Below are 57,196 nucleotides of genomic sequence, written 5' to 3'. Positions count from 1 at the left end.
CCGCGTCCACTTGGCGGCGATCACCGGCAGAGGCCGGAGCGGAGGCCTTGGCCGGGTGCGTAGGACTGTGCGCCCCCCCCACCCGCTCAGTCGTAATAATGCACCGTCTGGCGAAGCTGATCGGCGAACCGGTAGATCTCGTCGAGCGAGTCGATCGGCTCGCGTGTCTCATGTTTCTCCGCGTCGAACAGGCCTAGGTATTTCTGAGCGTGGTTGAAATGCAGCCGGGCGATGGGCTTGCGATTGTTGTCGTCCAGGAGGATGCCGAAATACGACTTGGTGTCACGCTGGACGATGCGCGCCGGAGCGACCTCGCTGCAGGCGATGGCTCGAACGATCTGGTACCCCTCGATCTCCTCGAGCGTGGTCTCGATGCCCTTAGCCTCGTTCTCGGCGTTCGTCACCGAGGCCTCGGCGGCGCTGGCCGCCGCGGCCGGACCGCTGACCGTGCCGTCGTCCGACTCAGCCTGGTAGGCCTGCCCGCCGAGCGCGGCCTTGAGTCGATCATTGACTTGGTCCGAGAGAAACTGCTTCATCGCCTTCGGCACGAGCACGGAGAACATCTCGCGCACCTTCTGGGTGAACGACCCGTCGTACACGCGAGAGGCGACCGATTTGATCCAGTCGTCGTCGGGATTCCGGAACTGCGCGGCGAGCGTGCGCTTGAGTTCGCCGACATATTTCAGCTCCTCCGCCGCGGAGAGCACGCTGTCGAGGTCGAAGACCTCCTTGGTGAGCTTGTTGAGCTCGGGGACGACGATGGGGTCGAGATCCGAGATCTGGAAGCGCAGGAAGGGCTTCTCATCCATGCGGTTCGGCTTGTCCAGGTCGGTGTAGAACCGATACTCGTCACCATTGGTGAGGATCGCGATGCGCGCGTTGGTGACCGCGAAGTAGCGGAACAGCTGCGAGGCGTGATTGATATTGAGATCCTCGCCGATGCGCTTGCACTCGACGAGGATCTGCACCACGTCGTCTTTGACGATGGCGTAGTCGACCTTCTCGCCCCTCTTGGTGCCGATGTCAGCGGTGTACTCCGGGACAACCTCGTTCGGGTTGAAGACGTCGTAGCCGAGCACGAGGGAGATGAACGGCATGACGAACGCGTTCTTCGTCGCCTCCTCGGTCTCGATCGAATCGCGTTGCTTCTCGATCTTCGTGGCAAGGCTGTTCAGCCGCTCGGCGATCTCTGACATGGTTCTGAACCCCTTCCTGGTGGCGTGGCCGGGCATCAGCGGTCACGGCCGCGAACCGGCCGGCATGAGGCTGATGAACGCATCAACTGTACCGGGCTGACACGTTCTGGAAGCGCAGGAGCGGCCGATCCCAATCGACAGGTGGCAGGGGAGCAGGTGCTGATGAGTGAGAGGATGGGGTGGCTGACGGGACTTGAACCCGCGACATCCGGCACCACAAGCCGGCGCTCTACCAACTGAGCTACAGCCACCATGCGCGCTCGACCGGCGAACGCAGCGAGTGAAAGCTTAGTGGAAATCGAGCCAGGATGCGAATCGAGCCTCCGAGGCTCGTGCCGCCTCGGCGCACGCGTCGCTCGTGGGGCCGGGCGCGGCGGCGATGAAGGTGCGGCGGTAGTAGTCGAGCTCGCGGACCGACTCGAGGATGTCGGCCAGCGCCCGGTGCCCGCCGTGTTTCTCAGGTGCGTGGAAGTAGACCCGCGGGTACCAGCGGCGGGCGAGTTCCTTGATGCTTGACACGTCGATGTTGCGGTAGCTGAGGTGCTCGTCCAGATCGGGCAGGTCGCGGGCGAGGAACGCGCGATCGGTGCCGATCGAGTTGCCCGCCAGCGGCGTGGCCTGCGGGGCGGGGGCGTGCCGACGCACGTACGCCATGACCCGGGCGTCCGCCTCAGCGAGCGTGACCCCGTCGGCCAGCTCGTCGAGCAGCCCCGAGGTGGCGTGCATGTCGCGCACGAAGTCGTTCATGCCGTCCAGCGCGGCCTGCGGTGGGCGGATCAGCACGTCGATCCCCCGGTCGAGCGGGGTGAGCTCTTGATCGGTGGCGACGACCGCGATCTCGATCAGCGCGTCGCGGTGGATGTCGAGGCCGGTCATCTCACAGTCGATCCAGATGATGTTCCTGCCGTGCGGCATGATGCTGCGCCTCCAGACTGCCCGTCCCCCCGGCAGGATTCGAACCCGCGACACAAGGGGTAGAAACCCTCTGCTCTGTCCACTGAGCTACGGGGGGATGCTCGCATGCGCGAACCGGTTACCGAGGATACACCGGTCTGCTGCGCTTCGCCCGCGCGTGACGTCGGTGCGGAACGGAGACGACACGAGCCGGCCGCGACGGACGTGGGACGCGGTGCGCCATGTCGTCCGCCGGGCCGGCTCGACGACCGGTGCAGAGACGGGGTCAGCCCATGATGCGCAGACGGATCGTCTCGTCCATGCCGCGGAGCACGTCGAGCACCTCGTCGGCGACCCACGCGTTGACGTCGGTGACCGAGTAGCCGAGCTCGCCGCGGGTGGCGAGCACCTGGCTGTCGATGTTCACGCCCAGCTCGCTCAGCGAGTTGTTCACCTTCGCGAGCACGCCTGGGATGTTGCGGTGGATGTGCGCGATGCGATGGATGCCCTCGTGCCACGGCAGCGTGAGCGTCGGCAGGTTCACGCTCAGGCTCGTGTCGCCGTGCTTGATGTAGTCGATGAGCTTGCCCGAGACGAAGCGGCCGATGTTGCGCTGTGCCTCCTCGGTCGACCCGCCGATGTGCGGGGTGAGGATGACATTGTCGAACTGCGCCAGCGGGGTGTCGAAGGCGTCGCCGCGCTTCTTCGGCTCCGCCGGGTACACGTCGATCGCGGCGCCGCCCAGGTGGCTGCTGCGCAGTGACTCGACCAGGGCGTCGACGTCGACGACGAAGCCGCGCGAGTTGTTGATGAACATCGCGCCGTCCTTCATGGCGGCGAACTGCTCGGCGCCGAAGAACCCGGTGTTCGACTTGCGGCCGTCGACGTGCAGGGTGACGATGTCGGCCTCGGCGAGCAGATCTTCCAGCGAGTGGCGGCGCTCGGCGTTGCCCATCGCGAGCTTCTCCTGCAGGTCGTAGAAGATGACCTTCATGCCCATCGCCTCGGCGACGACGGACAGCTGCGCGCCGATGTTGCCGTAGCCGATGATGCCGAGTGTGCGGTGGCGCACCTCGTGCGAGCCGGTCGCGGACTTGTCCCACACGCCCCGGTGGGCGAGACGGTCCTTCTGGGGGATGTGCCGCACGAGCATCACGATCTCGCCGATGACGAGCTCGACGACCGAGCGGGTGTTCGAGTACGGCGCGTTGAACACGGCGATGCCTCGCCTCGCGGCGGCGGGCAGATCGATCTGGTTCGTGCCGATGCTGAACGCGCCGACGGCCTCCAGATTCGGGGCGCTGGCGAGCACATGGTCGGTGACCTGCGTCTTCGACCGGATGCCGAGCACCGTGACGTCGGCGAGCTGCTCGATGAGCTCGTCCTCGTCGAGGGCGCCGCCCACGGTCGCGACCTCGAAGCCGCGTGCCTTCAGATTGGAGACGGCGAGGGGGTGGATGTTCTCGAGAAGTAGGGCTTTCTGCACCATTCCAGCGTACCGCGCCGGCGGCGCGTGCGATACGGTCGGGCACGGGCGGCCGCGGGACCGTGATCTACACTGAGCGCTGTCCGGCCACGAGCCGGCCTCTGGCGCGGCCCGACTCGGAGCCGGCGCGAGCCCATCCAGCGGCGAAAGGAACCCCAGCACCGTGACAGCGTCCGTCACCTCCACGACCGAGCAGCATGAGTCGAATCCGCCGGAGAGGGCGTACCGACATCCCGCCTGGCTGGAGCGTCTGTTCGGTGTCGCCCGGCGCGGCTCCACCGTGGGCACCGAGATCCGCGGCGGGGTGGTCACCTTCTTCGCGATGGCGTACATCGTCATCCTGAACCCGATCATCATCGGTGGCACCGAGACCAGGGCGGCCACGGACGTGCTGGGCGGCTGGCTGCCGAACGGGCAGGTCGCCGCGGCCACCGCGCTGACCGCCGGGGTCATGACCATCCTGTTCGGCGTCGTGGCGAACCTGCCGTTCGGGCTCGCCGCTGGGCTCGGCGTCAACTCCTTCCTCGCCGTCAGCGTCATCCAGGACGTGACCTGGCAGGAGGCGATGGGCCTCGTGGTAATCAACGGCGTCGTCATCACGATCCTGTCGCTGACCGGCCTGCGCGAGCGGATCTTCGACGCGATCCCGCAGCAGCTGAAGACCGCGATCACCGTGGGCATCGGTCTGTTCATCGCGTTCATCGGCCTCGTCGACGCGGGGTTCGTGCGCTCCTCCGGCATCGCCTCCCCGCCGGTGCAGCTGGCCGACAACGGCTCGATCTCCACCTGGCCGGTCGTCATGTTTGTCATCACCCTCGTGATCATGGGCGTGCTCATGGCACGGAAGGTCAGGGGGGCACTGCTGATCGGCCTGGTCGTCTCGACGATCCTTGCGATGATCCTCGAGGGCGTGCTGCATCTGGGCAGCAGCGTCGACAGCGCGGGTGGCTGGTCGCTCAACGTGCCCGAGCTGCCGAGCACCCTGCTTTCGGTGCCGGACCTCAGCCTGGTCGGGGCGGTCGACTTCGGCGCGTTCGCCCGCATCGGCTGGCTGAGCGCAACCATGCTCGTCTTCACGCTCTTCTTCACCAGTTTCTTCGACGCGATGGGCACGATGACCGGTCTGGCGAAGGCCGCCGGCCTCGCCGACGAGCAGGGGAACTTCCCACGGCTGAGGTCGGCGATGGTGATGGAAGGCGTCGCGGTCGCCGCAGGCGGGGCCACCTCCTGCTCAGCGAACACCGTCTTCGTCGATTCCGCCGCCGGTGTCGGTGAGGGAGCTCGCACGGGGCTCGCCTCCGTGGTGACCGGCCTGCTGTTCCTCGCGGCCATGTTCCTCACCCCGCTGACGGCGATCGTACCCTCGGAGGTGGCGGCAGCAGCGCTCGTCGCCGTCGGCTCGCTCATGGTCGCCCAGATCCGCGACATCGACTGGAGCGAGTACTCCGCGGCGCTGCCGGTCTTCCTCACGATCACCGTGATGCCGCTGACCTACTCGATCGCCAACGGCATCGGGGTCGGCTTCATCAGCTGGGTCGTGATCAGGACACTCTCCGGGCGCTGGCGGGACATCTCGCCGCTCATGTGGGTCGTTGCGCTCGGCTTCCTCGTCTACTTCGCCCGCGGACCGATCGAGACCCTGATGGGAGTCTGACATGTCTGACCCCGAGCATGAGGAACGCGTGCCGTCGCCTGCGGGGCGGTCGGGCGGAGAGCCGACCGGGAGCCCGACGGACGCACCCACGGGCCGGCTCGTCGTCGCCGGCGGATGCTTCTGGTGCGTCGAGGCAGTGCTGCGTCGGTTGCGCGGCGTGCACGCGGTGACGAGCGGGTACGCCGGTGGCCACGTTGCACATCCCACCTACGAGCAGGTGTGCACCGGAGCGACCGGGCACGCCGAGGCGGTGCGCATCGACCATGATCCGACCGTCATCACCGCGGACACGATCCTCGACGTGTTCTTCACCCTGCATGATCCGACCACACCGAACCGGCAGGGCGCCGACGTCGGCACACAGTACCGCTCGGCACTGTTCGTCCCGGCCGACCTCGCGAACGCCCGGGAGCCGCGCGCGACGTTCGAGCGGGCGATCGCCCGCGCCCAGGCCTGGTGGGCCGACCCGATCGTCACCACGATCGAGTCGATCGACCGCTTCTGGTCGGCCGAGGCGGAGCACCAGGACTTCTTCGCCCGGCATCCGGACCAGATGTACTGCCAGCTGGTCATCCCGCCGAAGGTCGCCCGGGTACGGGCACGCTTCGGCGCGCTCATGGTCGACTGACCGCGACAGCTCCGGCCGGTGGACGCGGCACAGGCGGGCAGCGCGGCGAGCCTCCTCCACAGGGGGTGCGGGGCGCTCGCGGTCTCCCCCGACGCCGCGACAGCATGACGATGACCGGGGCGCCCGTCCCGGTCAGATCCTGCTGACGAAGGAGCCGACATGTCCATCGACACCATCACCGTGGACGGCGTGGTCGCCACCGATCTGCGTCAGGCGCGGACCGGGGACGGCCTCGCCATCACGTCCTTCCGCCTCGCCTCCGCGCAGCGTCGCTACGACGCGCGGCGCGGCGAGTGGACCGACACCGGCACGAACTGGTTCACGGTCACGGCCTTCCGTGGTCTCGCCGAGAACGTCGCCCGGTCGCTGAGCAAGGGGCAGCGCGTGCTCGTGCGTGGCCGGCTGCGGGTCAACGAGTGGCGCAGTGACGACGGCCGCTCCGGGCTGACCGTGGAGATCCTCGCGGACAGTCTGGGGCATGATCTCGCCTGGGGGCGCAGCATGTTCGAGCGGATCAGCCGCGGTGGGCAGTCCGGGGCGGCGGGCGGGGAGCGACCGGCCGCGACCGTCGAGGAGCACGCCTCCGATGCCGGACCGAGCGATGGTGCGGCGACGGACGTCACGGCGGGGCCGGGCGGTGATGGCGTCGCCCCGGTCTCGGCGGCGACGCCGGAGTCGGGGCGGACGGTCGCCGGCACGGCGATCCCGTCCCCGGCACCCGGGGCCTCGCCGTCGGGTGACGGGGATGACACGCCCCGCGCGATGGGGATGACGGCGGGCATGGATCGCACGGATGCCGTCTCGCCCGGATCGGAGTGGGCCGGTGACGGCGGGACGTGGCAGGAGACGGAGCGGGCGGTGTCCGCGTCGACTCCGTCCTGATCCCCGGGCGCGACTGATCCGGATCGATCGGGCGGATCGTCTGCACCGGGTGCGATCATGCAGACCCGCGCCGGCTCCCGTCGATCCGGCTAGGCTGGGGCGGATGAGCACCTTCCGATCCCTCCGGAGCCGCCCCGCCGCGGCGCTGCGCCCGGCCATGACGGGCGCACTCCTCGCCGGCGCCCTGCTGGCGACGACGGCCTGCTCGTCCGGGCCGCAGACCTCGCTGGACACGGCCGAGCCGTCGGCCTCCCCGACAACGAGCGCGTCGCCGTGGTCGACGACCGCGACGGCGGAGGAGGATCAGGCGGCCTTCGACGCGCTGCTGCAGCCCCTCGTCACCGCCGACGCCGTGCCCGAGTCTACCGCGGTCGTCCGGGCTCTGCGTGGGGTCGGCGTCACCGACACCCAGATGCAGATCACCTCGAGCCGAACGCCGACCGGGCTCGACGCGGGCAATGTGAGCGTCTCCGTGCTGCAGCAGGGGCGGTGTCTGGTGGGGGAGTACCACCCCGGGCGGTTCCACAGCGAGGTGGTCGACCCGGTCAACGGGGCCTGCCTCGTGGGCGACACGATGACGCTGCCGCAGTAGCCGGAGACAGCGGGGACGGACACACGCGCGGGCTGCGGATCCCCGGACCCCGGCCGCCGCCCAATACACTGGGTGGCATGGCTGAATACATCTACCAGATGGTGCGTGCCCGCAAGGCGCACGGGGACAAGGTGATCCTCGACGACGTCACGCTCGCGTTCCTGCCCGGGGCGAAGATCGGCGTGGTCGGCCCGAACGGGGCCGGCAAGTCGACGGTGCTCAAGATCATGGCCGGGCTCGACACCCCGAGCAACGGCGAGGCCCGGCTCACGCCGGGCTACTCCGTGGGCATCCTGCAGCAGGAGCCTCAGCTCGACGACGACCTCACCGTGCTGGAGAACGTTCAGCAGGGTGTCGGCGAGATCAAGGCGAAGGTCGATCGGTTCAACGAGATCAGCGCGCAGATGGCCGATCCGGATGCGGACTTCGACGCGCTGATGGCGGAGATGGGCGAGCTGCAAGAGCAGATCGACGCCGCCGACGCCTGGGACCTCGATTCCCAGCTCGAGCAGGCCATGGACGCGCTGCGGCTGCCGCCCTCGGACGCGATCGTGAAGAATCTCTCCGGCGGCGAGCGGCGTCGGGTGGCGCTGTGCCAGTTGCTGCTGCGCAAGCCGGATCTGCTGCTGCTCGACGAGCCGACGAACCACCTGGACGCGGAGAGCATCCTCTGGCTCGAGCAGCATCTGCACACCTACCCGGGCACCGTCGTCGCCGTCACGCACGACCGGTACTTCCTCGATGACGTCGCCGAGTGGATCCTGGAGCTCGACCGCGGTCGCGCCTACCCGTACGAGGGCAACTACTCGACGTACCTGGAGAAGAAGAAGGACCGCCTCGAGGTGCAGGGGCGCAAGGACGCCAAGCTGGCCAAGCGCCTGGACGAGGAGCTCGAGTGGGTGCGGACGAACCCGAAGGGCCGGCAAGCGAAGAGCAAGGCCCGTCTGGCTCGCTACGAGGAGATGGTCGCGGAGGCGGAGCGCACCCGAAAGCTCGACTTCGAGGAGATCCAGATCCCGCCGGGCCCGCGGCTGGGTGACATCGTGCTGGAGGCCGAGCACCTGCACAAGGGGTTCGGCGACCGCGTGCTCATCGACGATCTGTCGTTCACCCTGCCGCGCAACGGCATCGTCGGCGTGATCGGCCCCAACGGGGTCGGCAAGTCCACGCTGTTCAAGACGATCGTCGGCCTCGAGCCGCTCGACTCCGGCACGCTGAAGATCGGCGAGACGGTCAAGATCTCGTACGTCGACCAGGGCCGCGAGGGCATCGACCCGCAGAAGACGGTGTGGGAAGTCGTCTCGGACGGCCTCGACTACATCCACGTCGGCCAGGTGGAGATGCCCAGCCGCGCCTACGTGTCGGCGTTCGGGTTCAAGGGGCCGGACCAGCAGAAGCCGGCCGGCGTGCTCTCCGGAGGAGAGCGCAACCGACTGAACCTGGCGCTCACGCTCAAGCAGGGCGGCAACCTGCTGCTGCTCGACGAGCCGACGAACGACCTGGACGTCGAGACCCTCTCGAGCCTCGAGAACGCGTTGCTGCAGTTCCCGGGCTGCGCGGTCGTGATCACCCACGACCGCTGGTTCCTCGACCGGGTGGCCACGCACATCCTCGCCTATGAGGGTGACGACGAGAATCCGGCGAAGTGGTACTGGTTCGAGGGCAACTTCGAGGCGTACGAGAAGAACAAGGTCGAGCGACTCGGCGAGGAGGCGGCGCGTCCGCACCGCGTCACCTACCGCAAGCTCACCAGAGGCTGAGCCCGCGCCGAGCGGTCAGCGAGCGGAGGGGTGGACCGGAAGGGTCCACTCCTCCTCGTCGTCTCCGGACCCGTGTGAGCAGCCCGTGGGGTCCCGGGACGAGGTGCCCGGGATCGGGACGAGGGATCCGGATCCGGGACGAGGCACCCCATGCCTGGCAGGGTACCCACGCACAGGTCGGAGCGAGGCGCTCAGCCAGGTCGCCACGCTGCGCGCGGCGAGGACGTCGTCCTCGTCCCGAGCGTCCGTCGGCTCAGCGCTCGGGCCGGAACTCGGGCAGGCGGATGAGGCCCTCCTGGCCGACGGTGGCGATGAGCTCCCCGTCGCGGGTGAACATGTGCCCGAGGGTCAGGCCGCGACCGCCCTGGGCGGTCGGGGACTCCTGCACGTAGAGCACCCACTCGTCCGCGCGGGCGGGGCGGTGGAACCACATCGCGTGGTCGAGGCTCGCGGTGAGCAGCCCCGGCCGGGACCACGAGATGCCGTGGCGGCGCAGGATCGGCTCGAAGACCGTGTAGTCGCTCGCGTAGGCGAGGGCCGCGGCGTGGGTGACGGGGTCGTCGTCGAGCCCCTGTCTGGTCTGGATCCACACGGCCTGGAACGGGATGTCCTCAGTCGCTGGGTCCACGTCGGTGTAGATCGGGGAGGGATAGTGGCGCATGCGGAACGCCCGGTAGTCGGAGAAGTAGCGGCGGAAGAGCTCCGGCGCGCCCTGCAGGGTCTCCTCCGTGGTGGGCAGGTCCTCCGGACTCGGGATGCCCTCGGGTGGGCGGATCGCGTGCTCGAGCCCGCGGTCGCGGGTCTGGAACGACGTGATGAGCGACAGGATCGGCTCGCCGTGCTGCAGGGCCTGCACGCGCCGCTGGCTGAACGAGCCGCCGTCGTGCAGGGTCTCCACCGAGAAGTCCACGGGCAGCCCGGTGTCGCCGCCGCGCAGGAAGTACCCGTGCAGCGAGTGCACGAAGCGGCCCTCTGGCACGGTGCGTGAGGCGGCCACGATCGCCTGGGCGAGGATCTGCCCGCCGAAAACGCGGCCGGTGGGCATGAAATGAGAGGGACCGCGGAAGCCGCGCTCGCCGGGAGCGGCCGAGGGCGCGTCCTCGAGGGCGAGCACATCCTCGATGCTGCGCACCGGTGCGATGCCGTCGATGTTATACGAGCGATCTGCCATGCGGGTCCTTCCGACGTGCGAGGTGGCCCGTCACCGATCGCATCGGACGGTGACACGACGGCCTGACCGGATTATAGGCGGAGTGCCGGGCGCCGACGGTCCGACGTCGCGGAGGGCGCTCGTGCGCGCTGGGGTGCTCCGGCCTGATGCCCGGGTCGCCGCCGCGCGCGTCACCGGACGCCGCGGCCCATGAGTCCGCGGCATGCGGACGGGTACCATGAGCGTCATGACCGCCGATGCCCGACTGCGCCTGCTCGACCAGGACGCGGTCGACGACCTCGCCCAGTTCGCCGCCCGGGCCCGCCGGCTCGACGAGCATGCGGCGCTGTGGCTGCGGGCCACGGAGACACTGCTGGTCGCGATGGCCTCGCCGCTGTTCAGCGCGCGACTGGGCGACGACACGCCCACGCTCGTCGCGGTGAAGGTCCTCCCGCTCGCCCGGCCCGGCACGGCCGACTATGTGACGGAGGCGCAGGCGATCGCTGACCGCACCGCCCGCATGCGGAGCGAGGATGACACCCTGCTGCGTCCGCCGCCCGTCGAGGTGCACGAGGTGTGGACGGGCATCGCGCCGCCCAGAGGCGGTTGGTCGCCCGTCGCCGTCGTCCCGGAGTCGGCCGTCCGCGAGGTCGCCCGGGCCGGGATCGCCGAGATCGCCGCGGGTGCCCCGACCGGTTCCGGCGAGCTCGCCGTCCACGAGCTGCGGGGACGGGTCTGGGGGCGTCCGGCGGACGCACTGGGCGGCATGACGGCCGGGCTCGCGTTCGCCCTCGACGGCTTCGGCTTCCTCGGCGCGCCCGGGATGGATGACTCGGCTGCGTCGGCCGGCCCGGATGCCGTGCCGACCGGCGCCGTGCCGAAGCACGCCGTGCCGGACGGCACCAGTGCGGACGGCACCGGCACCGTCCGACTGCTGCGCAGCGGGCGCTGGCAGCGTGCGGCCGGACGCTACGGTGACGTGCTCGCCCGCGTCCGCGCGCACCGGGCGGGCTGAGGGCCGGGACGGTCTCGTCACCCTCGATCAGGGCTCGAGGGTGTTGATCATCGCGTGGGCCACCCGATCGAAGTGGTCCCACAGCGCACCGCGCACGAGCGGGGTGGGGTCGACCTCGTCCAGGGCGGCGGACATGCACGCGAGCCAGTGCTCCCGGGCCTCGGGGTTGACCTTGAAGGGCATGTGGCGCATCCGCAGCCGGGGGTGTCCGCGCTCCTCGCTGTACGTGGTGGGTCCGCCCCAGTACTGCACGAGGAACAGTGCGAGCCGTCGCTCGGCGCCGGCCATGTCGTCCGCGGGGTACATGGGCAGCAGCACCGGATCCTCGCGCACCCGCAGGTAGAACGCCGCGGCGAGCCGCCCGAAGAACGGCTGGCCGCCGACCTCGTCGTACAGGGTGTGCTGCTCGGTCATCGGCTGCTCCGCTCGTCTCCGGGGTGCTCGGGGGAGCCCTCCGCCGGGGTGGACCCGGCGGAGGTGCGTCCGGGGTGGGATGCGCCGTCCGCGGCGGCGGGTCGCGTCGTCCTGGTGCCCCTGGTCGGGCCGCTTGACGCAGCGGTGCCCCCGGCCTTGTCGCTCGGCGCCGCGGTGCCCCTGACCGAGGTGGCATCGTCGGCGGTGTCACCCGCTGTCGTGGCGTTCCCCGTGGCATCCGTGGCCGTCGGGGTGGCCGTGCTGCCAGCCGGCCGGGACGTCGTCGTCGACGGGCGCGCGGTCTCCGGTACCGAGGCGGCCGTCCGAGCCGCCCGCCGTCGGGCCGCGTCGCGTCGGCGCGCGGCTCGGACCCGGTGGCGGCGGCGCCGCAGCTCGGCCGGATCGGCGGCCTCGGCGGCGAGCGTGTGTTCGATCTCCTCCGTGGTCGCCGTCACAGTCTCCTCCGGCATCGCGCGGCCGGTCACCGCGGGATCGGCGATCGTGGTGCCCTTGACCCTGGGATTGTGGGACTCGATCGTCACGCGGACGGTGCTCGTCGTCGCCGGGTGCACGTTGTACTGGGCGAACAGGCGCAGGATGCGCAGGCGCAGCTCGCGGGAGACCTCGTCCTGCTGCCCGGGGTGCGTCTTCAGCGCGAGCTTCACCGTCATCATGTCGCCGGTGAGCGCGGTGATGCCCCACAGCTCCGGTTTGCCCTCGATCTTGCGCAGCCAGTACCGCTCCCGGATCATCTCGCGCGCGGCGGTTAGCATCAGCTCCTGGACGGCCTCGAAATCGCTCTCGGCGGGCAGGTCGATCTGGATGATCGCCCGGCCCCACCCCTGCGACTGGTTGCCGACCCTGAGGATCTCGCCGTTGCGCACGTACCACAGCGTGCCGTCCGCCGCTCGCACCCGGGTCACGCGAAGCCCCACGCCCTCGACGGTGCCGGTGACCGGGCCCAGATCGACGATGTCGCCGACGCCGAGCTGATCCTCGAACACCATGAACAGGCCTGTCAGGAAGTCCTTGACCAGGCTCTGGGCTCCGAATGAGACGGCGACGCCGACGATCCCGGCGCTGGTGATCAGGGCTCCGGTGTTGAAGCCCAGCTCGCCGAGGATCGAGATCGCGGCGATGACCACGAGGGTCCAGGTGATGATGTTCGTGGTCACCGATCCGATCGTGCGGGTGCGCTGGACGACCCGGGCCTTCGCCAGCGGGGAGACGAGCAGATCGGTCGTCTTGGTGATGTCCTCCTTGCCCTTCACCCCGCTGACGATGCCGCGCACGATGCGGCGGGTGAGCAGCAGCAGCAGCCAGCGCAGCACGATCGTCACCACGACGATCATGATGATGTTGCCGACCTTGCTCCACTCGCCCCAGAACTTCGCGATGAAGTCGAGGGTCGACTGCAGCCAGGGCGCGAGGGCCGCGGGGATCATGCGTCCTGTGCGTCCCGCCGCTGCACGTCGAGGGCGCGCAGCACGCCGGCCAGATTCTCGATCACGATGCGGCGCAGCGCCTGAGGGGCGCGCTCATGGTCGGCGAGCCACGCGCGCGCCCGGTCGGCGAGCGCCTCGTCGGCGAGGCCGGCTGGGAAGGTCGCGTCGATGATCTCCTCGACCATGTGGTAGCTGCGCTCGTGCCACAGCGGCTCGAGGGCAGCGAAGTGCGGTTCGATGATGCCGCGCAGCAGCTCGGGGTCGAGCACCCGCTGCAGCCCGAACCCCATGTGCCGTACGGTGAGGTTCGTCAGAGAGTCGTCGGTGAGGATGCGTCGGGCCGTCTCCAGCTTGTTCTCGCTGGTGGGGATCGCGGCCCGGGCGCGGGCCGCGGCGAGCATGCCGGTTGCCGTGTGATCCTGCTCGAGCGCGGCGTCGATCTCGGGGACGCCGGCACGTCCGCCCACCACGAGGGAGACGAGCAGATCCCAGGCGAGGTCGGTGTCGATGACGAGCGCCGGCAGGGTGAGCCGGCCGTCGCGCAGCGCCTCGACGATGTCGAACTGCTCGGGGGTCGACGCGAGCGCGGCGAACGAGCGGACGAACTGGAACTGTCGGTCGCTGCCGGCCGGCGCGTTCTGCGCGAGCTGCCAGACGACGTCCGCCGCCGCGTGCCGGGCCCGGGCGCGCGTGTCCGGGGCGGCGTACACGCCGGTGACCGTGCCGAGCTGTGCGAGCACGGTGCGCAGCGTGGTCGACTCGTCCTCGACGTGGACGTTGGCGAGCACGGTGCGGGTGAACACATGGGCGGGGATCTCGCAGTCCCGGGTGGCATCCCACAGGGCGCTCCACACGATCGCGCGGGCGGTCGGATCGTGCAGGTCCTTCAGATGGGCGATCGCCGCCCGTTCCGAGGCGGGGTCGAGCCGCACCTTCGCGTAGGTGAGGTCGTCGTCGTTGACGAGGATCAGGTCTGGGCGCCGGGTGCCGACGAGCGCGGGCACGTCGGTGCTTGCCCCGTCCACGTCGATCTCGATGCGATCGACGCGCTCGAGCCCCGAGCCCGTCAGCTGGTACACGCCGATGGCGAGGCGATGCGGGCGCAGCACGGGGTGCTCCTCCGGCGCGGTCTGCTCGATGCGGAACGCGGTGATGACCCCGTCGTCGTCGGTCTCCACGACGCCGGTGAGGGTGTCGACCCCGGCGGTCTCCAGCCACAGGTGCGACCAGGTGCGCAGGTCGCGTCCGCTGGCCGCCTCCAGCTCGGAGAAGAGGTCGGCCAGCTCGGCGTTGCCGTGCGCGTGCGCGGTCAGGTAGCGGTGGATGCCGCGGAAGAAGGCGTCGCGTCCCACGTACGCGACGAGCTGCTTGAGCACGGAGGCGCCCTTGGCGTAGGTGATCCCGTCGAAGTTCACCTGGACGTCCTCGATGTCGCGGATGGGCGCGAGGATCGGGTGTGTGGAGGGCAGCTGGTCCTGCCGGTACGCCCAGGCCTTCTCCGTCGACGCGAAGGTCGCCCAGGCGTCCTTCCACTCTGTCGCCTCGGCGGTCGCCAGCGTGGAGGTGAACTCGGCGAACGACTCGTTGAGCCACAGGTCGTTCCACCAGCGCATGGTGACCAGATCGCCGAACCACATGTGGGCCAGCTCGTGGAGGATGGTGACCACGCGGCGCTCTCGCATCGCGTCGGGCACGTTCGAGCGGAACACGTACGCCTCTGTGAAGGTCACCGCGCCGGCGTTCTCCATCGCGCCGGCGTTGAACTCGGGCACGAACAGCTGGTCGTACTTCTCGAAGGGGTAGGGGACGTCCCACAGCCGCTCGTAGAACGCGAAGCCCTGCCGGGTCTTCGCCATGATGTAGTCGGCGTCGAGATGCTCGGCGAGGGAGCGGCGGCAGTACACGCCCAGCGGGATCGTGCGGCCGTCGACGCTGGTCAGCTCGCCGTGCTCGTGGTGATAGGGGCCGGCGACGAGGGCGGTGATGTAGCTGGAGATGCGCTGGGTGGGCTGGAAGCGCCACACGCGGGCTGGGCCCTGTGCCGCGTCCGGGGCGGGCGCGGTCTCGGCGACCGGTGTGTTCGCCACCACCGTCCACGACTCGGGCGCCGTGACGGTGAACGTGAACGAGGCCTTCAGGTCGGGCTGCTCGAACACAGCGTACATGCGCCGGGCGTCCGGCACCTCGAACTGCGTGTAGAGGTACACCTCGTCGTCGACGGGGTCGACGAAGCGGTGCAGCCCCTCGCCGGTGATCGAGTAGCGCGCGTCGGCGTCGATGACGAGCTCGTTGTGCTCGGTGAGGTCCGGCAGCTGGATGCGCAGGCCGTCGCTGACCAGGGCCGGGTCGAGCTCTGCGCCGTTGAGCGTGATCGTGTGGACGCGCTCGGTGACCGCGTCGATGAAGGTGGACGCACCGGCCTCCGCGTCGAACACCACCCGCGTGCGGCTGCGGAACACCGTCGTCGAGGGGACGGTGAGGTCCAAGTCCACGTCGTAGCGGTCGACGCGGACGAGCCCGGCGCGCTCGCGCGCCTCGTCACGGGTGAGGTTCAGGCCTGGCATGTGTCACTCCTTCTGGTCGGCTCGCGGCTCCGGGGTGCTGCCGTCGCGGACGAGGACGGCCGCGTGGGTGACGCGATCGCTGATCAGTGTAGGCACAGCCCGCGGCGCTCCGGCCGGGCAGGCGCCGTCTGTTCGCCATGGGAGTACCGAGGACGCCGGGCGGCGGAGGTGCGTCGGGCACGTGACCGGCTGCCCCGCATCGCTACCATGGAGGGCATGACACAGCTGCCGATCCTGCACATCGCCACCGACCACGCCGGTCTGGAGCTCAGCCACCAGCTGATCGATCACTTCCGGGCCCTCGGACACGAGGTGGTCGACCACGGGCCGCAGAGCTATGATCCGCAGGACGACTACCCGGGGTTCTGCATCGCCGCGGCGGAGGCCACGGTGGCCGACCTGCGCGCGGGGCGCCCGGCGCTCGGCATCGTCATCGGCGGCTCCGGCAACGGCGAGCAGATGGCTGCGAACAAGGTCGTCGGCGTGCGTGCGGCGCTCGTGTGGAACGAGGCGACGGCGAAGCTGGCGCGGCAGCACAATGACGCGAACGTCGTGGCGGTCGGCGCCCGTCAGCATGACGTGGCCGAGGCGACCCGACTGATCGAGTGGTTCGTGGCCGAGCCGTTCAGCGGCGACGAGCGGCACGTGCGGCGCATCGGCCAGATCGCCGCGTACGAGCGCGCTCGCGGCTGACCGGGCGCACGCGAATGAGGGCGGGGCGGTGTCCGCACGGACACCGCCCCGCCCTCGTCTGGTCTGCGGGAGCACTCGCGCCGGCGGCGCGAGCCCGGGTCACGCCTCCGCGATGTGCGCGAAGAAGAACCAGCGATCCTTGTCGAGCCCGCGCTCGATCTCGAGGGCCACGTCCTGGCTGGAGAGGTCGATGCCGTCGAGCTCCACGACGGCCTCGTGGGTCACCTTCAGCGCGGCGTCGATCTGGGCGATCGCGGCCTTGATCGTGTCCTCGGACTGCTGGAAGCCGTCGGCGAGCTCCGGCGCCTGGGTGCGGGCCGCGACGGTCTGGACGCGTCCGTCGACGGGCAGGCCGAGGGCGATGATGCGCTCGGCGGCGAGGTCGGCCCAGTCGCGGGCGTGGTCGACGAGGGTGTCGAGCAGCTCGTGGATCGGGCCGAAGTTCGCGCCGCGCACATGCCAGTGCAGCTGCTTGGCGTTGACGCTCAGCGCGGTCAGCTCGACGACGACGGGCTGGAGGAACTGGGCGACCCCGGCGACGGTCTCGGCGGTGACGGCGGTCTGGGCGGGGGCGACAGTGGTGTTGGTGGTCATGTGAGGGCTCCTTTCGAACTCCTTGTGGTCTCCACGGTAGAGACGCCCGTTGACGGCGTCAACGCAGCTGAGGCTCGGCGAAGGCGGTGAGGTGAGGCGGGGCTGATCATGCCGATCCGCGACTGTGGCGCGTCCCCCGCGAGGGCGCGGGCGAGCCCGGGATCCGCGGGGCCCGGGCGCCTCGCGGGGTGGTGGCGGGGGACGAGCGTGTGACGAAGGATGACATCGACCGGGGCCACGTCGGCGCCTGTTTCCCGTCCCGTGACGTGCTCGACATCTGCCGGACACCATCCGCGGCTAGTCTGACCGCGACGTCCGGCGACGGGGGTCGCTCGGGCGTCCAGGAACGGGAGGTCGTCATGTCCAGCTCCGCGAACGTCATCGCGGTCGCCCCGCATCGTCTGCGTGCCGCGCGCCACCGCGCCGGTCGCCGCCTCGCCCGACGCGTGGTCACCCCGCTCGGCTCGGCTCATCTGCTGCGCCGGGCGCCGAGCGATCCGTTCGGCATCCTCTGGCAGGTGATCTACCCGGACGGCACCCGCCGGATCTGGCGCGAGCATCAGCTGCGGGCCTGGTAGCGCTCGCCCTGCTGCCGGGGCCTGCTCAGACGATGCGGATGCTCGTGATCTGCGCGTCCTCCGGCACCGCCCCGGTGGCTGCGGCCCTGGCTGCGGGATAGTCGGCGCCCTCGCCGGTCGCCTCGAGTGTCTCGAGCCGGGCGAGGTCGGTGTCGTCGCCGGGGTCCTCGGGCAGGATGCGATATCGGATGACGACCTTCATGACTCCATGATAGGCGTCGCAGGTCCACAGGCCGGGATGGGGCTGTGCGGGGTGCCCTGTGTCCAGATGACCGTCGGGGGCCTCGTGCGCGGAACGCCGCGGGCGAGGGGCGCTTTCCCACCTGACGGGGACTACCATGAGCGCGTGTCCGAGAGGCTTGAGCGCAGTGAGCAGCTGCCGGAGGATGGCCGTGTCCTCTTCGCGCATGACGGCGGGACGCTTCACATCGTCGCGGGAGAGGGGCGGGTCTGGACGCTGACCCGGAGCGGTCGCAGCGTGGAGCTGCACGAGCTGGAGTCCGGTCTGTTCCGCATCGACGACGGCGAGCGGGTGACGGGGCCGCTGACCTGGCAGCAGGTCATCGCGGCGCATCTGCCCTGAGCCGGTCGGCGTCCGCTGCTCGTGGCTGACTTCGGGGCCGTGACTATTTTCTGGGCTGTGACCATGATGTGCTGGCTCGAACGCGCCGAGATGCCGTTCGCGGTGGTCGGTGAAGCGACCTGCGGGGTGGAGCGGCCGACGAGAATCGAACTCGCGTGACCAGTTTGGAAGACTGGGGCTCTACCATTGAGCTACGGCCGCAGGACGCTGCGCGGTGCGCACGCCGGGATAAGATCCTACCCGTTTTGCGATACACTTGCACGGGCCGCTCCATGGCGGCCCGGCTGTCGTGCCCGGTGACCCGGTGCGCGAGAAGCCGGGATGTAGCTCAGCTTGGTAGAGCACTCGCTTTGGGAGCGAGGGGTCGCAGGTTCAAATCCTGTCATCCCGACGGAGGATGCCGGATGCCCCGGCCATTCCGACGCGCCGATGACGTGCACCCGCCTGCCGGCGCGAACGCGAGGAAACAAGAGGAGACCAATAAGTGTCCAGCACCGTTGAGCAGCTGAACCCGACCCGAGTGAAGATCACCATCGCGGTGACCCCCGAGGAGTTCAAGCCGGCTCTTGACAAGGCCTACAAGGAGATCTCGAAGAACGTCCAGATCCCCGGGTTCCGGAAGGGGCACGTGCCGGCCCCGATCATCGATCAGCGCATCGGGCGCGGGGCGGTCGTGGAGCAGGCCATCAACGACAGCCTCGACTCGTACTACCAGCAGGCCGTGCGTGAGAACGACGTGCATCCCCTCGGCCGTCCCAGCGCGGACATCGCTCAGCTGCCCGATCTGAAGACGCTCGATGGCGACCTCCAGATCGCCGTCGAGGTCGACGTGCGACCCGACTTCGAGATTCCCGACGCGTCGACGCTGACCGTGGAGGTGGACTCGGCGGACGTCACCGACGCCGACGTCGACGAGGAGCTCGAGCACCTGCGCGATCGCTTCGCCACGCTGAAGAAGGTCGACCGCCCGGCGAAGAAGGGCGATTACACGAACATCGACCTCGTCGCCACGATCGACGGGGAGAAGATCGACGACGCGAGCAACGTATCGTACGAGATCGGATCAGGCCAGCTGCTCGACGGCATCGATGAGGCGCTCGAGACGCTCACCGCCGGGGAGACCACGACGTTCGAGTCGCAGCTCGTCGGCGGCGACCACGAGGGCGAGACCGCGTTGATCGAGGTCACGCTCAACGCGGTCAAGGAGCGTGAGCTGCCGGAGATCGACGACGAGTTCGCCCAGCTGGCCAGTGAGTACGACACGGTCGCGGAGCTGCGCGACAGCCTGCGTGACGAGGCCGCGAAGCACAAGCGCTCCGCCCAGTTCGGGCAGGCGCGTGGTCGCCTCGTCGAGAAGCTGCTCGACGAGATCGACCTCCCGCTGCCCGATGGCATCGTCGACGAGGAGATCAAGGCGCATCTCGAGCAGGAGGGCAAGAGCGAGGGCGACGCGCACGCCGAGGAGATCCGCGGCGATGTCGAGCGCGGCATCCGCACCCAGCTGCTGCTCGACAAGGTCGTCGAGGAGCTCGGCGTGCAGCTGAGCCAGGATGAGCTGTCACAGTACCTGGTGCAGCAGTCGATGCAGTACGGCATCGACCCGAACGAGTTCTTCCGCATCATCAGCCAGCAGGGGCAGCTACCCGCGCTGTTCGGCGAGATCACGCGCAACAAGGCGATCTCGGAGCTCGTCAGCCGGGCGAAGGTCGTCGACGACCAGGGCACCGAGGTCGATCTGAGCGAGTTCCTGCCGAAGACGGAGGAGAAGCCCGCCGCGGATGACGCCGAGGCGTCGGCGGAGGCCGCCGACACGGCCACCGACGAGTCGACCGAGCCGGATGCGTCGGCCGAGGCGGACGCGCCGGCCGAGGAGAAGCCCGCGGCGAAGAAGCCCGCGGCGAAGAAGGCCACCGCGAAGAAGACTGCGACGAAGGCTGCGACGAAGAAGGCTGCGACGAAGAAGGCGGACGGTGCGGAGAAGCCCGCGGCGAAGAAGTCGTCGCGTGGCCGTCATGCGGCGCCCGCAGAGGACGCGGAGTGACCGGACGGTGACACGCGGCCGAGAGGCCGCACCGCGGGCGGGGCGCACATCCCAGGGGTGTGCGCCCCGCCTCGTCGTCCCGCGTGGCTTTTGCCCACGGCGAACACCCCGGACGGGTGTCAGCGGGGTCCAGTAGATTCATACATGCACCGACGAACGGAGAGTGGAGATGGCAGAGTCCCATGGGCAGGCGTCGATCTATGACCGCCTGCTGAAAGAGCGCATCATCTGGCTGGGGTCGGAGGTCCGCGACGAGAACGCCAATGAGATCTGCGCGAAGATCCTGCTCCTGGCGGCCGAGGATCCCGAGGCTGACATCTACCTCTACATCAACTCTCCGGGTGGCTCGATCACCGCGGGCATGGCCATCTACGACGCGATGCAGTTCGTGCCCAACGACGTCGTCACCGTCGGCATCGGCATGGCCGCGTCGATGGGGCAGTTCCTGCTCTCCAGCGGCACGAAGGGCAAGCGGTACGCCACGCCCAACACGCGCGTGCTGCTGCACCAGCCGCACGGCGGCTTCGGCGGCACCGCCTCGGACATCGCGATCCAGGCGCAGCTGATCGGCGACATGAAGCGTCGCCTGTTCGAGCTGACCGCGGAGCAGACCGGCAAGACCGTCGAGCAGATCGCCCGGGACGGCGATCGCGACCACTGGTTCACGGCGCAGGAGGCGCTCGAGTACGGCTTCGTCGACCACATCCAGTCCGCGGCCAAGGATGTCGCCGGCGGCGGCGGAACCGCGCGGGACGCGGGGGCGGACAAGTGAACGACGTCGAGACGGGCATGAGAGAGACGGGTGCACACATGGAATTCCCCAACAGCGCGGTACCGCGGCGACTGCCGTTCAGTGGGATGATGCCGGCAGGCCTGCCGACTGGACCCGGCCTGCCCGTCTCCCGGTACATCCTGCCGGAGTTCGAGGAGCGCACCTCCTACGGTTACAAGCGGCAGAACCCGTACACGAAGCTGTTCGAGGATCGCATCATCTTCCTCGGCGTGCAGGTGGATGACGCCTCCGCGGATGACATCATGGCGCAGCTGCTCGTTCTGGAGAGCCTCGACCCCGATCGTGACATCCAGATGTACATCAACTCGCCCGGCGGGTCGTTGACGGCGCTGACGGCCATCTACGACACCATGCAGTACATCCGCCCGGAGGTGCAGACGATCTGCCTCGGTCAGGCCGCCTCGGCCGCCGCGGTGCTGCTGGCCGCCGGCGCGCCCGGCAAGCGTCTCGCCCTGCCGAACGCCCGGGTGCTCATCCATCAGCCGGCGATCGGCGGCGAGGGCGGCCACGGCCAGGCCTCCGACATCGAGATCCAGGCGGCGGAGATCCTGCGGATGCGGGAGTGGGTCGAGGACACCCTCGCGGAACACTCCAACCGCACCAAGGAGCAGGTGCACCAGGACATCGATCGCGACAAGATCCTCACCGCCGAGCAGGCGCTGGAGTACGGGCTGATCGACCAGGTGCTCACCACGCGCAAGACGCAGCGGCGCGCCTGACCCGGCCCCCGATGCGCCCGGCATCCGACCCGTGGGCGGGTCGAATGCCGGGCGCCCGGGCATCGGGTAGGGTCGACATCGGCGGACGTGGAGAGGATGCAGTGGCATGGCACGGATCGGGGAGACATCGGATCTGCTGAAGTGCTCGTTCTGCGGGAAGAGCCAGAAGCAGGTGCGCAAGCTCATCGCCGGCCCGTCCGGCGTGTACATCTGCGACGAGTGCATCGAGCTGTGCAACGAGATCATCGACGAGGAGCTCACCGAGCCGCCCGTCGTCGAGGAGACGGAGCTGCCGACACCGAAGGAGATCTACCGGTTCCTCGGCGAGTATGTCGTCGGGCAGGAGAAGGCGAAGCGCGACCTCTCCGTCGCAGTGTACAACCACTACAAGCGCATCCGGGCGCTGGAGGCCGACCGCGCCGAGGGCGCGACCGACCAGACGGTCGAGATCCAGAAGTCCAACATCCTCATGGTCGGACCGACCGGCTGCGGCAAGACCTATCTGGCGCAGACGCTCGCCCGGCGGCTCAACGTGCCGTTCGCGGTCGCCGACGCGACCTCGCTGACCGAGGCGGGGTACGTCGGCGAGGACGTCGAGAACATCCTGCTCAAGCTGCTGCAGGCCGCTGACTTCGACGTCGAGCGAGCCCAGCACGGCATCATCTACATCGACGAGATCGACAAGATCGCGCGCAAGGCGGAGAACCCCTCGATCACCCGTGATGTCTCGGGCGAGGGCGTGCAGCAGGCGCTGCTGAAGATCATCGAGGGCACTGTCGCCTCGGTGCCACCGCAGGGCGGGCGCAAGCACCCCAACCAGGAGTTCATCCAGATCGACACCACGAACGTCCTCTTCATCGTCGCCGGGGCGTTCGCCGGGCTCGAGGACATCATCGCCGAGCGCGCCGGCCAGCACGGCATCGGCTTCGGGGCTCCGCTGTCCACCGCGGAGGACCGCGTCGACGTCCTCTCCCGTGTGGAGCCGGAGGACCTGCGCCGCTTCGGGATGATCCCCGAGTTCATCGGGCGGCTGCCCGTGCTGACGACGGTGGACGCTCTCGACCGCGCCGCGCTGGTCGACATCCTGATCGGCCCGCGCAACGCCCTGGTCAAGCAGTACCAGCGGATGTTCGCCCTCGACGGCGTCGACCTGCAGTTCACCCGTGAGGCGCTGGAGGCGATCGCCGACCTGGCTGTCGCGCGCGGCACCGGGGCGCGCGGCCTGCGCGCGATCCTTGAGACGGTGCTCGGCCCGGCCATGTTCGAGGTCCCGGGGGAGAGTGACATCGTCCGCTGCCTCGTGACCGCCGATGCCGTGGCCGGCACGGCCCCGGTCGAGGCTTTCACCGAGGAGGAGCTGGGCGAGGAGTCGAAGACCGCCTGAGCCGACGCTTGAGCGGACGGGACGGCGCGTCCGCTCACCAAACCGTTGCCTTCGCCCGGGTACCCCGCGATCTCGCCCGGGGCTCAGATCTCGTCGTCGACGTCGTCGACGATCGCCTCGTCCGGGGTGCGGGCCTGACGGATGCGCAGCCCGTCATCGCGGGTGACGACGGGAAATCCTTCCAGCCAGGTGAGCGTCCAGCCCCAGCGTGCCCGCTGGGCGTCGTCCAGACCGGTCTCGGCCTGACGGATCGCCTGGTGCATGCCGGGGGTGAGGTGTGCCGGCGCCGGAGCGCCGATGGGCCAGCGTGTGCCGATTCGCATGCCTCCAGTCTGGCACAGCCACCGGCTGACGTCGCCCGTGCGGCATGGTCGAGCGTTCGCCCCGTCGGCGTGCCCGTTCGGGCGCACGAGAACGAGCGACCGGAGACGGATCGCCCCGTCCGACGGCGAGCCGGACGGGGCGATCGAGGGCGCGGGCGGCGTTCCGGCGGGGCTCAGCCCTCCAGCGGGGCGAAGGCGACGTCGGAGATCGTGAACTCCGTGCCGTCCTCGGCCAGCTCGACGTGCTGCGCCTTCGTCACCGAGCGCAGATCGTCGAGCGCCTGCGCGGCGAGCCGGACCCGGTCGGCCGGCCCGTGCAGTGTGGCGGTCACGATCGGGGTGCGCATCTTCACCTTCGCCTCGGTCTTCGCCCGGCGGAAGGTGATGAGCGCGTCGCTGACCGCCTGGAACACGCCGTCGTCGGCGCCCTCGCGCCGGTCGGGCGCGATCGCCTCGGCGATCTCCGACACGGTCGGCCAGGGCTGGCGGTGCACTGACTCCGTGTGCGTCCAGCTGTAGACCTCCTCGGTCGCGTAGACGATGAACGGGGCGAACAGCCGCAGCAGCACGTCCAGCGCGGTGCGCAGCGTGACCAGGGCCGAGTCGCGGCCAGCCGCGTCGTCGCTGTAGGCACGCTCCTTGACGATCTCGATGTAGTCGTCGCAGAACGTCCAGAAGAACGACTCGGTGACCTCGAGCGCCCGGGCGTGGTCATAGGCATCGAACGCCTTGGTCGCCTGGGTGACGACGTCCGAGAGCGCGGCCAGCAGGCTCACGTCGATGGGCAGCGTGGACCGGGCATCCGCCGCGGGCTCGCCGAAGCCGAGCACGAACTTCGCGGCGTTGAGGATCTTGATCGCCAGACGACGGCCGACCTTGATCTGCTTGGGGTTGTGCGGGTCGAACGCGGCGTCGGTGCCGAGCTTGTACGCCGAGGCCCAGTACCGCACCGCGTCGGCGCTGTACTGCTCGAGCAGACCCAGCGGGGTGACCACGTTGCCCTTGGACTTCGACATCTTCTTGCGGTCGGGGTCGACGATGAAGCCCGAGATCGTGGTGTGCGCCCACGGCAGGCGGTGGTCCTCGAGCTCGCTGCGCAGCACGGTGGAGAACAGCCAGGTGCGGATGATGTCCTGCGCCTGCGGCCGCAGATCGTACGGGGCGACGAGATCCCACAGCTCGGGATCGCGCTCCCAACCGCCGGCCAGCTGCGGGGTCAGCGACGAGGTCGCCCATGTGTCGAGCACGTCGACCTCGCCGACGAATCCGCCCGGCTCGCCGCGCTGCGCCTCCGCGAACCCCTTGGGGGCCTGCGAGGAGGGATCCACCGGCAGGTCCGCCTCGGCGGGGGCGATCGGATGGTCGTGGTCCACGGTGCCGTCCGCGAGCACGGGGTACCACACCGGGATCGGCACGCCGAAGTAGCGCTGCCGGCTGACCAGCCAGTCGCTGTTGAGGCCGTCGACCCAGTTGTCGTACCGCACGTGCATGAACGCCGGATGCCACTGCAACTCGTCGCCGCGCCGCTTGAGCGTCGCCCGCAGCTCGGGGTCGTTCGCCCCGTTGCGGATGTACCACTGCCGGGTGCTGACGATCTCGAGCGGGCGGTCGCCCTTCTCGAAGAACTTGACGGGGTGGTGGATCGGCTTCGGGTCGCCGAGCAGCTCGCCCGACGCCCGCAGTGCCTCGACGACGGCCTTCTGGGCGGAGAAGACGGTCTTGCCGACCAGCTCGCCGAAGACCTCGCGGCCGTGCGGGTCGGTGATCCAGGTCGGATCGAGATCGAGGATGCGGCCGTCCTGCCCGATGATCGTGCGGTTGGGCAGATGCAGCTCTCGCCACCACACCACGTCGGTGACGTCGCCGAAGGTGCAGATCATGGCGATGCCGCTCCCCTTGTCCGGCTGCGCGAGCCGGTGGGGGAGCACCGGCACCTCGACGTCGAACAGCGGGGTGCGGACGGTGGTGCCGAACAGCGGCTGGTAGCGCTCGTCGTCGGGGTGCGCGACGAGGGCGACACAGGCGGGCAGCAGCTCCGGGCGGGTCGTCTCGATCACGACGTCCTCGTCCTCGTGGTCGCCGGTGCGGTGGAAGGCGAGTGCGTGGTAGGCGCCGTCGCGCTCGCGGTCCTCCAGCTCGGCCTGGGCGACCGCGGTGCGGAAGGTGACGTCCCACAGCGTCGGGGCATCGGCCTGGTAGGCCTCGCCGCGGGCCAGGTTGCGCAGGAACGCGCGCTGGCTGGCCGCGATCGACTCGTCGCTGATCGTGCGGTACGTCTGCGACCAGTCGACGGAGAGCCCGACCATGCGCCACAGGTGCTCGAACTGCTGCTCGTCCTCGACGGTCAGCCGCTCGCACAGCTCGATGAAGTTGCGGCGCGAGATCGGCCGCTGGTCGGCGGCGCGCACGCTCCTGCCCTCGGCGCCGTGCAGCGGCGGCTCGAAGCCCGGATCGTACGGCAGCGTGGGATCACAGCGGACGCCGAAGTAGTTCTGCACGCGCCGCTCGGTCGGCAGGCCGTTGTCGTCCCAGCCCATCGGGTAGAACACCTCATGGCCGGCCGCGCGCTGGTAGCGGGCGATCACATCGGTGTGGGTGTAGCTGAACACGTGGCCGATGTGCAGCGAGCCCGAGGCGGTGGGCGGCGGGGTGTCCACGGAGTAGACGCCCTTCGCGCGGGCCGCCTCGCGGTTGAAGTGGAAGGTGCCCTGCTCCTCCCAGCGGGCGTTCCACTTGGCCTCGAGACCCTCGAGCGCGGGTTTGTCGGGGATGGCGGCGGGTTCGGTCACCTTGCGGGCTCCTTCGATATGTGCGGCACTGCGTGGTCGAGGCGCCGGCGGCGTCTGCGGTGTGCCTGAGTGTGCGCCGACGGGCGGCGATCCGCACCAGCATACCGCGGACGCGCGGAGGCACATCCTCTGGTTGTCGGGACAACCGTATTAGACTGGCCGAGACGTGCGTGGCCACGCATGTCGTGCATGGCATTGAGAGAGGTGTCCGATGGGGGATGAGACCACGCCTGGTGGCGTGACCGCGACGGCGACCGCGGAGCCCGCGGCGGCGACGGAGGCCATGCCGACCGCGGTGCTCGACGCGGGCGGGCAACAGCCGCCCGCGGGCGGGGACGGGGCCACGGGGCTGGTCGACGCCGGTGCGCGGCGGGGGCGACATCGCGTCCTCCCCTGGGTGCTCGGGGGGATCGGGGTTGTCGTGCTCGGCGCCATCGGCTTCGGCGCCTGGTGGTCCAGCGATCATGTGGCCCCCGGGATCTCCTACGCCGGGGTGGATCTCGGCGGGAAGACCACCGCGGAGGCGACGGATGCCGTCCAGACGGCGTTCGACGACTTCTCCCTGCCGATGGAGCTCGACGGCCAGCAGCAGCCGGTGACGGCCTCGGATCTCGGTCTGCAGCTCGACGCGGCCTCCACCGTGCAGGCGGTCATGGCCGATCAGCCCGCTTGGCGGTTCTGGACCTGGGGCTCGGCATCGCAGGCCTCGGCCGCGGTCTCCGGCGACGACGTCCGCGAGCAGCGGTACTTCTCCTCCGCCTGGCCTGACGCCTTCACCATGACGGAGCCCTCGCTGGCCTATGACGCCAAGGCGGGCACGTTCTCCGTCGTCCCGGGCGTCGCCGGCACCGGGGCCGACGCCGGTGCCGCGCGCACCGCGTTCGCCGAGGCGTTCACTGCCGGCGACGACAGCACGGTGGCCCTGCCGACCACGACCGTCGAGCCGACGATCACCGACGACGCGGCGGCTCAGGCCGCGATCGGGGCACAGGCGCTGGTGCATCGGATCTCCTTCACCATCGGTGACACGACACTCGCGACGGCAGACGCGGCGACGGTCGGCGGCTGGGTCACCGTCTCACAGCAGGACGGCACGCTCTCCGCCACCTACGACCCCGACCGGGTACGCGCGTACCTGACCGGCACCGTCGCCGGGAGGCTGGACGCCACCCCGACCACGCAGGTGGTCCTCGCCTCCGACCCGACGGCGATCGTCACCAAGGGCTCCACCGGGAAGACGCTCGGCGACGTCTCCGAGCTCGTCGACCAGGTGGTCGCCAGCGCCGGCGGCGACACGACCTCGTTCGCGCTGCCGGTCACGGAGGTGCCCTTCGAGACTCAGACCGTCGACCGGAGGATCGACGTCGCCCTCGCCGCGCGCACCGCCTCGCTGATCGAGAATGGGCAGGTTGTCGCGACCTTCCCGATGTCCCCGGGTAAGGAGACGAACTCCGGGGGCAGGCAGTCGGCTTCCACCTCGACGAAGGTCGGGGAGTACAAGGTCTGGTACAAGACGGCGCTGCAGGACATGGGCTGCTCGGCCCGGTTCGACTACTGCACGCCGAACGTGCCCTGGGACACCTACTTCAACGGCGACCAGGCGCTGCACGGCACCTACTGGCACAACATGTTCGGCAAGGCCGACATGAGCCACGGCTGCGTCAACCTGAGCGTGGCTAATGCCAAGACGGTGTACGATTTCGCACCGATCGGCACCCCCGTGTCGGTCCACTACTGATCCGCGGCGGTCGGACGCCGTCCCATGATCGTGGCCCGGCCGACCGGGCCGCCCGAGGAAGGAAGCCGCCGATGACGTCCCCCGTCGCGGCCGAGCCGGTCTGGCGACCGACCGCCGATGCCCCCGCGCTCGATGCCGCGCTGGTCGCGGAGATCGCCTCCGTGCTGTCGGGTGGCGCCGCTGACGTGGAGACGGGCACGCGCCGCCGGGCGGAGTACTCGACCGACGCGTCCGTGTACCGGGTGGCCCCGCGGGCGGTGGTGTTCCCTCGCACGGCGGACGACATCGTCGGCGTGCTGCGCGTCGCGCGCGAGCAGGGCATCCCGGTGACGATGCGCGGGGCCGGCACCTCGATCGCGGGCAATGCAGTGGGCCCGGGCATCGTGCTCGACACGTCGCGGCACTTCAACCGCATCCTCTCGATCGACCCCGAGGCGCGCACCGCGGTGGTGCAGCCCGGAGTGATCATCGCCGACCTGCAGCGCGAGGCCGGACGGTTCGGGCTGCGGTTCGGGCCGGACCCCTCGACGTGGACGCGCTGCACGCTGGGCGGCGCGATCGGCAACAACGCGTGCGGGCCGCATGCGCTCGCCTGGGGGCGCAGCGCCGACCAGGTGGTGTCGCTGGACGTCGTCGACGGCACCGGGCGTCGGTTCACCGCCGGGCGTGGGCTCGACGCGTTCCCCGAGGTGCGCGGGCTGGTGCGGGATCATCTGGCGGTCATCCGCACCGAGTTCGGCACCTTCGGCCGGCAGGTGTCCGGCTACTCGATGGAGCACCTGCTGCCGGAGCGCGGCGAGGATCTCGCCCGGTTCCTGGCCGGCAGCGAGGGGACGCTCGGCGTCATCCTGCAGGCGACGGTGCAGCTCGTGCCGGTGCCGACGGCCCCGCACCTGGTGGTGCTCGGGTACCCGGACATGTTCGCCGCCGCCGATGACGTGGTGAACCTGCTGCCGCTGAAGCCGCTCGCGGTGGAAGGTCTCGACGCCCGGCTGGTGGATGTGGTGCGCCGGCATCACGGGCCGCACGCGGTGCCGGCGCTGCCCGCGGGCGAGGGATGGATGATGGTGGAGGTCGGCGGCGCCGACGAGGCGGACGCGCGGGCCCGGGCCGAGGCGCTCGCGGCTGCGTCGAGCTCCGACGAGGCGGTCGTGTTCCCGCCGGGCCCCGAGGCGCAGGCGATGTGGCGCATCCGCGCCGACGGCGCGGGGCTCGGCGGGCGCACCCCGGACGGGCGGCAGGCATGGCCGAACTGGGAGGACGCCGCCGTGCCGCCGGCCCGGCTCGGGTCGTATCTGCGCCGGTTCCAGACGCTGCTCAACGAGTTCGACCTGGACGGGCTCATGTACGGGCACTTCGGTGACGGGTGCACGCACATCCGCATCGACTTCCCGCTCGACCGCGATCCCGACGTGATGCGGGCGTTCATGGAGCGCGCCGCCGACCTCGTCGCCTCGTACGGCGGGTCGCTGTCAGGCGAGCACGGCGACGGGCGAGCCCGGTCGGAGCTGCTGCCCAGGATGTACTCCCCGGAGGCGATCGACCTGTTCGCCGCGGTCAAGGGGATCTTCGACCCGGACGGCGTGCTCAACCCGGGTGTGCTGGTGCGCCCCGACGCGATCGACGCGCATGTGCGTCGTCCCGCGGCGGGGGCGGTGCCCACGGCCGGCGGGTTCACGTTCGCCGAGGATGACGGGGACTTCTCGAAGGCCGTCCACCGGTGCATGGGCGTCGGCAAGTGCCGGGCTGACCTGCGCGCGTCGGGCGGGTTCATGTGCCCGTCGTACCAGGCGTCGAAGGACGAGAAGGACTCGACCCGGGCCCGGGCCCGGGTGCTGGAGGAGATGATCCGGGGCACGCTCGTCACCGGGGGGTGGGACGCGCCCGAGGTCGCCGACGCGCTCGACCTGTGCCTGTCGTGCAAGGCGTGCTCCTCGGACTGTCCGGCCGGCGTCGACATGGCCCGGTACAAGTCGGAGGTGCTGGACCGCCGGTATGCAGGGCGGGTGCGGCCGCTGTCGCACTACTCGCTCGGCTGGCTGCCCCGGTGGCTGCGCCTGATCGGGGTGGCCCCGCGGGCGGTCAACGCGGTGATGGCGATTCCCGGGATGAAGCAGGCCGTCATCCGGGGTGGAGGCATGGATCATCGTCGGTCGATGCCGCGGTTCGCCCCCGTGCAGTTCGGCCGGTGGCTGCGCCACGACGGCCGGTCCCGGTCTCGGGACTTCTTCACGGACGTGGACTGGGTCGCCTCGGTCGGCGGCCGGGACGCGGCCGCGGCGGGAATCCTCCCGGCGTCCGTCGCAGGCGGGGAGAACCGCGCCCGGGCCGTCGCCGAGCGACGTCGGGGGGTGCGCACGCCGGTCGTGCTGTGGACGGACTCGTTCAGCAACGGCGTCGCCCCGGAGATCCCCCGGGCCGCGGTCGCGGTGCTCGAGGACGCCGGCTACGAGGTCGTCCTTCCGCCGGCGAACGCGTGCTGCGGGCTGACGTGGATCTCCACCGGGCAGCTCGACGCCGCGAAGTCGAGGCTGCGCGATCTGGTCGACAAGCTCGCCCCGTTCGCGGCCCGCGGCATCCCGATCATGGGCCTCGAGCCCTCGTGCACGGCGGTGCTGCGCAGCGACCTGTTGCACCTGCTCGGCGAGGAGCCCGAGGTCGGCGACCGGGCCCGCGTGCTCGCCGAGCATGTGTTCACTCTTTCCGAGCTCCTGAGCGCCCCGGCGCCGCTGGGGCCGGATCCTGACTGGTCGCTGCCGGACCTCACCGGCACTGTCGCGGTCGTCCAGCCCCACTGCCACCAGCACGCCGTGCTCGGCTTCGACGCGGACCGCGCCCTGCTCACCCGGGCGGGCGTGCGATTCCAGGAACTCGCCGGCTGCTGCGGACTGGCCGGGAACTTCGGCATGGAGAGAGGCCACTACGAGACCTCCGTGAAGGTTGCGCAGGCCGCGCTGCTCCCCGCGCTCGAGGAGGCCGGTCGGGAGACCGACGGCGACTACGTCTACCTCGCCGACGGGTTCTCCTGCCGCACCCAGGCCGACGATCTCGCCGGGGTGCACGGCGTCGCCCTCGCCCAGCTGCTCGCCCGGGGACTGGGACTCGACGTAGGGTGATACGAGGACGACGAACGGAGGTGCCGGGGAGCATGCGTGCTGAGACCGCCCGTGTCGGGCGTCGCCTGTTGGGCGTCGGAGCGCTGTGCTCCGCGCTCGTGCTCGGGCTCACGCAGCCGGCACTCGCCGTGCCCGGCGCGTCCTTCGGCGCCGCGGCGGCCGGTGTCGCCGCCGAGGACGCCGCCTCCGACACGCAGCAGCAGATCGATCGGATCAACGCCAGCCTCGACCAGCTGGAGCAGGAGGCGGCCTCCGCCGGGGACGCCGCGGTGCAGGCGCAGTCCAGTGCGGATCAGGCGCAGCGGGATCTGGCCGACAGCGAGGCGGCGCTGACGGATCTGCGGCAGCGCGTGCAGACCGCGCAGGCCGAGGCGGACGCCCAGCGGCAGCGCTCCGGCGCCGCCGTGCAGCAGCTCACCCGGGGCACGGACGGCCTCGGCGGGGAGCCGGTCGTGCAGCTCATGACGAGCGACGACGTCTCCGGCGCGCTGTGGCGGGCGAGCGCGCTCAGCCAGGTCTCCGCCCAGGCGGACGCGCAGGTGCGGCTCGCCGCGCAGCAGGCGAGCGAGCTCCAGGCGCTGCAGGACCAGCAGGCCACGGTCGAGGCCGAGCACCGCCGGCTCAGCGAACAGGCGGCCTCTGACGCCGCGCAGGCGCAGCAGAGCGCGCAGGCCGCGGATCAGGCCGTCGCCGACCTGCAGCAGCGACAGGGTGCGCTGCTGCAGCAGCTCGCCGACATCAAGCGCACCACCGCCGAGCAGGAGGCCGAGGAGCGCCGGCAGCGTCAGCTGGCCGCCTCCATCTCGGCCTCGAACGAGCCGCAGACCACGTCGGGCGCCGCCCAGAGCTCGGGATCCGCAGCGTCCTCCGCGCCCGCCGCCAGCGCGCCCGCGTCATCCGCGCCGGCCACTTCGCGGCCGAGCTCGTCCCCGTCATCCGCGCCGTCGAGCTCCGCTGGCTCCTCGTCGAGATCGAGCACCCCGTCCAGCTCGTCGTCGAGCGGGGACAACTCGCCGGCCGCGGCGCAGGCTTACGCGCAGTCGCGGCTGAACGCGATGGGGCAGGGCGGGCAGTTCGTCTGCCTCGTGAATCTGTGGAACCGGGAGTCCGGCTGGCGCTGGAACGCGAGCAATCGCTCGAGTGGCGCCTACGGCATCCCCCAGTCGCTTCCGGGGTCGAAGATGGCCAGCGCCGGCGCCGACTGGCGCACGAACGCGCGCACGCAGGTCGACTGGGGGCTGTCGTACATCACGGGTCGCTACGGCACGCCGTGCGGGGCCTGGCAGCACTCGCAGACCTCCGGCTGGTACTGACCGACTCGGCATCGGTGTCGTCGCCGGCGTGCCGCGCGGTCGGTCCGGCGGGTGGTGATGACGCGCCCGGAGGCGTATATCTGATGTATGGCAGACAACGACACCATCATCACAGAGATGCCCGTCGACGAGGCCTGGCGTCAGCTGGGCTCGGCGGCCCTCGGGCACATCGCCTTCGTCATCGACGGCGCACCGGAGATCTTCCCGATCAACTACGCGGTCGACGGGCACACCGTGCTGCTGCGCACGGCCCCGGGAACGAAGCTGTTCGGCATCACGGTCAACCCCCGGGTCGCGATCGAGACGGAGCAGTATGACGCGACCACCGGCTGGAGCGTGATCGCCAAGGGCACCGCCGAGGTGCTCACCGACGACGCGGCGCTCGAGGCCGCCGACGAGGCGGGGCTGCGCCCCTGGGTGCCCACGATCAAGGAGAACGTCGTGCGCATCGCGGTCGACGAGATCACCGGGCGTCGATTCCGTTTCGGGCCCGAGCCGGAGTCCGTGCCCGAGGGCGCGGCCTGACACACCGGGACGGCCTGTCGCGGCGAGTGGGCGCCGGTCGCCGGTGACCGACGCCCACTCGCCGCCCCGTGGCACGTCCGACCATCCGCGCCACGGCCTGGAGCGCGCGTGCGTCCCGGGCCGTGGCGCGCTACAATCGGAGACTGCGTCGATCCGGCCATCACCGGGGAGCATCCGGAAGAACGGCAGCGCCCGCGCCGCCCAGTAGAACCGGACGGGTCCGGCCCGTGACAGCCGATGACGAGCGGCACGGCCGTCCTCGCGCGACGTCGCGGACGACCGGGCAAGCGGGGTGGTACCGCGTCGGCTCCCGAGGGGAGCGGGCGTCCTCGTGGAGGTGAACGAGGACGAGGTCAGACATGGTCTATCCGCTTCCCAGCGCGGGCAGTGAGCATCCCGGGGCGGTCCAGCCGTCACCGAGCCTTCCAGAGGTCGAGCGAGGCATCCTCGCGTTCTGGAGGCGCGACGACACGTTCGAGCGTTCCATCCAGCAGCGGCGCGACCAGCACGCGCCCGAGTGGGTCTTCTACGACGGCCCGCCCTTCGCCAACGGCCTGCCCCACTACGGGCACCTGCTCACCGGCTACGCCAAGGACGTCTTCCCCCGCTTCCACACGATGCGCGGCCAGCGCGTCGAGCGGCGGTTCGGCTGGGACACCCACGGGCTGCCGGCCGAGCTGCAGGCCGAGAAGGAGCTCGGCATCACTGACAAGCGGCAGATCGAGACCGAGCTCGGCATCGCGAAGTTCAACGCCGCCACGAAGGCGAGCGTGCTGCGCTTCACCAGCGAGTGGCGCGACTACGTCACCCGCTCGGCGCGGTGGGTGGACTTCGACAACGACTACAAGACCCTCGACCTGCCCTACATAGAGAGCGTCATCTGGGCCTTCAAGGAGCTCTACGACAAGGGCCTGATCTACGAGGGCTTCCGCGTGCTGCCATACAGCTGGTACGAGCAGACGCCGCTGTCGAACCAGGAGACGAAGCTCGACGACGCCTACCGGATGCGGCAGGACCCGACCGTCACCATGACGTTCCCGCTCGTCGGCGAGCGCGCCGAGGCGCTGGGGTTGGCCGGCGTGAAGGCGATCGTCTGGACGACGACCCCGTGGACGACCCCGACGAACCTCGCGCTCGCGGTCGGCCCTGAGATCACGTACGCGGTGGTGCCGGCCGGGCCGAACGGCGCCGGCGACGAGACCGCCGAGTCACACGCCGCGCATCTGTCGCGGTACCTGCTCGCCGAGGCGCTCGTGGGCCGCTGGGCCCGGCAGCTCGGCTACGACAGCGCCGAGGACGCCGAGGCGGCCATCGAGCGCACGCTGCCCGGCTCCGCCCTCGAGCACGTGCGCTACGAGCCGCTGTTCGACTACTTCGCCGACACCGCGAAGTGGCACACCGAGCACGCCTGGCAGATCCTGGTCGCCGACTACGTGGCGACCGACGAGGGCACCGGCATCGTGCACCAGGCGCCCGCCTACGGCGAGGACGACCAGGCGACCTGTGCGCGGTACGGCATCCCGGTCATCCTGTCGTTGAACCTCGCCGGCGAGTTCCTGCCCGTCGTGCCCGAGGTCGCCGGGGTGAACGTCTTCGAGGCGAACAAGCCGATCATCGGGCTGCTCAGGGAGCGTGGCCGGCTGCTCGACCGCGCCACGATCGAGCACTCCTACCCGCACTCCTGGCGCAGCGGCAAGCCGCTGATCTACATGGCGCTGCCCGCCTGGTGGGTGAAGGTCACCGAGTTCAAGGACCGCATGGTCGAGCTCAACCAGGAGATCACCTGGGTGCCCGAGAACGTCAAGGACGGCCAGTTCGGCAAGTGGCTGGAGAACGAGCGGGACTGGAACATCTCGCGCAACCGGTACTGGGGCGCGCCCATCCCCGTGTGGAAGAGCGACGACCCGGAGCATCCGCGCGTCGACGTGTACGGGTCGATCGCCGACCTCGAGCGCGACTTCGGCGTCGAGGTGAAGGACCTGCACCGGCCGTTCATCGACTCGCTCGTGCGCCCGAACCCTGACGACCCGACCGGCCGCTCGATGATGCGGCGCGTTCCCGAGGTGCTCGACTGCTGGTTCGAGTCGGGGTCGATGCCGTTCGCGCAGGTGCACTACCCGTTCGAGAACAAGGAGTGGTTCGACACCCACAACCCGGCAGACTTCATCGTCGAGTACATCGGCCAGACCCGCGGCTGGTTCAACTCGCTGCACGTGCTCGCCACCGCGCTGTTCGACCGGCCCGCGTTCCGCAACGTCATCTGCCACGGCATCGTGCTCGGTGACGACGGGCAGAAGATGTCGAAGTCGCGGCGCAACTACCCGGACGTCAACGAGGTGTTCGACCGGTACGGCTCCGACGCGATGCGCTGGTTCCTGCTGTCGAGCCCCGTGCTGCGCGGCGGCAACCTGATCGTCACCGAGGCGGGCATCCGCGAGGGCATCCGCCAGGTGATCCTGCCGCTGTGGAGCACCTGGTACTTCTTCCAGATGTACGCGAACACCGCACGTCCGGCGGGGGCCGAGGCGATCGGGTACCAGGCGCGGTGGCGGACGGACTCGACCGACGTCCTCGACCGCTATCTGCTGGCCCGCACGGGCGACCTGATCTGCGAGGTCACCGCCGCGCTCGACGACCTCAACGCGGTGGACGCGACGGACGCGCTGCGCCGGTTCGCCGACGTGCTGACCAACTGGTACGTGCGCCGCAGCCGCGACCGCTTCTGGCAGGGCGAGGACGTCGACGCGTTCGACACCCTCTACACGGTGCTTGAGACCGTCACCCGGGTCGCCGCGCCGCTGCTGCCGCTGATCACCGACCGCATCTGGAAGGACCTCACCGGCGGGGAGAGCGTGCACCTGACCGACTGGCCCGACGCCGACGCGTTCCCGCGTGATGACGCCCTCGTTGCCGCGATGGACCGGGTGCGCGCCGTGTCGAGCACCGCGCTTGGCCTGCGCAAGGCGGAGCACCTGCGCGTCCGGCTGCCGCTGGCCCGGCTGACCGTCGTGGAGCACGACGCGGAGCGGCTGCGGCCGTTCGCGGCGATCCTGCGCGACGAGCTCGACGTCAAGGCCGTCGACCTGGTCGAGATGGCCGAGGACGTCGCCGACCGCTACGGCGTGAGTCGGCGGCTCACCGTGCACGCCAGGGTCTGCGGGCCCCGGCTCGGCCGCGCCGTGCAGACCGCCATCCGGGGGTCGAAGAGCGGCGACTGGTCGCTCGTCGACGGGCACGTGGTCTCCGGCGGCGTCGAGCTGCTGGAGGGAGAGTACACGATCGACCTCGTCGCCGACGGGGTCGCCGCCGACCCGGACCACGCCGCGGGGATGCTCGACACCGGCGGCTTCGTGCTGCTCGACACCCGCGTGACCCCGGAGCTCGCCGCCGAGGGCGTCGCCCGCGACACCGTCCGCCAGGTGCAGCAGGCCCGTCGCGAGGCGGGGCTGGAGATCAGCGACCGCATCCACCTGACGATCGGGGCGGACGAGGCCGTGCGCGCGGCGCTCGAGGCCAACCGCGACCTCGTCGCGGGCGAGACACTCGCGACGACGCTCGACCTCGTGCCCGTCGAGACGTGCGCGACCGAGGCCGACCAGCCAGTCGGCGACGGTGACGACCGCATCGCCATCGCCCTCGAGAGGGCGTGAGCATGACGCAGACCTCCGGACAGCCGGAGTCGGTGGCCGAACTGGAGCGCGAGCTGTACGCCCGCGCTCCGGAGAACCGCATCGAGCCCCGGCTCGACGCGGTCGCCCGCGTGCTCGATCTCCTGGGCGACCCGCAGCGGCTCTACCGCATCATCCACATCACCGGCACGAACGGGAAGTCGTCGACGGCGAGGATCGCCGCGTCGATCCTCGGCGCGCACGGGCTGCGGGTCGGCGTGTTCACCAGCCCGCACCTCGTGCGCTTCGCGGAGCGCATCGTCATCGACGGCGAGCCCATCGCCGACGAGCGGCTGCTGGAGGTCTGGGCCGACGTGCGCCCGTACATCGACATGGTCGACGTGCGGTTGCACGAGGAAGGCCGTGCGGGGCTGACGTTCTTCGAGGCCCTGACCGTGCTCGCCTTCGCGGCGTTCGCGGACGCCCCCGTCGACGTCGTCTGCCTCGAGGTGGGCGTCGGCGGCGAGTGGGACTCCACGAACGTCGCCGACGGCGACGTCGCCGCGTTCGCCCCGATCGCCCTTGACCACACCCGGGTACTCGGCGACACGATCGCCGAGATCGCCCGCACGAAGTCTGGCATCATCAAGCCCGGGGCGATCGCGGTGACGAGCGCGCAGGCCCCGGAGGCGATGGCCGAGCTCGCCCGGCGCGCGGCGGAGCGCGACGTGCCGCTGCGCCGGGAGGACGAGGACTTCGCCGTGCTCGACGCCCGGCCCGCCGTCGGCGGCCAGGTCATCGACGTGCGGGGGCTCGCGGGAGAGTACCACGACCTCGCGCTGCCGCTGTACGGCGAGCACCAGGCGCACAACGCCGCCCTCGCGATCGCCGCGGTGGAGGCCTTCCTCGGCGGCGGCCGCCAGTCGATCGCGGCCGACGTGCTCGCCGAGGGGATCGGACATGCGAGCTCGCCGGGGCGGCTCCAGGTGGTCGCCCACGATCCCACGGTCATCATCGACGCGGCACACAACCCGCACGGCGCCCGCTCGCTGGCCCGGGCGATCACCGAGAACTTCGACTTCCCGCTGCTCGTCGGCGTGGTCGGGGTGCTCTCGGACAAGGACGCCGCCGGCGTGCTGCACGAGCTGCACGACGTGCTCGACGAGATCGTCGTCACCGCCTCCGCCTCCCCGCGGGCGATCCCCGTCGACGACCTGGCCGCGCTCGCGGTCGCCGAGTTCGGCGCCGAGCACGTGCGCGCCGGCGACGACGTGCAGGAGGCGCTCGACGAGGCCCGCTACCTGACCCGGGACGTCGACGGGGCCGGGATCCTCGTCACCGGGTCGATCACGCTCATCGGCGAGGTCGCGGCCCGCACCGCGTGAGCGGCTCCGCTCCGGGGCGGCCGGGGACGGACGGGCCGGTGCCGGCCGGACGTCCCCGGGCCGTTCTCATGCCGAGGCGGCCCGGGCGGGGTGGGCGTCGCGCCACGCCGTTTCCGGCGCCCGGCGCGGCCCGACCCCTACAATGGGGACGATGAACTCCACACCACGCTCCCCGGACGAGGCCGTCCGCACTAGCGGCGTCCGGCTGCGCGCCCGGCTCGCGGGGGTCGTGCTCGTCTTCGACGCCTTCGTGCTGCTGTTCGTGACCCTCGTCCTCTACGGGATGCGGTTCATCCCGTCCCCGCAGGTGTGGGTCATCGGCTGCGTCGTGCTCGTCGTGGACCTGCTCGCCGCGGCGCTCGTGCGGCGCGGGGCGATCGGCTACTGGCTCGGCTGGGCCGTGCAGGTCGCCCTGCTCGCCGCCGGGTTCTTCAGCGGCTACATCATGTTCGTCTCCCTGCTGTTCATCGCCATGTGGGTGTTCGTGTTCATCGCCGGAGCCCGGGCCCAGCGCGAGGCGGACGCCCTGGCCGGGCAGGCCGATTCAGACCGTTCGAGAGGAAAGATCGAAAGATGACCACCACATTGCAGCGCACCCTCGTGCTCGTGAAGCCCGACGGCGTCGAGCGCGGACTCACCGGGGAGATCCTCGGCCGGATCGAGCGCAAGGGCTACCGCCTCGTCGACCTGCGCTGGGTGCGGCCCTCGCGCGAGCTTCTCGAGCGCCACTATGCCGAGCACGCCGGCAAGCCCTTCTTCGAGCCGCTCGTGGAGTTCATGCTGACCGGGCCGATCGTGGCCGCGGTGTTCGAGGGGCACGAGGTCATCGCCGGGGTGCGCTCGCTGCTGGGCGCCAGCGATCCCACGGTCGCCGCCCCGGGCACCATCCGCGGTGATCTCGGCCGTGACTGGGGGGTTGCCGTGCAACGCAATCTCGTGCACGCCTCCGACTCGCCCGAGTCCGCCGCCCGCGAGATCGGCATCTGGTTCGCCTGATCCCCCGAGCGGCCCTGCCCCGGGCGCGACCGGTCCGGGGCCATCCGGTCGCAGCAGTCTCGGGAGCGCGACCGGCCGGCTCGCACGGGTCCCGACGTGGTCGAGTCGCATTCCGACATCCTCGGGAGCCGGTGCCGTCCGGTGCACGCGGCCGGGCCGGGCGGCCGGATCAGAGCAGCGACAGCCAGTCGAGGCGGATCTGCGCCAGCACGGCGATGAGCAGCAGGTTCAGCACGATGACGACCCAAGCCCACTGCATCAGCCAGCGGCCGACCGGCTCCAGCAGGCGGCCGAGGACGCCGGCGCGCAGCAGCCAGGCGGTCGTGTACCAGAACCCGATGATGGTGAAGAACCAGACCTCCATGCACCAGGGGCACAGGGTGCCGAGCGAGAAGATGCTCTGGGAATACAGCCAGGTGATGAACACGTAGCCGCCGAGCAGCCCCAGATCGAACAGCGCCCAGTACCAGCGGGCCAGCCGGGCGCCGGCGAGCACGCTCATGCCGACCACCACTGGCACGGCGAAGGCGATGAGCCCCAGCAGGGCGTTGGGGAAGCCGAGCATGCTGCCCTGCCACGACTGCATGTTCGGCGTGCAGGTGACCACCAGGTTCACCGAGCAGCTCGGTGTGTAGGCCGGGTCCTTCAGCGTCCTGATGTACTCGACCGCCAGCTCGAACGAGCCGAGCAGACCGCCGAGGCCGACGAGGACGAGCAGGAGGGCCAGCGGGCGGGACATCACCGGGGCGCGGTCGGGGGATGACATGCCGCTCATTATGGCACGTGGTCGGGCCGGCCCCGGTCGGGGGTCGCGGGTCGCGGATCCATGAGATAATGACCCGGGTCGCGTGAGTCGCCCTCACGCGTGGATGCACCCATCGCAGAGCGATGCCGGTGCGATCGGGGCTGTTGACCCCGTGAACGAAGGGTTTCCAGCGCGTCGACGCAACGCCGAGCGCACGGAGAGCGCCGCCCCGGGGCGACCGGGGGTGCGGCCGGATACAGGAGTGCACCAGCGATGGTGGGACATGATGAACACAGCAGGAGCGGTCTGTTCGGATCGCTGTTCGGCGGGATGCGTGCCCGGCGTGAGCCGGAGGACGGCCCGGGCCGCGCGGTGGCCGGTGCGTCGACCCCGGAGGACGCCTCGGCGAGCGAGACGTCCGGCGGGGCGGCCGGCTCGACCGTGCCCGGATCAGCCCGAGAGGCGGCCCCGGCCGCGGCGGACCAGCACACCCTCGATGACGCGGACCGCCCGGAGGGGCGGGCGATGCCCGTTCACCCGGATGCCGTGGAGCTGTCGGCCGCGGTGGTGATGCCCGCGGCGGCCGAACCGGCGGAGGTGCCCGCCGCGTCCGCTGTGGCCGCGCCTGACCCGGCGGATGACGGGCGTTCGGACGCGTCGGCGCCCGCGGCGGCACAGCAGCCGCGGGCTGAGGACACGGCCGCCGCATCCCCGTCGTCCCCGGCGGAGACGACATCGCACGACGCCGAGTCCGAGCCCGCGGCGCCCGCCGAGCCGGAGGCGCCCGCCGCGCTCGCCGACATCTCCCCATTCAGCCCGTTCAGCGCCCCGGAGCGGCCGGTCACCGAGCCGGCGGCCCCGGCCCCGGTGGCGGACGTGTCCCTGACCTTCCGCGAGCCTGAGCTGCCGGAGCCCGTCGAGGACGCCGGGGCCGAGCCGCCAGCGCCCGCCGCGGAGGAGCCGGTGCGTCGGCGCACCCGGCATCGTGCCGCGCGGCATCCCCGCCCGGAGGAGGAGCGGTCGGCCGAGGAGCCGCGTCGACATCCGGACCATCCGGTCAAGGTCAAGGGCTCCACCCGGCTCGAGGCGAAGAAGCAGCGGCGCAACGCGAGCCGCGACGCCGGCCGGCGTCGGCAGAGCGTCACCGAGGTCGAGTTCCAGGCCCGCCGCGAGGCGGTCGACCGACAGATGATCGTGCGCTCCACCCCCGACCGCATCCAGATCGGCGTGCTCGAGGACGGCATCCTCGTCGAGCACTACGCGGCGCATTCGAAGGATCTCTCCCTCATCGGCAACGTCTATCTGGGCCGGGTGCAGAACGTGCTGCCCAGCATGGAGGCGGCGTTCGTGGACATCGGGCGCGGTCGCAACGCCGTGCTGTACTCCGGCGAGGTCGACTGGGACGCCGTCGAGGTCAAAGACAAGCAGCGGCGCATCGAGATGGCCCTCAAGGCCGGCGACACCGTGCTCGTGCAGGTCACGAAGGACCCCGTCGGCCACAAGGGCGCCCGGCTCACCAGCCAGATCTCGCTGCCCGGCCGCTACCTGGTCTACGTGCCGGGCGGGTCGATGAACGGCATCAGCCGGAAGCTGCCCGACAGCGAGCGGGCCAGGCTCAAGCGGACGCTGAAGGAGATCCTGCCCGAGGGCGTCGGCGTGATCGTGCGCACGGCCGCCGAGGGTGCGACCAAGGAGCAGCTCGAGCAGGACGTCACCCGGCTGCAGCGGCAGTGGGAGGAGATCCAGCGGCTCAAGGAGACGCAGAAGGCGCCGGCGCTGCTGCACACCGAGCCGAACCTGCTCATCAAGGTCATTCGCGACGTGTTCAACGAGGACATCACGAAGCTCGTCGTCAGCGGCGAGGACGCCGAGGAGACGATCGACAAGTACCTGCACACGATCGCCCCCGACCTCGTCGACCGGGTCGAGCACTACGACGGCGAGAAGGACATCTTCGACGCGTATCGCGTCAACGAGCAGCTCGCCAAGGCCAGCGAGCGCAAGGTGTACCTGCCGAGCGGCGGCTCGCTCGTCATCGACCGCACCGAGGCGATGACCGTCATCGACGTCAACACCGGCAAGTTCGTCGGCTCGGGCGGCAACCTCGAGGAGACGGTCACCAAGAACAACCTCGAGGCGGCCGAGGAGATCGTCCGGCAGCTGCGGCTGCGCGACCTGGGCGGCATCGTGGTCGTCGACTTCATCGACATGGTGCTGGAGTCGAACCGCGACCTCGTGCTGCAGCGGCTCATCGAGTGTCTGGGGCGCGACCGCACGAAGCACCAGGTCGCCGAGGTCACCTCGCTCGGCCTGATCCAGATGACCCGCAAGAAGATCGGCATCGGCCTGGCCGAGACGTTCACCCAGCTGGCCGAGGGCACCAGTCCCGACTCCGGGCGGGGACGTGGCCAGTCGCGTCGGTCGCGCGGGCGCCGGACGCAGCAGAAGCCGGTCAAGAACACGCTCAACGCCGAGGTGAAGAACGCGGTCGCCCAGGTGGCCGCGAGCACGATCGCTCACGGCGCGGAGAGCACGTCGGCGGCCGGTGCGGAGCGGGCGGACGCCGCGCCACGGGAGACGGCCGAGGCACTCACCGAGCCGGCCGCTCCCGAGCCGCGACCGCCGCGTCCTGACGCCGCGGCGGGGAGCGCGGCCGTCGCGTCGGCCGCCGCGCCCGCGTCCCGGGCTGTGTCCACGGCGGCGTCCTCCCGGCCGGAGCCGCCGCGTGGCGTGACCGGGCGGGCGACGCGCCCGCGGCGGAGCGGCTCGCGTCGGGCCTCGGCGCCGGCGGGTGCCCCGGCCCCGATCCCGGCGGACGGGGGACTCGACCTGGAGCTGCCCGTGCCACGGCATCGGTCGCAGTCGGCGCAGAGCATCCCGGACCGGGACGCGCTGCTGGCGGATGTGCTCGCCCGCCTGCCGGAGGGCGACCGCGGACCGGGCGAGGCGGGTGATCGTCGGGAGTGACACGCCCCGCATCGGGTGTTTGCCCGGATGCGGATGACCGAGTACAGTGATGTGTTGGCTCGCGCTGGTTCTGCCGTCGAGTGAGCACAGACTTTTTCTAGAGACAAAGGATGACACGTGGTTTATGCAATCGTGCGCGCCGGCGGGCGTCAGGAGAAGGTCGAGGTCGGCACCGTTCTGACGATCGACCGGGTGCAGGCGGATGACAAGGGCGCCGTTGAGCTGCCCGCGCTGCTGCTCGTCGACGGCGACAAGGTCACCTCGAAGGCGGAGGACCTGGCGAAGGTCACGGTGACCGCCGAGGTGGTCGAGGATCTGCGCGGTCCGAAGATCAACATCCAGCACTTCAAGAACAAGACCGGGTACCGCCGGCGTCTGGGGCACCGCTCCGAGCTGACGCGCGTCAAGATCACCGGCATCAAGTAACAGCGAAAGGCGTGCAGACATGGCACACAAGAAGGGTGCGAGCTCGACTCGCAACGGTCGTGACTCCAACGCGCAGCACCTCGGCGTGAAGCGCTTCGGCGGTCAGGAGGTGAACGCCGGCGAGATCATCGTCCGCCAGCGCGGCTCGCGCTTCCACCCCGGCCAGAACGTCGGGCGCGGCAAGGACGACACCCTGTTCGCGCTGGCCGCCGGCTCGGTGGAGTTCAGCAGCAAGGGATGTCGCCGCGTGGTGAACGTCCTGACCCCCGCGGAGTGATCCCCGCGACGGATTCGTGATGAGGCGAGCTCGCACACAGCGGGCTCGCCTCTTTCTCACTCCGGCGGCCCTCGAGTCGTCGGAGATCACGGTCGGGCGCCTCCGGCCGCGGCGACCGAAGGAGTGAACGATGGCCCTCAGTTTCGTCGACGACGTGACCCTGCACGTCGCGGCCGGTGACGGCGGTGACGGCTGCGTGTCCATCCGGCGCGAGAAGTTCAAGCCGCTCGCCGGCCCCGACGGCGGTGACGGCGGCGACGGCGGTGACGTGATCCTGGTCTCCGACCCGCAGACGACGACGCTGCTCGCCTATCATCGTCGCCCGCACCAGCGCGCCGAGAGCGGCGGCATGGGCATGGGCGACTATCGCGACGGCACCACCGGCGTCGACCTCGAGCTGCCCGTACCGGTCGGCACCGTTGTCCGCGCGGCGGATGGCGAGCTCATCGCCGACATGGACCGCCCCGGCATGCGGGTCGTCATCGCCCGTGGGGGAGTCGGCGGGCTGGGTAACAACAGCCTGGCCTCGCGCCGCCGGCGCGCCCCGGGGTTCGCGCTGCTCGGCACCCCGGGCTGGGCCGGCGACGTGCGCCTCGAGCTGAAGACGATGGCCGATGTCGCGCTCGTCGGCTATCCGTCCGCGGGCAAGTCGAGTCTCATCGCCGCGATAAGCGCGGCCCGGCCCCGCATCGCCGACTATCCGTTCACCACGCTCGCCCCGAATCTCGGGGTCGTCGAGGCCGGCGACGTGCGGTTCACTGTCGCCGACGTGCCGGGGCTCATCGAGGGCGCCAGCGAGGGACGCGGCCTGGGCCTCGACTTCCTGCGTCATGTGGAGCGGTGCTCCGTGCTCGTGCACGTGCTCGACTGCGCGACGCTCGAGCCCGATCGCGACCCGATCAGCGATCTGGACGTGATCCTCGGGGAGCTGGCCCGGTATCCGGTCGGCGAGGGGCGCACCCCGCTGCTGGAGCGTCCGCAGCTCGTCGTGCTGAACAAGGTCGACGTGCCCGACGCCCGGGAGCTCGCCGATCTTGTCCGTCCGGAGCTGGAGGCGCGCGGGCTGCGGACGTTCAAGGTCTCCGCGGTCGCCCACACCGGGCTGCGCGAGCTGGTGTTCGCGATGGGCGAGCTCGTCGACCGGGCGCGCCGTCAGGCCGCCGAGGCAGAGGGGGCCGCCGCGACGGAGCATGCCGAGCGGATCGTGCTGCGACCCCGGGCGCGCCGCGACCGGCCGCAGTTCGAGGTGCGCCGTGAGACCGGGCCGGAGGGCGCGTTCTTCCGGGTGCTCGGCGAGAAGCCGGAGCGCTGGGTCGCCCAGACCATGTTCGACAACGACGAGGCGGTCGGCTACCTGGCCGATCGGCTCGCCCGCCTGGGCGTGGAGGACGAGCTGCTGCGGGCGGGGGCGCGCGCCGGCGACGCCGTCGTGATCGGCCCCGGCGCGCACGAGCGGATCTTCGACTGGGAGCCGTCGATCACCTCGGGTGCCGAGATCGCCGCCCCGCGCGGCGAGGACCTGCGGCTCAAGGACCACGCGCGGCCGACCCGGGCCGAGAAGAGGGTCGAGTACCACGAGCGGATGGACGCGAAGGCCGCCGCCCGCGAGCAGCTCGCCACCGAGCGCGAGGCGGGGCTGTGGTCCAGTCCCGAGGACTTCGTCGCGCCGGAGACCGAGCCCGACACGCCCGGCCGGGGGACGGACGGGGTGGATGCGGCCGGCATGGGAGCCTCCGGCGTCCCCGGCGAGGCGGACGCCGCGGCCGGGAGCGAGGAGGAATGACGATGACGACGGTGCGATCCCGCGCCGACATCCCCGACGCCCGACGGGTCGTGGTCAAGGTCGGCTCCTCGTCGATCACCGGCGAGAACGAGCACCAGCTCGGTCGTCTGGTCGCCACGCTCGCCGAGCTGCATGAGCGTGGCGCCGACGTCGTGCTCGTCTCCTCCGGGGCGATCGCGACCGGACGCCCGCTGCTGCGGCTCGACGGGCGCCCCGCGGATCTCGCCACCTCCCAGGCCGCGGCGGCGGTGGGGCAGGGGCGGCTCATGTACCGCTACGAGTCCGCGTTCGACGCCTTCCGGGTGACGACCGCACAGGTGCTGCTGACCGCCAGTGACATCCGCGATCGGGCTCATCGCCGCCATGCGCAGCAGGCTGTCGACCGGCTGCTCGAGCTGCGGGCCGTGCCGATCGTCAACGAGAACGACACCGTCGCCACCCATGAGATCCGGTTCGGTGACAACGACCGGCTCGCCGCGCTCGTCGCCGTGCTCGTGCGGGCCGACGTGCTGGTGCTGCTCTCCGATGTCGACGCGCTCTACGACCGCCCGCCCCAGCGCCCCGGCGCGACCCGGATCGGCCGGGTCGCCCATGATGACGATCTCTCGGCTGTCGAGGTGGCCCCGGTGTCCGTCAACGGTGTGGGCACGGGGGGAGCGGTGACGAAGATCGCCGCGGCCCGGCTGGCCACCGATGCGGGGGTGCCGGTGCTGCTCACATCGACCGATCACGTCGCCGAGGCGCTCGGCGGGGCGCCGATCGGCACCTGGTTCGAGGCGCGCCTGCAGCCCGGTCACGAGCTGACCGACACCGGAGCGCTGCAGACGATCGACGAGCAGGTGCTCCGCGCTCGTCCCGAGGGACGGTCGCAGCAAGCGGACACGGTCGAGCGCTGAGGTCCGATCACAGAGTTTGCGAACAGGCCGGTCACAGCCTCGGCACAGGGAGCCCTCAGTAGTCTCGGAGTGACCGGCGACCGGAGCCGGCGGATGGAGGTCACGATGACGACGGCGCGCGGACGGATGCAGACGCAGACGAAGGCGGAGGGGAAGAAGCCCGACGTCACGGTGCTCGTGGTGGATGACGAGCCGAACCTGCTCGAGCTGGTGGCCTCCGCAGTCCGGTACGAGGGCTTCGACGTGATCACCTCGCTCAACGGTCGCGGTGCTGTGGAGGCGGCCCGGCAGCATCGCCCCGATGTCGTCATCCTCGACGTCATGCTGCCGGATCTCAGCGGCTTCGAGGTGCTGCGCAAGCTGCACGAGATCGACGAGAGCATCCCGGTGATCTTCCTCACCGCGCGGGACGCCGTCGAGGACCGCATCGCGGGCATCACGGTGGGCGCTGACGACTACCTCACCAAGCCGTTCAACATCGAGGAGCTCATGGCCCGGGTGCGCGGCCTGCTGCGCCGGTCGCGCCGCTGGGTCGAGGAGGAGCACGACCCCACGATCGTCGTCGGCGACCTCGCCCTCAACGAGGACTCCTACGAGGTCACCCGCGGCGGCGACGACATCCACTTGACCGCCACCGAGTTCGAGCTGCTGCGCTTCCTCATGCGCAACGCGAAGAAGGTGATGTCGAAGGCACAGATCCTCGACCACGTGTGGCACTACGACTTCGGCGGCGAGGTCAACGTCGTCGAGCTGTACATCTCGTACCTGCGCAAGAAGATCGACCGCGGTCGCGAGCCGATGATCCACACGGTCCGCGGCGTGGGCTACGTGCTGAAGCCGGCGGCGTGACGGCACGATCCCCGGCCGGCACCCGGACGCCGACGCGTCCGTACACGGTGCCGTTTTTCCGGCACAGACTGCCGCTCAGCCGCGCGCTGCCCCTGCTGCTGGCCGCGCTGCTGTTCAGCAGCGTCGCGGTGATCGCCACGGTGACGACCTCGGCGCTCGATCGCTCGCTGTCCGGGCAACTGGACGCCGAGCTCACTCTGCTCGCCGAGCGCTCCGCGGGCACGGCGGTCGCCACGGGCCAGGCCACGGTCAGCCCGGACGACCCGGTGCCGCCGGGGCTGACCCGCTGGCCGCAGGCGCGCATGGTCAGCGTCGACCTGCGCGACGGCCGCGTGCGCGCCGGGTACATCGACGACAGCGACCACCCCGCCTATCACCAGCTTGACGCCGACCAGATCGCGGCGCTCATGCGTCTGCCCGTCAACGGGCAGCTGTACACGGTGCAGCTGCCGGATCTCGGCGCCTACCGCGCCGTGGCGTTCAAGGACACCAGCGGGGCCAGACAGGTGACGGCGGTGCCGACCGCGGAGGTCTCCGAGACGATCGCCCAGTACACGCTCGTGCAGCTGCTCGTCATCGCGGTGGCCGGCATCGGCGCCGTGCTGCTCGGCTGGCTGCTCATCCGTCGGGCGCTGCACCCGCTCGAGATCGTGGCGGGCACCGCCCAGCGGGTCGCCTCCCGGGAGCTGGCCACCGGCGACGAGACGATCACCGAGCGCATCCCGGACGCCTTCGTCGACGACGTCACCGAGGTCGGCCGGGTGGCCGGCAGCTTCAACCGCATGCTCACCCACATCGACGAGGCCTTCGCCGTGCGTCGGCGCAGCGAGCGGAAGCTGCGCCGGTTCGTCGCCGACGCGAGCCACGAGCTGCGCACGCCGCTCGCCTCGATCCGTGGCTACACGCAGCTCGTGCTGCGGGAGAGCGGCGACCTGCCGCCCGAGGCGGTCGAGCAGCTCGGCCGGGTGCGGGCGGAGTCGGAGCGGATGTCGGATCTGGTCGAGGACCTGCTGCTGCTCGCCCGCCTCGACAACGAACCGGTCATCCGCCGCGAGCCCGTCGACCTGCGCGGCCTGCTCATCGACGCGGTGGCCGATGCGCATGCGGCCGGCCCCGGCCATCACTGGCAGCTCGATCTCGACGCGAGCCGGCCGCTGGAGGTGCTCGGCGACGAGAACAGCCTGCGCCAGGTGCTCGTCAACCTGCTGGCCAACGCCAGGGTGCACACGCCGGAGGGCACGAACGTGGTGCTCGCCGCGCATGCCGAGCCCGTGCCGGTCACGGCCGGAAGGGTGACGGGCGCGGACAGCGCCGATCCGAGTCAGCCCGGGGCGTCCACCGGCTCGTCCACCCGGGGCGGGGACGCTGACGAGGGCGCCGGCGGACGGCTCGGCGGCATCCGGGCCGCCCGGGAGCGGCGGCGCCAGGCCCGCGCCCAGGCCAGGAACGCGGCGCCGACTGTCCCCGAGGCGCGTCCCGACGCAGGGCGGGTGCGCATCGAGGTGCGCGACGACGGGCAGGGCATCCCGCCGGACAAGCTGGACAGCGTCTTCGACCGGTTCGTCAAGGCGGACGATTCCCGCGCCCGGCTCAACGGCGGGTCGACGGGGCTCGGCCTGTCGATCGTGCTCGCGCTCGTGCACGCGCACGGTGGGTCGGTCTCCGTCACCTCGCACCAGGCGACCCCGGAGGACCCATCGCACGGCACGGTCTTCACCGTGCTGCTGCCGATGCTGCCGGCCGAGCCCGACGAGCCGGACGTGCCCGAGGAACCCGACGCGCAGGCCGGTAGACTGGGGGCATGACGGCTCAGGATGACGTGCAGGATCGACTCGATCAGGCCACCGCGGCGCTCACCCCGCGGCTGCAGGCCGCCCGGGCGGCGGGGCGCGTGCTCGCCACGCAGACCTCGGCGGCGAAGGACGCGGCGCTGACTGCCATCGCCGACGCCCTCGTCGCCCGTGAGGAGTCCGTGCTCGAGGCGAACGCCGCGGATCTCGAGCGCGCCCGCGTCGAGGGGCTGCCGACGCCACTGCACGATCGACTCCGTCTCGACCACGACCGGGTCGCCGCGCTGGCTGCGGCGGTGCGTGACGTCGCCGCGCTGGAGGACCCGGTCGGCACGGTGGTCCGTGGCCGCCGGCTGCCCAACGGCGTGCGCATCGAGCAGGTGCGCGTGCCCTTCGGTGTGCTCGGTGTGATCTACGAGGCCCGGCCGAACGTGACCGTCGACATCGCGGCCCTCGCGCTCAAGAGCGGCAACGCGGTCGTGCTGCGGGGCGGCAGCGCCGCCCGTGAGACGAACCGGGTGCTCGTCGAGGTGCTGCGCGAGGCGGTCGCCTCGGTCGGCCTGCCCGCCGACGCGATCGCGAGCGTGGACGACTGGGGTCGTGCTGGCGCCGACGTGCTGATGCAGGCGCGCGGCCTGGTCGACGTGCTGATCCCCCGCGGGGGCCGCTCGCTCATCCAGCACGTGGTGCGCACGGCGGCCGTGCCGGTCATCGAGACCGGCGACGGCAACGTCCACGTGTACCTGGACGCGTCGGCAGATGTGCGGCGGGCCTGCGACATCGTGGTCAACTCGAAGACGCAGCGGGTGAGCGTGTGCAATGCTGCCGAGACGCTGCTCGTGCACCGTGACGCGGTCGACCGGGTGCTGCCCGCGGTGCTCGCCGCGCTCCACGATCGTGACGTCGTCATCCACGGTGACGACACGGTGCAGGGGATCGACCCCGACGCCGTCGCCGCCACCGAGGCCGACTGGGGCACGGAGTACCTGGCCCTCGAGATGGCGGTGCACGTCGTCGACTCGCTCGACGAGGCGATCGCGCACATCAACCGGTGGTCGACGCATCACACCGAATCGATCGTCACCGAGGACTACGCGAACGCCGAGCGGTTCCTCGCCGAGGTGGACTCGGCGGTGGTGATGGTCAACGCCTCCACGCGCTTCACCGACGGCGGCCAGTTCGGTTTCGGTGCGGAGGTGGGCATCTCCACGCAGAAGCTGCACGCCCGCGGGCCGATGGGGCTGCCGGAGCTGACCAGCGCGAAGTGGCTCGTGCGCGGCGAGGGGCAGGTGCGCGAGTGAGGTCGCGGGGATCGCGTATCATGGAGGCACACGAGACAGTGAGGAAGCCATGATCGAGACCGTGAACCTGCTCGCCAGCGAACTGCCGGAGCACACCATGCCGATGGCCCCATGGGGCTTCGCCGTGGTCGCCGTGCTGGCATTCATCCTGCTGGGGCTGATCACGTTCAGCTACCGAGACGTGCAGAACCGTCACACGGACGAGGTGATCCCGCCGATCCCCGAGCTTGACGGGCATGCGTCCGGGCAGCACCACTGAGGGCAGAGGGACTCTTGGGGACGCCCGCGCCGTCCGGACGCCGTCGGCGTCTCGGCGTGATGGGCGGCACGTTCGACCCGATCCACAACGGGCACCTGGTCGCCGCGTCCGAGGCGGCGAGTGCCTTCGATCTCGACGAGGTCGTGTTCGTGCCCACCGGCCAGCCGTGGATGAAGGCGGATCGCCGGGTCACCGACGCCGACCAGCGGTATCTGATGACGGTGATCGCGACCGCGTCCAATCCGCGGTTCACCGTCAGCCGGGTCGACATCGACCGTCCCGGGCCCACGTACACGATCGACACGCTGCGCGACCTGCACCGACAGCGCCCGGACGCCGAGCTCTTCTTCATCTCGGGCGCTGACGCGATCGCGCAGATCCTCACCTGGAAGGACAGCGAGGAACTCTGGGAGCTCGCCCACTTCGTGGCCGTGAGTCGGCCCGGGCATCCGCTGTCCCTTTCCGGGCTGCCTCATGAGGACGTAAACTTGCTGGAGATACCCGCGCTGGCGATCTCGTCGACGGACTGCCGTCGCCGCGCGAGCCGGGGCCAGCCGGTCTGGTACCTGGTGCCGGACGGGGTGGTCCAGTACATCAACAAATATGGACTGTATCGGGATGAGGACTAAGTGGCCGAGACACATCAGCTGACGCGTCGCGAGATGCGCGCGCGCGAGCGCGCCCGGGAGCAGGCCGCCGCGGAGGCCGCTGCGCAGGAGCGACGACAGGCCGGTGCCGCCTCCCAGGCGTCCGCGCCCTCGTCGAAGCCGGCCGCGCCGCAGCCGTCGCCCGCGGCTGCGACGAGCGCTCCGGCGACCGCCTCGGCATCGTCTCCCTCTGTATCCTCGGCGGAGCACCGGCACCATCGTCACGGTCGGTTTGCCGCGCCCGCCGCGAGTGATCCCGCACAGGGGGGTCCCTCTGTGCGGACACCGCGCGCGACCCCACAGCCCGTGCCCTCGCGTCCGGCTCCGACGCAGTCGGTGCTGCCGCGTCAGGGTGGCGGGTCTGCATTCGTGCGTCCGGCGTCCGAGACGGCGCAGCGGCAGCGGCCCGCAGGGTCGGCCGTGACATCTCGTGGATCCCGACCGTCCTCCGGTGCGGCGGTCGACGCGACCGACCGTGGCGGTCGGTCCTCGAGTCCGGCTCAGTCTCGTCCGGCGTCCGGTGCGGCACCACAGCCAGCGCCGACCGCGGGAATGGCCCCGTCGACCGGCGGCAGGAAGGCCGGAAACACCGCCAGACCCGGTGGCGCCACGCTCCCGTCGGCGGCAGCGCAGCATGATGCGAGCGCTGTCACGCCGTCGCAGCCGAGGGGGGAGTCCCGCGGCGGGCGCCGGCGTCCTCTGCTCGGTGATGATGTCCAGGTGGCGCCGAACCGACCGCTGGCGACCGGCCCCGCCACCGCCAGCGTCCTCGTGCTGCCGAGCACGCCCGAGCAGCGCACGCTCGGCGTGCCGCTCGACTCCACCGGCGAGGTGGTCGTCACGACCGGATCGATCACGCTGCCCCAGGTGACCACGGACACGGGGGTGATCCCGGCGGTGTACGAGCGTGACCAGGGCGACCCGCTGGCTGACACCAGCGACTCCGTGCCGGTCACCGACGAGACGCGTCCCGTCTCCGCGGTCGAGACCGTCCGCCGCTACGAGAGCGAGCGGATCCTGCCGCAGAGCGCCCACCACGACCGGATGAACAAGGTCTCCGTTGGCCTGCTCGTCGGCGCCGGGGTGCTGCTCATCGCGGCCACCGTGTTCGTGCTGCTCCGGATCTTCGGCTGATGGCGGCGAGTGAGGCGGCGCTGCATGTCGCACGGGTCGCCGCGCGTGCGGCGCAGGACCGGGGCGGATCGGACATCGTCGGCATCGACGTCTCCGGACGCGACCCGTACGCCGACGTGTTCCTCATCGTCACCGGCAGCAGCGACCGCAACGTCAAGGCGATCGCCGACGCGGTGCAGGACGCGCTCGTCGAGGCGGGCGTGCACATGCGCAACCGTGAGGGGCGCGAGCTCGCGCACTGGGTGCTGCAGGGCTTCGGTGACGTGGTCGTCCACACCTTTCAGGCCGAGGCGCGCGACTTCTACGCGCTGGAGCGGCTCTGGGACGACTGCCCGACGGTCGATCTCGGCCTGGACGACACGCCCGAGGCGGTGGATTTGCGTGAGCCGAGTGAGATGTCCTAGGATGAACGAGTTGGTCGGAGCGCTTCAGGCGTGAGACCGCCCCGCCAGGGGCCTGTGGCGCAGCTGGTAGCGCACCTGCATGGCATGCAGGGGGTCACGGGTTCGAGTCCCGTCAGGTCCACCACGAAGTTCTTGCTCGAACCCTCGACAAGAGCAATGAGATTATCGGACAGTGCGTCTAGGGAGAGCCCGTCGGTTTCGGCGGGCTCTTTTGTTTGCTCCGGGCTGCTGGGTGTGGGGCTCTGTGTGCGTCGTGCCCCCTCGACGAGCGCGCGGCTGTCTGAGCCATAGATGATGTCGAACGGCGCTTGGTAGGCCGCTTGGACTTGGTGTTTGCCGTCGTCGTCGGTGGTGATGAGGAGTTTCTCGAAGAGGAGCTGGTTGAACCCAATGGGTCCTCGCCAGCCAGCTCGCCGACGTCCGCCTCGCGGCCAAGATCCAGACCCAACGCAACTACATGACCGAAGCCACCATCTCCTGGGGAGCCTGGCCCGGCGGCGAGATGCCGAGAGATGATCCCTTCCGCAGCTTCCCCCGGTGACAACCGAGCGAACCAGCTGCCATGCATGGCATCGCAGCTCAACGCTTCACGAAAATACCTGATCATGAGATAATTGCACCAGGTAGCGATCTACGTTGAGTCCTTACGGCAATCTCACGACCACCTGTCGCGATGAGTCTGCCGCTAGCGTGAGATCGCAGTCACCTACAGCATCAATAGCGCGCCTGGAGCGCAGGAGAACAGTGCGTATGACAACAGCGAATCAGAGCGATCGAACCTTGCGGGGAGAGCGCCATGAGTAGGCGACGGTGGATGATTCCTATCGGCGCTGTCTTGCTGGTCGGCCTCGGGGCCGTTCTCGCGATCGGCGTGGTGAAGATGAACGCCGCGAACAGCGAGTTTCAACGCCTGCGTGCGAGTATCGCTCCGCCCGATGGCTGGGTGCTTGCGAGTGAGAACACGCGGTTAACAGGTTTGTTTGGAACCTGCTTCACGTCAGTACTTGATGTTCGTGCTTGCCCGTCAGCGTTCGACAGTTACGCAGTTACGTCGGGCTACTCTGAGGGGAAGCTGACCGATGCTCTCGAATCGTCCGGAGTGACGATCACAATGACGGACTGCGAAGAGCAGACAGGCAACGGCCGAGGTACTTTCACCGTCTGCAGCGTGGCTGGCCAACGCGACGGGCACACTATCAAGATGCAAGTCATCGGCACCGTCGACTCGACTGGGGTAGTTGCCGACCCCGAGGGGCGGCTCTCGATCGATCGGTGACGATGCGCCGCTCTACGAGCCGATGACAGGTCGATACGCGCGTGTGAGGCGCCTCGTTGGGTTTGGCGTGGGGGCATTGGTGGTAGGAGCGGTTCTCGTGCCGTCGATGCCTGCGACCGCTGCCACAACAGGTCTTGACGGAGAATGCGCAACAGTCGAGGTCGTTTTTGCGCGTGGATCAGGGCAAGGGACAGGTGATGGAGAGGCAGAGCGATTCCGGGCGCAAATTGATTCGCGAGTCAAAGCACCCCTGAGCTACAACTACTACGAACTCGGCTCCCAGAAGATCGATGGGTTCCAGTACCCCGCCGTGAAGGTGGACGGCTGGGAGTCCGGGACCGGCGTCGGCGCGAAAATCACCAGCGGTGGAGCTTGGCGCTATGGCGACAGCGTCAATCAAGGTGTTGATGAACTGGACCGCTACATCGAGAAGCGGATCGCGAAGTGCGGAGCGGATACCAAGTTCATCCTCGGCGGCTATTCGCAAGGTGCTCAGGTCATCGGGGAAACGTACGTTGAGAAGTTGACCAACAGTGAGCGGGACAAGGTTGTCTTCAACGTGCTGCTCGGGGATCCGAAACTCTACTTGCCCGAGGGAGAGCGACCGTTCCTCGGTACTGCTCCGGCGTGCACTGGAAAGTACACGAAGTCTGAGTGGCGACGCGACGTCCCTGTGTGCGAGACGGATGGCGGATCGCTCGGCGCTCGTAAGCCCTACTTGCCCGCATCCTTCACGTCGTCGACGGGACTGTGGTGCGCTGATGCGGACTTTGTGTGTGGTTCGCGAAAGGTGTTCTGGGACAACGACGGCCACGGCACGTACAAGAATGAAGGCGCTGGGATTGATAAGGGGGTTCGAGAGGCGGTCGAGCGGCTCCGTTCCGCGCTACCGGCAGAATCTCAAGATGACCTCGACATCAAGTTCTATCCTGTCAAATCCGGCACTACAGGTCTCGACGTTGCGTTCCTGATCGACTCCACGGGGTCCATGAGCGGACAGATCGAGGCTGCAAAGGGAATCGCCTCCACCTTGGCCACGTTCGTTCAAGCAAACCGTGGACGTGTCGCGCTCATTGAGTATCGCGATGCAGGTGACGAGTTCACGGCTCGTATCCTCAGCCCGCTGAGCGACACAACGGACGACTTCTCGGCACAACTCTCTACCGTTGTCGCAGACGGTGGCGGAGATACTCCAGAAGCGCTCTTGCACGCTCTCACGACGACATTCAACGGTCTCGGCTGGCGCGCCGGTGCGACAAAAGCAGCGATCGTGCTCACTGATGCCGACTACCATGACCCTGACGTCGTTGACGGATCCACTCTCGCGAGCGTTGCGCAGCGTAGCCTCGAGATCGATCCAGTAAATGTCTATCCTGTCGTATCCGAGTGGATGGCCGACTACTACGCGCCGCTTGCTGAAGCAACGAGTGGCAAGGTCATTACAGACAGCGGCGACACAACTGCTGCACTGGAAGATGCATTGACCGTCATCGAAGAGCGGCCGGTGCCAACGCTGGAGTTCAACCATTATTACGGCCCGGTCGGATCAACGATCCGATATGACGCAACTGGCTCCTACTCGGTGTCTTCGGAGATCGTGAAGTGGGATTGGGACTGGAACGGTGACGGCGTATACGACCTTGAGGGGGGCACTTCTGTCGAGGAGCACGTGTACGACTCTGAGTTCGATGGTCTCGTCCAACTGCGAGTCACGGACAAAGACGGGCTCATCGCCAACTACTCCGTCCCGGTGACGATTGGTGCGGCACCCGAGCCGACGACGATCCCGGCCGATTCGCTCACCGTATCCGGCTCTGGGTCTGAAGCGACACTGGTCTGGGAGGCCAGTGTGACGCCGAGCAAGGCGTGGGGAATCACGGTGAACGGCGTGCCGGTTGGCACGGTTGATGCGGAAGCGCGAAAAGTGACAGTTGGAGATCTCAATCGGACCGAAACCGTCGAGTTCGGTGTGGCTCCGATCTCGGCCGAGGATGAAGTCGGCACGTCACGCGTCGCCTACCTTGATCCTCCGGTCGTTGAGCCGACTCCCACCCCGACACCAACGCCAACCGCGACGAGCACTCCGACACCGACACCATCGGTCACGCCGACTCCCTCCGCTAGTACGGCATCGCTCAGCCTGTCGGCGGCAACTGTTGAACCGGGCGGCACGCTCACTGTGAGCGGAAAAGGCTTTGTGGCGAGTGTGCCGGTCGACATCTGGCTTCACTCAACGCCCGTGCTGCTGGGCCAGACAAATGTGAGCGCCTCCGGCAGTTTCGCAAAGCAGGTGACCATTCCTTCGACCACCACTCCCGGTATGCACGAGGTTGTCGTGTCTACCTCGAATGGCGACGTAACGGTGAACCTGGAGGTTCGCACAGCTTCAGCTGCTGCGCTCGGCGCTACCGGTGGCACATTCTCTCCGTGGTGGGTCGTAGGTGGACTAGGAGCACTCGTACTCGGCGCAGTCCTTATCCTCTGGCGTCGTAAGCGCGCCTGAGCATGCAGTGCTCTGTCTAACGGGGGCGACTTCGGCTTCTTGCTGAATGTGCCGTGCGTTTCGCGTACGACTCGCTTCATCGCTCTAGTGGTTAGTAGCTCTGGTGTCTGCGCGTCGTCCTGGCGTGCAGAACGGAGATCATCCTGATGGAGAACCAATCACGCTGCCCTGCCTGGTGGCGGCGAGCACCTGCGCGACTCTTCAGTAGACCCCGTCCACGAGTCACCGCTCGGTTCGGTGCCTGTGACTACCTTGGAGCGATCGTTCGATCGCGACGAATCGCTGGTGAGAACGAGCAATGCAGTCACGCTTGACGTGGCGGCGTTCCAGTACCTTGATGATCACGAGACCTGGATCGCTGTCGTTGAGGCCGAATTTCAGCAGCAGCGGATTGAGATCTCGCTAGAGAGTGCGCACCGGCTGATGACAGTACTTGGTCGGTTGCTCGGCGTGGTCAGCGGATGAGTCCGCGCTTCTCCAACTCGGGGTCGGGCTTCACCGCCGCGCCCGCCCCTGAGCGGTCCGAGTCGGTACCCCATTGTCTCGAAGGTGGCGGAGGATCGTGCTCGCCTACGGCGGCAAGCGAGAGGCCCGATTGGTAGAGCGTGATCATCCGCTCGACTTCCTCTTCGGCTGCGGGTTGCAGGCGTAGTGCAATTCCTTGGCGCTTCAGGATGGCGCTGATCGTGACACGGTGGCAGCCGAACTCTGCCGCCAGCTCGTAGACCGTCTTCCCCGCCAGGTAGCCTTCCGCGATTCGGTGGGCCTGCTCATCCGAGATTCGGGGCTGAGCCTTGCGCCTGGCATTGCCAGTTGGGGCGTCTTGATCATGACGCACGACGCGTCGGAGCAAGCGATGCGCCTTCCGCAGTTCGTTTGCATGCGAGGAAGACAGTCCCACCAGAAGTTCCTTACGGGAACACTCGACATCGGAAGATGCGGGGTGTTCCCGTTTGGTGTTTCCGGGGTTTTCTGGCTCATCGCGGATGGGAGTGTAGGAGCGGTCTGAATCCGCCGGCTTCGAGGAGCGATCTGGCGATGTAGTGTGTGAGGTTCCGGAAGCCGAGTGCGGAACCGCGAA

General features: G+C 69.9%; 49 protein-coding genes and 5 tRNA genes. 38 read left to right on the top strand and 16 right to left on the bottom strand.

Features of this window, described 5'->3' with window-relative positions:
* Positions 1-86: 86 nt before the first annotated feature.
* The 5 genes from F8O02_RS04455 to serA all read right to left on the bottom strand — a co-directional run bounded on the left by F8O02_RS04455 (position 87) and on the right by serA (position 3,579).
* The gene (locus tag F8O02_RS04455; protein WP_158036051.1) at positions 87-1,196 is read right to left on the bottom strand and encodes a type I restriction endonuclease; all 1,110 of its coding nucleotides are present in this window, start codon (positions 1,194-1,196) and stop codon (positions 87-89) included.
* A gap of 175 nt (positions 1,197-1,371) precedes the next feature.
* Positions 1,372-1,447, bottom strand: a tRNA-His gene (locus tag F8O02_RS04450).
* Positions 1,448-1,484: 37 nt separating this feature from the next.
* The gene (orn, locus tag F8O02_RS04445) at positions 1,485-2,111 is read right to left on the bottom strand and encodes an oligoribonuclease (protein ID WP_158036050.1); all 627 of its coding nucleotides are present in this window, start codon (positions 2,109-2,111) and stop codon (positions 1,485-1,487) included.
* Positions 2,112-2,135: 24 nt separating this feature from the next.
* Positions 2,136-2,208: transfer RNA gene (locus F8O02_RS04440), tRNA-Arg, on the bottom strand.
* A 168-nt stretch (positions 2,209-2,376) separates the two neighbouring features.
* A complete protein-coding gene (gene serA, locus F8O02_RS04435; RefSeq protein ID WP_158036049.1) occupies positions 2,377-3,579 on the bottom strand; it encodes a phosphoglycerate dehydrogenase in 1,203 nt (400 codons plus the stop codon).
* A gap of 160 nt (positions 3,580-3,739) precedes the next feature.
* Here serA and F8O02_RS04430 point away from each other — a divergent pair, with 160 nt between their 5' ends.
* The 5 genes from F8O02_RS04430 to ettA all read left to right on the top strand — a co-directional run bounded on the left by F8O02_RS04430 (position 3,740) and on the right by ettA (position 9,092).
* Complete coding sequence (locus F8O02_RS04430) at positions 3,740-5,230, top strand: NCS2 family permease (protein WP_404821175.1); 1,491 nt, start codon at positions 3,740-3,742, stop codon at positions 5,228-5,230.
* 1 nt (position 5,231) lies between these two features.
* Positions 5,232-5,858: a peptide-methionine (S)-S-oxide reductase MsrA gene (msrA, locus tag F8O02_RS04425; protein ID WP_158036047.1), complete on the top strand. Its 627-nt coding sequence runs from the start codon at positions 5,232-5,234 to the stop codon at positions 5,856-5,858.
* Positions 5,859-6,017: 159 nt separating this feature from the next.
* The gene (gene ssb / locus F8O02_RS04420; protein ID WP_158036046.1) at positions 6,018-6,740 is read left to right on the top strand and encodes a single-stranded DNA-binding protein; all 723 of its coding nucleotides are present in this window, start codon (positions 6,018-6,020) and stop codon (positions 6,738-6,740) included.
* 103 nt (positions 6,741-6,843) lie between these two features.
* Positions 6,844-7,332 (top strand): DUF6993 domain-containing protein, encoded by a 489-nt coding sequence (locus tag F8O02_RS04415; RefSeq protein WP_158036045.1) that lies wholly within the window; start codon positions 6,844-6,846, stop codon positions 7,330-7,332.
* A gap of 77 nt (positions 7,333-7,409) precedes the next feature.
* A complete protein-coding gene (ettA, locus tag F8O02_RS04410) occupies positions 7,410-9,092 on the top strand; it encodes an energy-dependent translational throttle protein EttA (RefSeq protein ID WP_158036044.1) in 1,683 nt (560 codons plus the stop codon).
* A 253-nt stretch (positions 9,093-9,345) separates the two neighbouring features.
* On the opposite strand, the gene F8O02_RS04405 is transcribed toward ettA, so the two are convergent.
* Positions 9,346-10,263 (bottom strand): acyl-CoA thioesterase, encoded by a 918-nt coding sequence (locus tag F8O02_RS04405; protein WP_158036043.1) that lies wholly within the window; start codon positions 10,261-10,263, stop codon positions 9,346-9,348.
* A 226-nt stretch (positions 10,264-10,489) separates the two neighbouring features.
* Here F8O02_RS04405 and F8O02_RS04400 point away from each other — a divergent pair, with 226 nt between their 5' ends.
* Entirely contained in the window at positions 10,490-11,257 is a 768-nt protein-coding gene (locus F8O02_RS04400) for a hypothetical protein (protein ID WP_158036042.1), read from the top strand.
* A gap of 27 nt (positions 11,258-11,284) precedes the next feature.
* Here F8O02_RS04400 and F8O02_RS04395 read toward each other — a convergent pair whose 3' ends face one another.
* The 3 genes from F8O02_RS04395 to pepN are packed head-to-tail and all read right to left on the bottom strand — an operon-like array spanning position 11,285 to position 15,680.
* The gene (locus tag F8O02_RS04395; protein WP_158036041.1) at positions 11,285-11,671 is read right to left on the bottom strand and encodes a globin; all 387 of its coding nucleotides are present in this window, start codon (positions 11,669-11,671) and stop codon (positions 11,285-11,287) included.
* Positions 11,668-13,116 carry a mechanosensitive ion channel family protein gene (locus F8O02_RS04390; protein WP_158036040.1) on the bottom strand — a complete coding sequence of 483 codons (1,449 nt, stop codon included), beginning with the start codon at positions 13,114-13,116 and terminating at the stop codon, positions 11,668-11,670. The genes F8O02_RS04395 and F8O02_RS04390 overlap by 4 nt, the downstream gene beginning before the upstream one ends.
* On the bottom strand, positions 13,113-15,680 hold the full coding sequence (pepN, locus tag F8O02_RS04385) for an aminopeptidase N (protein WP_158036039.1): 2,568 nt from the start codon (positions 15,678-15,680) through the stop codon (positions 13,113-13,115). Before pepN ends, F8O02_RS04390 begins: the two co-directional genes overlap by 4 nt.
* Before the next feature lie 216 nt (positions 15,681-15,896).
* On the opposite strand from pepN, the gene F8O02_RS04380 reads away from it, so the two are divergent.
* Positions 15,897-16,373 (top strand): ribose-5-phosphate isomerase, encoded by a 477-nt coding sequence (locus F8O02_RS04380; protein WP_179416343.1) that lies wholly within the window; start codon positions 15,897-15,899, stop codon positions 16,371-16,373.
* A 99-nt stretch (positions 16,374-16,472) separates the two neighbouring features.
* Here the strand turns inward: F8O02_RS04380 and F8O02_RS04375 are convergent, their stop codons facing one another.
* Positions 16,473-16,967, bottom strand: a complete 495-nt coding sequence (locus F8O02_RS04375; RefSeq protein WP_158036037.1) for a Dps family protein — start codon at positions 16,965-16,967, stop codon at positions 16,473-16,475.
* A gap of 209 nt (positions 16,968-17,176) precedes the next feature.
* On the opposite strand from F8O02_RS04375, the gene F8O02_RS04370 reads away from it, so the two are divergent.
* The gene (locus tag F8O02_RS04370; RefSeq protein ID WP_158036036.1) at positions 17,177-17,545 is read left to right on the top strand and encodes a hypothetical protein; all 369 of its coding nucleotides are present in this window, start codon (positions 17,177-17,179) and stop codon (positions 17,543-17,545) included.
* Between the two features lie 25 nt (positions 17,546-17,570).
* On the opposite strand, the gene F8O02_RS09000 is transcribed toward F8O02_RS04370, so the two are convergent.
* Positions 17,571-17,747 carry a hypothetical protein gene (locus tag F8O02_RS09000; RefSeq protein WP_179416342.1) on the bottom strand — a complete coding sequence of 59 codons (177 nt, stop codon included), beginning with the start codon at positions 17,745-17,747 and terminating at the stop codon, positions 17,571-17,573.
* A gap of 144 nt (positions 17,748-17,891) precedes the next feature.
* Here F8O02_RS09000 and F8O02_RS04365 point away from each other — a divergent pair, with 144 nt between their 5' ends.
* Positions 17,892-18,128 carry a hypothetical protein gene (locus F8O02_RS04365; RefSeq protein WP_158036035.1) on the top strand — a complete coding sequence of 79 codons (237 nt, stop codon included), beginning with the start codon at positions 17,892-17,894 and terminating at the stop codon, positions 18,126-18,128.
* Between the two features lie 127 nt (positions 18,129-18,255).
* Here F8O02_RS04365 and F8O02_RS04360 read toward each other — a convergent pair.
* Positions 18,256-18,329, bottom strand: a tRNA-Gly gene (locus F8O02_RS04360).
* 116 nt (positions 18,330-18,445) lie between these two features.
* On the opposite strand from F8O02_RS04360, the gene F8O02_RS04355 reads away from it, so the two are divergent.
* The 5 genes from F8O02_RS04355 to clpX all read left to right on the top strand — a co-directional run bounded on the left by F8O02_RS04355 (position 18,446) and on the right by clpX (position 23,065).
* Positions 18,446-18,519: transfer RNA gene (locus F8O02_RS04355), tRNA-Pro, on the top strand.
* Between the two features lie 93 nt (positions 18,520-18,612).
* Positions 18,613-20,169, top strand: coding sequence for a trigger factor (gene tig, locus F8O02_RS04350; protein ID WP_158036034.1), 1,557 nt, complete (start codon positions 18,613-18,615; stop codon positions 20,167-20,169).
* A gap of 169 nt (positions 20,170-20,338) precedes the next feature.
* Positions 20,339-20,941: an ATP-dependent Clp protease proteolytic subunit gene (locus F8O02_RS04345; RefSeq protein WP_158036033.1), complete on the top strand. Its 603-nt coding sequence runs from the start codon at positions 20,339-20,341 to the stop codon at positions 20,939-20,941.
* An 86-nt stretch (positions 20,942-21,027) separates the two neighbouring features.
* Positions 21,028-21,681: an ATP-dependent Clp protease proteolytic subunit gene (locus F8O02_RS04340; protein WP_158036290.1), complete on the top strand. Its 654-nt coding sequence runs from the start codon at positions 21,028-21,030 to the stop codon at positions 21,679-21,681.
* Between the two features lie 106 nt (positions 21,682-21,787).
* Positions 21,788-23,065 carry an ATP-dependent Clp protease ATP-binding subunit ClpX gene (gene clpX / locus F8O02_RS04335; protein WP_158036032.1) on the top strand — a complete coding sequence of 426 codons (1,278 nt, stop codon included), beginning with the start codon at positions 21,788-21,790 and terminating at the stop codon, positions 23,063-23,065.
* An 83-nt stretch (positions 23,066-23,148) separates the two neighbouring features.
* On the opposite strand, the gene F8O02_RS04330 is transcribed toward clpX, so the two are convergent.
* Both F8O02_RS04330 and valS read right to left on the bottom strand, forming a co-directional pair.
* Positions 23,149-23,388: a hypothetical protein gene (locus F8O02_RS04330; protein ID WP_158036031.1), complete on the bottom strand. Its 240-nt coding sequence runs from the start codon at positions 23,386-23,388 to the stop codon at positions 23,149-23,151.
* Positions 23,389-23,561: 173 nt separating this feature from the next.
* Positions 23,562-26,303, bottom strand: coding sequence for a valine--tRNA ligase (gene valS / locus F8O02_RS04325; protein ID WP_158036030.1), 2,742 nt, complete (start codon positions 26,301-26,303; stop codon positions 23,562-23,564).
* Positions 26,304-26,388: 85 nt separating this feature from the next.
* On the opposite strand from valS, the gene F8O02_RS04320 reads away from it, so the two are divergent.
* From F8O02_RS04320 to ndk, 8 genes are all read left to right on the top strand, one after another.
* Positions 26,389-27,915 (top strand): L,D-transpeptidase, encoded by a 1,527-nt coding sequence (locus F8O02_RS04320; protein ID WP_158036029.1) that lies wholly within the window; start codon positions 26,389-26,391, stop codon positions 27,913-27,915.
* Positions 27,916-27,986: 71 nt separating this feature from the next.
* Positions 27,987-31,031, top strand: a complete 3,045-nt coding sequence (locus tag F8O02_RS04315; RefSeq protein WP_158036028.1) for an FAD-binding and (Fe-S)-binding domain-containing protein — start codon at positions 27,987-27,989, stop codon at positions 31,029-31,031.
* A gap of 32 nt (positions 31,032-31,063) precedes the next feature.
* Positions 31,064-32,344, top strand: coding sequence for an aggregation-promoting factor C-terminal-like domain-containing protein (locus tag F8O02_RS04310; protein ID WP_158036027.1), 1,281 nt, complete (start codon positions 31,064-31,066; stop codon positions 32,342-32,344).
* An 87-nt stretch (positions 32,345-32,431) separates the two neighbouring features.
* Positions 32,432-32,869 carry a pyridoxamine 5'-phosphate oxidase family protein gene (locus F8O02_RS04305; RefSeq protein ID WP_158036026.1) on the top strand — a complete coding sequence of 146 codons (438 nt, stop codon included), beginning with the start codon at positions 32,432-32,434 and terminating at the stop codon, positions 32,867-32,869.
* 359 nt (positions 32,870-33,228) lie between these two features.
* A complete protein-coding gene (ileS, locus tag F8O02_RS04300) occupies positions 33,229-36,519 on the top strand; it encodes an isoleucine--tRNA ligase (RefSeq protein WP_158036025.1) in 3,291 nt (1,096 codons plus the stop codon).
* 2 nt (positions 36,520-36,521) lie between these two features.
* Positions 36,522-37,862 carry a bifunctional folylpolyglutamate synthase/dihydrofolate synthase gene (locus tag F8O02_RS04295; RefSeq protein WP_158036024.1) on the top strand — a complete coding sequence of 447 codons (1,341 nt, stop codon included), beginning with the start codon at positions 36,522-36,524 and terminating at the stop codon, positions 37,860-37,862.
* Positions 37,863-38,013: 151 nt separating this feature from the next.
* Positions 38,014-38,439 (top strand): DUF4233 domain-containing protein, encoded by a 426-nt coding sequence (locus tag F8O02_RS04290; RefSeq protein ID WP_179416341.1) that lies wholly within the window; start codon positions 38,014-38,016, stop codon positions 38,437-38,439.
* Complete coding sequence (gene ndk, locus F8O02_RS04285; RefSeq protein WP_158036022.1) at positions 38,436-38,858, top strand: nucleoside-diphosphate kinase; 423 nt, start codon at positions 38,436-38,438, stop codon at positions 38,856-38,858. Before F8O02_RS04290 ends, ndk begins: the two co-directional genes overlap by 4 nt.
* 169 nt (positions 38,859-39,027) lie before the next feature.
* On the opposite strand, the gene F8O02_RS04280 is transcribed toward ndk, so the two are convergent.
* Positions 39,028-39,624 carry a vitamin K epoxide reductase family protein gene (locus tag F8O02_RS04280; RefSeq protein ID WP_158036021.1) on the bottom strand — a complete coding sequence of 199 codons (597 nt, stop codon included), beginning with the start codon at positions 39,622-39,624 and terminating at the stop codon, positions 39,028-39,030.
* A gap of 549 nt (positions 39,625-40,173) precedes the next feature.
* Here F8O02_RS04280 and F8O02_RS04275 point away from each other — a divergent pair.
* From F8O02_RS04275 to F8O02_RS04200, 16 genes are all read left to right on the top strand, one after another.
* Positions 40,174-42,570, top strand: a complete 2,397-nt coding sequence (locus F8O02_RS04275; protein WP_404821176.1) for an Rne/Rng family ribonuclease — start codon at positions 40,174-40,176, stop codon at positions 42,568-42,570.
* A 117-nt stretch (positions 42,571-42,687) separates the two neighbouring features.
* Positions 42,688-42,996 carry a 50S ribosomal protein L21 gene (gene rplU / locus F8O02_RS04270; protein ID WP_158036020.1) on the top strand — a complete coding sequence of 103 codons (309 nt, stop codon included), beginning with the start codon at positions 42,688-42,690 and terminating at the stop codon, positions 42,994-42,996.
* A 19-nt stretch (positions 42,997-43,015) separates the two neighbouring features.
* On the top strand, positions 43,016-43,273 hold the full coding sequence (gene rpmA, locus F8O02_RS04265; protein WP_158036019.1) for a 50S ribosomal protein L27: 258 nt from the start codon (positions 43,016-43,018) through the stop codon (positions 43,271-43,273).
* Between the two features lie 130 nt (positions 43,274-43,403).
* Entirely contained in the window at positions 43,404-45,056 is a 1,653-nt protein-coding gene (obgE, locus tag F8O02_RS04260; protein ID WP_158036018.1) for a GTPase ObgE, read from the top strand.
* A 2-nt stretch (positions 45,057-45,058) separates the two neighbouring features.
* The gene (proB, locus tag F8O02_RS04255) at positions 45,059-45,952 is read left to right on the top strand and encodes a glutamate 5-kinase (protein WP_158036017.1); all 894 of its coding nucleotides are present in this window, start codon (positions 45,059-45,061) and stop codon (positions 45,950-45,952) included.
* A gap of 105 nt (positions 45,953-46,057) precedes the next feature.
* A complete protein-coding gene (locus tag F8O02_RS04250; protein ID WP_179416340.1) occupies positions 46,058-46,801 on the top strand; it encodes a response regulator transcription factor in 744 nt (247 codons plus the stop codon).
* Positions 46,798-48,606, top strand: a complete 1,809-nt coding sequence (locus F8O02_RS04245; protein ID WP_158036015.1) for a sensor histidine kinase — start codon at positions 46,798-46,800, stop codon at positions 48,604-48,606. Before F8O02_RS04250 ends, F8O02_RS04245 begins: the two co-directional genes overlap by 4 nt.
* The gene (locus F8O02_RS04240) at positions 48,603-49,892 is read left to right on the top strand and encodes a glutamate-5-semialdehyde dehydrogenase (protein WP_158036014.1); all 1,290 of its coding nucleotides are present in this window, start codon (positions 48,603-48,605) and stop codon (positions 49,890-49,892) included. The genes F8O02_RS04245 and F8O02_RS04240 overlap by 4 nt, the downstream gene beginning before the upstream one ends.
* Positions 49,893-49,941: 49 nt before the next feature.
* Complete coding sequence (locus F8O02_RS04235; protein ID WP_158036013.1) at positions 49,942-50,151, top strand: hypothetical protein; 210 nt, start codon at positions 49,942-49,944, stop codon at positions 50,149-50,151.
* Positions 50,152-50,165: 14 nt separating this feature from the next.
* Positions 50,166-50,780 (top strand): nicotinate-nucleotide adenylyltransferase, encoded by a 615-nt coding sequence (gene nadD / locus F8O02_RS04230; protein ID WP_225734109.1) that lies wholly within the window; start codon positions 50,166-50,168, stop codon positions 50,778-50,780.
* A 738-nt stretch (positions 50,781-51,518) separates the two neighbouring features.
* The gene (locus F8O02_RS04225) at positions 51,519-51,932 is read left to right on the top strand and encodes a hypothetical protein (RefSeq protein WP_158036012.1); all 414 of its coding nucleotides are present in this window, start codon (positions 51,519-51,521) and stop codon (positions 51,930-51,932) included.
* Positions 51,932-52,336, top strand: coding sequence for a ribosome silencing factor (gene rsfS / locus F8O02_RS04220; protein ID WP_158036011.1), 405 nt, complete (start codon positions 51,932-51,934; stop codon positions 52,334-52,336). Before F8O02_RS04225 ends, rsfS begins: the two co-directional genes overlap by 1 nt.
* Before the next feature lie 48 nt (positions 52,337-52,384).
* Positions 52,385-52,460 (top strand) — tRNA-Ala (locus F8O02_RS04215).
* 690 nt (positions 52,461-53,150) lie between these two features.
* A complete protein-coding gene (locus tag F8O02_RS04210; protein WP_158036010.1) occupies positions 53,151-53,612 on the top strand; it encodes a hypothetical protein in 462 nt (153 codons plus the stop codon).
* Positions 53,613-53,718: 106 nt separating this feature from the next.
* Positions 53,719-56,115 carry a cutinase family protein gene (locus F8O02_RS04205; protein ID WP_225734136.1) on the top strand — a complete coding sequence of 799 codons (2,397 nt, stop codon included), beginning with the start codon at positions 53,719-53,721 and terminating at the stop codon, positions 56,113-56,115.
* Positions 56,116-56,358: 243 nt separating this feature from the next.
* The gene (locus tag F8O02_RS04200; RefSeq protein ID WP_158036008.1) at positions 56,359-56,580 is read left to right on the top strand and encodes a hypothetical protein; all 222 of its coding nucleotides are present in this window, start codon (positions 56,359-56,361) and stop codon (positions 56,578-56,580) included.
* Here F8O02_RS04200 and F8O02_RS04195 read toward each other — a convergent pair.
* Positions 56,570-57,016, bottom strand: a complete 447-nt coding sequence (locus F8O02_RS04195; protein WP_158036007.1) for a helix-turn-helix domain-containing protein — start codon at positions 57,014-57,016, stop codon at positions 56,570-56,572. The genes F8O02_RS04200 and F8O02_RS04195 overlap by 11 nt on opposite strands.
* Positions 57,017-57,196: the final 180 nt, after the last annotated feature.

Source organism: Pseudoclavibacter caeni, assembly GCF_008831125.1.
Classification (GTDB): domain Bacteria; phylum Actinomycetota; class Actinomycetes; order Actinomycetales; family Microbacteriaceae; genus Pseudoclavibacter_A; species Pseudoclavibacter_A caeni.
The sequence above is the reverse complement of the archived record's forward strand: the minus strand, read 5'-3'. Positions and strand labels throughout refer to the sequence as shown.

Excerpts from the sequence above, each read along its gene's own strand:
- F8O02_RS04455 (WP_158036051.1), bottom strand. The coding sequence starts at position 1,196 with ATGTCAGAGATCGCCGAGCGGCTGAACAGCCTTGCCACGAAGATCGAG.
- orn (WP_158036050.1), bottom strand. The coding sequence starts at position 2,111 with ATGCCGCACGGCAGGAACATCATCTGGATCGACTGTGAGATGACCGGC.
- serA (WP_158036049.1), bottom strand. The coding sequence starts at position 3,579 with ATGGTGCAGAAAGCCCTACTTCTCGAGAACATCCACCCCCTCGCCGTC.
- msrA (WP_158036047.1), top strand. The coding sequence starts at position 5,232 with ATGTCTGACCCCGAGCATGAGGAACGCGTGCCGTCGCCTGCGGGGCGG.
- ssb (WP_158036046.1), top strand. The coding sequence starts at position 6,018 with ATGTCCATCGACACCATCACCGTGGACGGCGTGGTCGCCACCGATCTG.
- F8O02_RS04415 (WP_158036045.1), top strand. The coding sequence starts at position 6,844 with ATGAGCACCTTCCGATCCCTCCGGAGCCGCCCCGCCGCGGCGCTGCGC.
- ettA (WP_158036044.1), top strand. The coding sequence starts at position 7,410 with ATGGCTGAATACATCTACCAGATGGTGCGTGCCCGCAAGGCGCACGGG.
- F8O02_RS04405 (WP_158036043.1), bottom strand. The coding sequence starts at position 10,263 with ATGGCAGATCGCTCGTATAACATCGACGGCATCGCACCGGTGCGCAGC.
- F8O02_RS04400 (WP_158036042.1), top strand. The coding sequence starts at position 10,490 with ATGACCGCCGATGCCCGACTGCGCCTGCTCGACCAGGACGCGGTCGAC.
- F8O02_RS04395 (WP_158036041.1), bottom strand. The coding sequence starts at position 11,671 with ATGACCGAGCAGCACACCCTGTACGACGAGGTCGGCGGCCAGCCGTTC.
- F8O02_RS04390 (WP_158036040.1), bottom strand. The coding sequence starts at position 13,116 with ATGATCCCCGCGGCCCTCGCGCCCTGGCTGCAGTCGACCCTCGACTTC.
- pepN (WP_158036039.1), bottom strand. The coding sequence starts at position 15,680 with ATGCCAGGCCTGAACCTCACCCGTGACGAGGCGCGCGAGCGCGCCGGG.
- F8O02_RS04380 (WP_179416343.1), top strand. The coding sequence starts at position 15,897 with ATGACACAGCTGCCGATCCTGCACATCGCCACCGACCACGCCGGTCTG.
- F8O02_RS04375 (WP_158036037.1), bottom strand. The coding sequence starts at position 16,967 with ATGACCACCAACACCACTGTCGCCCCCGCCCAGACCGCCGTCACCGCC.
- F8O02_RS09000 (WP_179416342.1), bottom strand. The coding sequence starts at position 17,747 with ATGAAGGTCGTCATCCGATATCGCATCCTGCCCGAGGACCCCGGCGAC.
- F8O02_RS04345 (WP_158036033.1), top strand. The coding sequence starts at position 20,339 with ATGGCAGAGTCCCATGGGCAGGCGTCGATCTATGACCGCCTGCTGAAA.
- F8O02_RS04340 (WP_158036290.1), top strand. The coding sequence starts at position 21,028 with ATGATGCCGGCAGGCCTGCCGACTGGACCCGGCCTGCCCGTCTCCCGG.
- clpX (WP_158036032.1), top strand. The coding sequence starts at position 21,788 with ATGGCACGGATCGGGGAGACATCGGATCTGCTGAAGTGCTCGTTCTGC.
- F8O02_RS04330 (WP_158036031.1), bottom strand. The coding sequence starts at position 23,388 with ATGCGAATCGGCACACGCTGGCCCATCGGCGCTCCGGCGCCGGCACAC.
- valS (WP_158036030.1), bottom strand. The coding sequence starts at position 26,303 with ATGTGCCTCCGCGCGTCCGCGGTATGCTGGTGCGGATCGCCGCCCGTC.
- F8O02_RS04320 (WP_158036029.1), top strand. The coding sequence starts at position 26,389 with ATGGGGGATGAGACCACGCCTGGTGGCGTGACCGCGACGGCGACCGCG.
- F8O02_RS04315 (WP_158036028.1), top strand. The coding sequence starts at position 27,987 with ATGACGTCCCCCGTCGCGGCCGAGCCGGTCTGGCGACCGACCGCCGAT.
- F8O02_RS04310 (WP_158036027.1), top strand. The coding sequence starts at position 31,064 with ATGCGTGCTGAGACCGCCCGTGTCGGGCGTCGCCTGTTGGGCGTCGGA.
- F8O02_RS04305 (WP_158036026.1), top strand. The coding sequence starts at position 32,432 with ATGGCAGACAACGACACCATCATCACAGAGATGCCCGTCGACGAGGCC.
- ileS (WP_158036025.1), top strand. The coding sequence starts at position 33,229 with ATGGTCTATCCGCTTCCCAGCGCGGGCAGTGAGCATCCCGGGGCGGTC.
- F8O02_RS04295 (WP_158036024.1), top strand. The coding sequence starts at position 36,522 with ATGACGCAGACCTCCGGACAGCCGGAGTCGGTGGCCGAACTGGAGCGC.
- F8O02_RS04290 (WP_179416341.1), top strand. The coding sequence starts at position 38,014 with ATGAACTCCACACCACGCTCCCCGGACGAGGCCGTCCGCACTAGCGGC.
- ndk (WP_158036022.1), top strand. The coding sequence starts at position 38,436 with ATGACCACCACATTGCAGCGCACCCTCGTGCTCGTGAAGCCCGACGGC.
- F8O02_RS04280 (WP_158036021.1), bottom strand. The coding sequence starts at position 39,624 with ATGTCATCCCCCGACCGCGCCCCGGTGATGTCCCGCCCGCTGGCCCTC.
- F8O02_RS04275 (WP_404821176.1), top strand. The coding sequence starts at position 40,174 with ATGCCCGCGGCGGCCGAACCGGCGGAGGTGCCCGCCGCGTCCGCTGTG.
- rpmA (WP_158036019.1), top strand. The coding sequence starts at position 43,016 with ATGGCACACAAGAAGGGTGCGAGCTCGACTCGCAACGGTCGTGACTCC.
- obgE (WP_158036018.1), top strand. The coding sequence starts at position 43,404 with ATGGCCCTCAGTTTCGTCGACGACGTGACCCTGCACGTCGCGGCCGGT.
- proB (WP_158036017.1), top strand. The coding sequence starts at position 45,059 with ATGACGACGGTGCGATCCCGCGCCGACATCCCCGACGCCCGACGGGTC.
- F8O02_RS04250 (WP_179416340.1), top strand. The coding sequence starts at position 46,058 with ATGACGACGGCGCGCGGACGGATGCAGACGCAGACGAAGGCGGAGGGG.
- F8O02_RS04240 (WP_158036014.1), top strand. The coding sequence starts at position 48,603 with ATGACGGCTCAGGATGACGTGCAGGATCGACTCGATCAGGCCACCGCG.
- F8O02_RS04235 (WP_158036013.1), top strand. The coding sequence starts at position 49,942 with ATGATCGAGACCGTGAACCTGCTCGCCAGCGAACTGCCGGAGCACACC.
- rsfS (WP_158036011.1), top strand. The coding sequence starts at position 51,932 with ATGGCGGCGAGTGAGGCGGCGCTGCATGTCGCACGGGTCGCCGCGCGT.
- F8O02_RS04210 (WP_158036010.1), top strand. The coding sequence starts at position 53,151 with ATGATTCCTATCGGCGCTGTCTTGCTGGTCGGCCTCGGGGCCGTTCTC.
- F8O02_RS04205 (WP_225734136.1), top strand. The coding sequence starts at position 53,719 with ATGCCTGCGACCGCTGCCACAACAGGTCTTGACGGAGAATGCGCAACA.